Origin of the sequence: Streptomyces sp. SM10, from assembly GCF_002910915.1 — a bacterium.
GTDB lineage: Bacteria > Actinomycetota > Actinomycetes > Streptomycetales > Streptomycetaceae > Streptomyces.
The window spans coordinates 1-50,650 of sequence record NZ_NEUF01000042.1; the positions used below are offsets into that span (position 1 = coordinate 1).

Annotated in this window: 46 protein-coding genes and 6 pseudogenes; 15 read left to right on the plus strand and 37 right to left on the minus strand. The window is 70.1% G+C overall.

Annotated features, from left to right (window positions below):
• The 4 genes and pseudogenes from B9S57_RS35125 to B9S57_RS04265 all read right to left on the minus strand — a co-directional run.
• A pseudogene (locus B9S57_RS35125) lies at nt 1-310 on the minus strand (hypothetical protein); the annotation flags it as partial.
• Nucleotides 311-485: 175 nt separating this feature from the next.
• Nucleotides 486-947 (minus strand): DUF6113 family protein, encoded by a 462-nt coding sequence (locus B9S57_RS04255; protein ID WP_103514179.1) that lies wholly within the window; start codon nt 945-947, stop codon nt 486-488.
• Nucleotides 944-1,861, minus strand: coding sequence for an N-acetyl-1-D-myo-inositol-2-amino-2-deoxy-alpha-D-glucopyranoside deacetylase (gene mshB / locus B9S57_RS04260; RefSeq protein ID WP_103514180.1), 918 nt, complete (start codon nt 1,859-1,861; stop codon nt 944-946). The genes B9S57_RS04255 and mshB overlap by 4 nt, the downstream gene beginning before the upstream one ends.
• A gap of 77 nt (nt 1,862-1,938) precedes the next feature.
• Nucleotides 1,939-2,133 (minus strand): hypothetical protein, encoded by a 195-nt coding sequence (locus B9S57_RS04265; protein WP_014154257.1) that lies wholly within the window; start codon nt 2,131-2,133, stop codon nt 1,939-1,941.
• A 166-nt stretch (nt 2,134-2,299) separates the two neighbouring features.
• Here B9S57_RS04265 and B9S57_RS04270 point away from each other — a divergent pair, with 166 nt between their 5' ends.
• Nucleotides 2,300-4,426 (plus strand): alpha/beta fold hydrolase, encoded by a 2,127-nt coding sequence (locus B9S57_RS04270; RefSeq protein ID WP_103514181.1) that lies wholly within the window; start codon nt 2,300-2,302, stop codon nt 4,424-4,426.
• Between the two features lie 694 nt (nt 4,427-5,120).
• On the opposite strand, the gene B9S57_RS04280 is transcribed toward B9S57_RS04270, so the two are convergent.
• The 15 genes from B9S57_RS04280 to B9S57_RS04350 all read right to left on the minus strand — a co-directional run bounded on the left by B9S57_RS04280 (nt 5,121) and on the right by B9S57_RS04350 (nt 24,624).
• Entirely contained in the window at nt 5,121-6,326 is a 1,206-nt protein-coding gene (locus tag B9S57_RS04280) for an ABC transporter ATP-binding protein (RefSeq protein WP_103514182.1), read from the minus strand.
• The gene (locus tag B9S57_RS04285) at nt 6,313-7,293 is read right to left on the minus strand and encodes an ABC transporter ATP-binding protein (RefSeq protein ID WP_103514183.1); all 981 of its coding nucleotides are present in this window, start codon (nt 7,291-7,293) and stop codon (nt 6,313-6,315) included. Before B9S57_RS04285 ends, B9S57_RS04280 begins: the two co-directional genes overlap by 14 nt.
• A 13-nt stretch (nt 7,294-7,306) precedes the next feature.
• Nucleotides 7,307-8,299: an ABC transporter permease gene (locus tag B9S57_RS04290; RefSeq protein WP_103514184.1), complete on the minus strand. Its 993-nt coding sequence runs from the start codon at nt 8,297-8,299 to the stop codon at nt 7,307-7,309.
• Complete coding sequence (locus B9S57_RS04295) at nt 8,292-9,215, minus strand: ABC transporter permease (protein ID WP_103514185.1); 924 nt, start codon at nt 9,213-9,215, stop codon at nt 8,292-8,294. Before B9S57_RS04295 ends, B9S57_RS04290 begins: the two co-directional genes overlap by 8 nt.
• 93 nt (nt 9,216-9,308) lie before the next feature.
• A complete protein-coding gene (locus B9S57_RS04300; RefSeq protein WP_103514186.1) occupies nt 9,309-10,937 on the minus strand; it encodes an ABC transporter substrate-binding protein in 1,629 nt (542 codons plus the stop codon).
• Nucleotides 10,938-11,174: 237 nt separating this feature from the next.
• Nucleotides 11,175-12,317, minus strand: coding sequence for an ABC transporter ATP-binding protein (locus B9S57_RS04305; RefSeq protein WP_103514187.1), 1,143 nt, complete (start codon nt 12,315-12,317; stop codon nt 11,175-11,177).
• Nucleotides 12,310-13,368 (minus strand): ABC transporter ATP-binding protein, encoded by a 1,059-nt coding sequence (locus B9S57_RS04310; RefSeq protein ID WP_103514188.1) that lies wholly within the window; start codon nt 13,366-13,368, stop codon nt 12,310-12,312. Before B9S57_RS04310 ends, B9S57_RS04305 begins: the two co-directional genes overlap by 8 nt.
• Nucleotides 13,369-13,379: 11 nt before the next feature.
• Nucleotides 13,380-14,324, minus strand: a complete 945-nt coding sequence (locus tag B9S57_RS04315) for an ABC transporter permease (protein ID WP_103514189.1) — start codon at nt 14,322-14,324, stop codon at nt 13,380-13,382.
• A complete protein-coding gene (locus tag B9S57_RS04320) occupies nt 14,317-15,246 on the minus strand; it encodes an ABC transporter permease (RefSeq protein ID WP_103514190.1) in 930 nt (309 codons plus the stop codon). Before B9S57_RS04320 ends, B9S57_RS04315 begins: the two co-directional genes overlap by 8 nt.
• Nucleotides 15,247-15,365: 119 nt before the next feature.
• Nucleotides 15,366-16,991: an ABC transporter substrate-binding protein gene (locus B9S57_RS04325; protein WP_103514191.1), complete on the minus strand. Its 1,626-nt coding sequence runs from the start codon at nt 16,989-16,991 to the stop codon at nt 15,366-15,368.
• A 442-nt stretch (nt 16,992-17,433) separates the two neighbouring features.
• The gene (gene typA, locus B9S57_RS04330; RefSeq protein WP_103514192.1) at nt 17,434-19,308 is read right to left on the minus strand and encodes a translational GTPase TypA; all 1,875 of its coding nucleotides are present in this window, start codon (nt 19,306-19,308) and stop codon (nt 17,434-17,436) included.
• A gap of 334 nt (nt 19,309-19,642) precedes the next feature.
• Nucleotides 19,643-21,907, minus strand: coding sequence for an ABC transporter family substrate-binding protein (locus tag B9S57_RS04335; RefSeq protein ID WP_103514193.1), 2,265 nt, complete (start codon nt 21,905-21,907; stop codon nt 19,643-19,645).
• A 201-nt stretch (nt 21,908-22,108) separates the two neighbouring features.
• Nucleotides 22,109-22,660: an isochorismatase family protein gene (locus B9S57_RS04340; protein WP_103514194.1), complete on the minus strand. Its 552-nt coding sequence runs from the start codon at nt 22,658-22,660 to the stop codon at nt 22,109-22,111.
• Between the two features lie 69 nt (nt 22,661-22,729).
• On the minus strand, nt 22,730-24,127 hold the full coding sequence (locus B9S57_RS04345) for an MFS transporter (protein ID WP_258036218.1): 1,398 nt from the start codon (nt 24,125-24,127) through the stop codon (nt 22,730-22,732).
• Between the two features lie 29 nt (nt 24,128-24,156).
• The gene (locus B9S57_RS04350; RefSeq protein WP_103514195.1) at nt 24,157-24,624 is read right to left on the minus strand and encodes a MarR family winged helix-turn-helix transcriptional regulator; all 468 of its coding nucleotides are present in this window, start codon (nt 24,622-24,624) and stop codon (nt 24,157-24,159) included.
• 85 nt (nt 24,625-24,709) lie between these two features.
• On the opposite strand from B9S57_RS04350, the pseudogene B9S57_RS04355 reads away from it, so the two are divergent.
• From B9S57_RS04355 to B9S57_RS04365, 3 genes and pseudogenes are all read left to right on the plus strand, one after another.
• Nucleotides 24,710-24,955, plus strand: a pseudogene (locus tag B9S57_RS04355) (hypothetical protein); the annotation flags it as partial.
• Nucleotides 24,956-25,052: 97 nt separating this feature from the next.
• Nucleotides 25,053-27,131 carry a TPM domain-containing protein gene (locus B9S57_RS04360; protein WP_103514196.1) on the plus strand — a complete coding sequence of 693 codons (2,079 nt, stop codon included), beginning with the start codon at nt 25,053-25,055 and terminating at the stop codon, nt 27,129-27,131.
• Nucleotides 27,132-27,198: 67 nt separating this feature from the next.
• Nucleotides 27,199-27,912 (plus strand): PspA/IM30 family protein, encoded by a 714-nt coding sequence (locus B9S57_RS04365; RefSeq protein ID WP_103514197.1) that lies wholly within the window; start codon nt 27,199-27,201, stop codon nt 27,910-27,912.
• 33 nt (nt 27,913-27,945) lie between these two features.
• On the opposite strand, the gene B9S57_RS04370 is transcribed toward B9S57_RS04365, so the two are convergent.
• The 6 genes and pseudogenes from B9S57_RS04370 to B9S57_RS04395 all read right to left on the minus strand — a co-directional run bounded on the left by B9S57_RS04370 (nt 27,946) and on the right by B9S57_RS04395 (nt 34,831).
• The gene (locus B9S57_RS04370; protein WP_103514198.1) at nt 27,946-30,525 is read right to left on the minus strand and encodes a SpoIIE family protein phosphatase; all 2,580 of its coding nucleotides are present in this window, start codon (nt 30,523-30,525) and stop codon (nt 27,946-27,948) included.
• Between the two features lie 193 nt (nt 30,526-30,718).
• Nucleotides 30,719-31,156: an ATP-binding protein gene (locus B9S57_RS04375; RefSeq protein WP_103514199.1), complete on the minus strand. Its 438-nt coding sequence runs from the start codon at nt 31,154-31,156 to the stop codon at nt 30,719-30,721.
• A gap of 179 nt (nt 31,157-31,335) precedes the next feature.
• Nucleotides 31,336-31,744 (minus strand): annotated as a pseudogene (locus B9S57_RS04380) ((deoxy)nucleoside triphosphate pyrophosphohydrolase).
• A 32-nt stretch (nt 31,745-31,776) separates the two neighbouring features.
• Nucleotides 31,777-31,977, minus strand: coding sequence for a hypothetical protein (locus B9S57_RS04385; protein ID WP_103514200.1), 201 nt, complete (start codon nt 31,975-31,977; stop codon nt 31,777-31,779).
• A gap of 177 nt (nt 31,978-32,154) precedes the next feature.
• Complete coding sequence (locus B9S57_RS04390; protein WP_103514201.1) at nt 32,155-33,876, minus strand: cytosine permease; 1,722 nt, start codon at nt 33,874-33,876, stop codon at nt 32,155-32,157.
• 202 nt (nt 33,877-34,078) lie between these two features.
• Nucleotides 34,079-34,831, minus strand: coding sequence for a GntR family transcriptional regulator (locus B9S57_RS04395; RefSeq protein WP_103514202.1), 753 nt, complete (start codon nt 34,829-34,831; stop codon nt 34,079-34,081).
• Nucleotides 34,832-35,109: 278 nt separating this feature from the next.
• Between B9S57_RS04395 and B9S57_RS04400 the strand changes: the two genes are divergently transcribed.
• Together B9S57_RS04400 and B9S57_RS04405 are read left to right on the plus strand one after the other, a co-directional pair.
• A complete protein-coding gene (locus tag B9S57_RS04400; protein WP_103514203.1) occupies nt 35,110-36,465 on the plus strand; it encodes a glycoside hydrolase family 18 protein in 1,356 nt (451 codons plus the stop codon).
• Between the two features lie 147 nt (nt 36,466-36,612).
• Nucleotides 36,613-37,728, plus strand: a complete 1,116-nt coding sequence (locus B9S57_RS04405; RefSeq protein WP_103514204.1) for a threonine synthase — start codon at nt 36,613-36,615, stop codon at nt 37,726-37,728.
• Nucleotides 37,729-38,227: 499 nt separating this feature from the next.
• On the opposite strand, the gene B9S57_RS04410 is transcribed toward B9S57_RS04405, so the two are convergent.
• The 5 genes from B9S57_RS04410 to B9S57_RS35130 form a co-directional block, all read right to left on the minus strand.
• Nucleotides 38,228-38,728 (minus strand): cupin domain-containing protein, encoded by a 501-nt coding sequence (locus B9S57_RS04410; protein ID WP_103514205.1) that lies wholly within the window; start codon nt 38,726-38,728, stop codon nt 38,228-38,230.
• A gap of 109 nt (nt 38,729-38,837) precedes the next feature.
• Complete coding sequence (locus B9S57_RS04415) at nt 38,838-40,106, minus strand: sodium:proton antiporter (RefSeq protein WP_103514206.1); 1,269 nt, start codon at nt 40,104-40,106, stop codon at nt 38,838-38,840.
• Between the two features lie 284 nt (nt 40,107-40,390).
• On the minus strand, nt 40,391-41,008 hold the full coding sequence (locus tag B9S57_RS04420) for a DUF917 family protein (RefSeq protein WP_258036214.1): 618 nt from the start codon (nt 41,006-41,008) through the stop codon (nt 40,391-40,393).
• Between the two features lie 106 nt (nt 41,009-41,114).
• Entirely contained in the window at nt 41,115-41,492 is a 378-nt protein-coding gene (locus tag B9S57_RS04425) for a helix-turn-helix domain-containing protein (protein ID WP_374935910.1), read from the minus strand.
• A 61-nt stretch (nt 41,493-41,553) separates the two neighbouring features.
• Nucleotides 41,554-41,871 (minus strand): VOC family protein, encoded by a 318-nt coding sequence (locus B9S57_RS35130; protein WP_258036215.1) that lies wholly within the window; start codon nt 41,869-41,871, stop codon nt 41,554-41,556.
• Here B9S57_RS35130 and B9S57_RS35135 point away from each other — a divergent pair, their 5' ends adjacent.
• From B9S57_RS35135 to B9S57_RS04445, 3 genes and pseudogenes are all read left to right on the plus strand, one after another.
• Nucleotides 41,872-42,027, plus strand: coding sequence for a hypothetical protein (locus tag B9S57_RS35135; RefSeq protein WP_258036216.1), 156 nt, complete (start codon nt 41,872-41,874; stop codon nt 42,025-42,027). It begins immediately after the preceding gene.
• A 377-nt stretch (nt 42,028-42,404) separates the two neighbouring features.
• A pseudogene (locus B9S57_RS04440) lies at nt 42,405-42,602 on the plus strand (Uma2 family endonuclease); the annotation flags it as partial.
• Nucleotides 42,603-42,865: 263 nt separating this feature from the next.
• The gene (locus tag B9S57_RS04445; protein ID WP_103514209.1) at nt 42,866-43,153 is read left to right on the plus strand and encodes a LysR family transcriptional regulator; all 288 of its coding nucleotides are present in this window, start codon (nt 42,866-42,868) and stop codon (nt 43,151-43,153) included.
• A gap of 65 nt (nt 43,154-43,218) precedes the next feature.
• Here B9S57_RS04445 and B9S57_RS04450 read toward each other — a convergent pair whose 3' ends face one another.
• Nucleotides 43,219-43,788, minus strand: a complete 570-nt coding sequence (locus B9S57_RS04450) for a TetR/AcrR family transcriptional regulator (RefSeq protein WP_103514210.1) — start codon at nt 43,786-43,788, stop codon at nt 43,219-43,221.
• A 117-nt stretch (nt 43,789-43,905) separates the two neighbouring features.
• Between B9S57_RS04450 and B9S57_RS04455 the strand changes: the two genes are divergently transcribed.
• The 4 genes and pseudogenes from B9S57_RS04455 to B9S57_RS04465 all read left to right on the plus strand — a co-directional run.
• Nucleotides 43,906-44,598 carry an SDR family oxidoreductase gene (locus B9S57_RS04455; RefSeq protein ID WP_103514211.1) on the plus strand — a complete coding sequence of 231 codons (693 nt, stop codon included), beginning with the start codon at nt 43,906-43,908 and terminating at the stop codon, nt 44,596-44,598.
• Between the two features lie 58 nt (nt 44,599-44,656).
• Complete coding sequence (locus B9S57_RS35140; RefSeq protein WP_258036217.1) at nt 44,657-44,854, plus strand: hypothetical protein; 198 nt, start codon at nt 44,657-44,659, stop codon at nt 44,852-44,854.
• Nucleotides 44,851-45,333, plus strand: a complete 483-nt coding sequence (locus B9S57_RS35145) for an aldo/keto reductase (protein WP_258036219.1) — start codon at nt 44,851-44,853, stop codon at nt 45,331-45,333. The genes B9S57_RS35140 and B9S57_RS35145 overlap by 4 nt, the downstream gene beginning before the upstream one ends.
• Nucleotides 45,242-45,469 (plus strand): annotated as a pseudogene (locus B9S57_RS04465) (alcohol dehydrogenase catalytic domain-containing protein); the annotation flags it as partial. The gene B9S57_RS35145 and the pseudogene B9S57_RS04465, both read left to right, overlap by 92 nt.
• A gap of 244 nt (nt 45,470-45,713) precedes the next feature.
• On the opposite strand, the gene B9S57_RS04475 reads toward B9S57_RS04465, so the two are convergent.
• Both B9S57_RS04475 and B9S57_RS04480 read right to left on the minus strand, forming a co-directional pair.
• Nucleotides 45,714-46,127 carry a DNA-binding protein gene (locus tag B9S57_RS04475; RefSeq protein ID WP_103514212.1) on the minus strand — a complete coding sequence of 138 codons (414 nt, stop codon included), beginning with the start codon at nt 46,125-46,127 and terminating at the stop codon, nt 45,714-45,716.
• Nucleotides 46,109-46,393 (minus strand): hypothetical protein, encoded by a 285-nt coding sequence (locus B9S57_RS04480; RefSeq protein ID WP_103514217.1) that lies wholly within the window; start codon nt 46,391-46,393, stop codon nt 46,109-46,111. Before B9S57_RS04480 ends, B9S57_RS04475 begins: the two co-directional genes overlap by 19 nt.
• Before the next feature lie 462 nt (nt 46,394-46,855).
• On the opposite strand from B9S57_RS04480, the gene B9S57_RS04485 reads away from it, so the two are divergent.
• Both B9S57_RS04485 and B9S57_RS04490 read left to right on the plus strand, forming a co-directional pair.
• The gene (locus B9S57_RS04485) at nt 46,856-47,107 is read left to right on the plus strand and encodes a hypothetical protein (RefSeq protein WP_103514213.1); all 252 of its coding nucleotides are present in this window, start codon (nt 46,856-46,858) and stop codon (nt 47,105-47,107) included.
• A complete protein-coding gene (locus B9S57_RS04490) occupies nt 47,107-47,499 on the plus strand; it encodes a DNA-binding protein (RefSeq protein ID WP_103514214.1) in 393 nt (130 codons plus the stop codon). Before B9S57_RS04485 ends, B9S57_RS04490 begins: the two co-directional genes overlap by 1 nt.
• A gap of 247 nt (nt 47,500-47,746) precedes the next feature.
• Here B9S57_RS04490 and B9S57_RS04495 read toward each other — a convergent pair whose 3' ends face one another.
• The 4 genes and pseudogenes from B9S57_RS04495 to B9S57_RS04510 all read right to left on the minus strand — a co-directional run bounded on the left by B9S57_RS04495 (nt 47,747) and on the right by B9S57_RS04510 (nt 50,584).
• Nucleotides 47,747-48,235, minus strand: coding sequence for a hypothetical protein (locus B9S57_RS04495; protein WP_181011228.1), 489 nt, complete (start codon nt 48,233-48,235; stop codon nt 47,747-47,749).
• A gap of 555 nt (nt 48,236-48,790) precedes the next feature.
• Nucleotides 48,791-49,207 carry a PIN domain nuclease gene (locus B9S57_RS04500; protein WP_103514215.1) on the minus strand — a complete coding sequence of 139 codons (417 nt, stop codon included), beginning with the start codon at nt 49,205-49,207 and terminating at the stop codon, nt 48,791-48,793.
• Nucleotides 49,204-49,455 (minus strand): type II toxin-antitoxin system VapB family antitoxin, encoded by a 252-nt coding sequence (locus B9S57_RS04505; RefSeq protein ID WP_032790114.1) that lies wholly within the window; start codon nt 49,453-49,455, stop codon nt 49,204-49,206. The genes B9S57_RS04500 and B9S57_RS04505 overlap by 4 nt, the downstream gene beginning before the upstream one ends.
• A 275-nt stretch (nt 49,456-49,730) precedes the next feature.
• Nucleotides 49,731-50,584: pseudogene (locus B9S57_RS04510) on the minus strand (IS3 family transposase).
• Nucleotides 50,585-50,650 lie beyond the last annotated feature (66 nt).

Sequence of the window (50,650 nt, forward strand, 5' to 3'; positions counted from 1 at the left end):
TGCTGCCGGTCCGCTCCGTGGCGGGACGGCCGCCGGACGGATCCGTGTCGCTCATCGGCGTACGCATGACGACAGGCGGGATCGGACGCGAGCCCGGGATGTTGATCCGGATACGCGTCGTCAGCGTCGTCTCTGTTCTGGGCTCCCCGGGCTGAGGCGGCTCCGCGGACTCCGGAGTCTCCTCCGGCCCGTCCTGAGACGGGTGCAGCGACGGATACTGGCGTGATCCGTACGGCGGCGTACCCGATGGGTACGCGGCTCCGCCGCGCCCCTGGGGCCCGGAGGACGAACTGTCAGTTTCACGACTCAAAGCAGGTTCTCCCGATTGGCTCCGCCGCCCGTACTTCCCCCATGCCGCAGGCCAGGGGACGGCTCGGCGCGCGCACCACCATACTGGCCGCAACCGTACGACTCTCCGCGCCGGGGGGAAACAAGGATGCACTCACCCGTGGGCGGAGGGGCAATCCGGGAGCGGACATACCACATCACGTGCCAGGTCGGCCGGTGCCGTTGGCCGGAAAAGGCAGCCGCGACATCGTGGCACACATCACAGCGACGGCCATCCCCCCGAGCATGAAGAGGGCGAGGCCGACCTCCTGGCCGAAGACGTAGTCACCCTCCGGCCGTCCGCCGAGGAGGACGATCACCGCGAGGAACCAGCCCACCGCCGGTACCAGCGCGCCGAGCTGTGTCCCGGTCAGCACCCGGCCGCCGTAGAACAGCCCCGCCGACGCGGCGAGCGCGAGCAGCAACCCGCCCGGGAACAGGGCCGCCTGGACCAGGGTGCCCGCGAGCCCGACCGCCGCGCCCAGTACCGCCAGCGCGGCGTAGAGCGGGATCCGCCGGGGGTTCGGGGGCGCGGCGAGCCCGGTGGGACGGGCGCTCCTGGGCGGGGCGTTGGTCCGCGGGGACTCCGACGAGGCGCGCGGCCTCTGCCTGCTGCTCATGTCCGTGCTCCCGGTGCGAGGGCCTCGTCCGGCAGGCCCGCGAAGAGGTCGTGCTCCCGGCCGCCGCCGTCGGGGGCGGGGGCGGCCCGGACCAACTGGTAGTACTCGGTGGTGAAGACGGGCTGTCCCAGGTCGTTCGAAAGAGCGAAGAACGGTCCGTCGACGGCGATCTGGGTGGCGTGCGCGCGCATGGCCGCGGTCTTCGCCGCGGCGTGGGCCGATCCGTCGATCTCGGCCGTGATCTCCCCCTCGTCCACGACACCGGGCACGTCGTCGACCTCGGCGATCCCCGGGAAGGCGGCGGGAGCGGTGGCCCGCAGCCTCGCGAAGGCCTCTTCGGCCACGGGACGGGGCACCCGGTTCCAGTAGATCTTGGCGACCGTGTGCGGGGCTCCGGCGCCGTCGTCGTACTCGGGATCGGCGGCCAGGTCCGCCGCGCGCATCGCGACGCGGTGCGCCTGGATGTGGTCGGGGTGGCCGTAGCCGCCGTCGGGGTCGTACGTGATCAGGACCTGCGGGCGCAGGGTGCGGATCACTGGGACGAGGTGGCCGGCCGCCTCGTCGAGGTCCGCGTCCCAGAAGGCACCGGGCCGGTGATTCTGCTCGGTGCCCATCATCCCGGAGTCGCGGTAGCGGCCGGGGCCGCCCAGGAACCGGTGGTCGGTGACCCCGAGCTCCCGCATCGCGGCGGCGAGTTCGCCGACGCGGTGGTCGCCCAGGCCGCCCTCACGGTCCGCTGCGAGGTGCCCGAGGCCCGGCGGGATGACCTCGCCCTCCTCGCCGAGGGTGCACGTCACCAGGGCGACGTGGGCGCCCTCGGCCGCGTACCTGGCCATGGTCGCGCCGTTGTTGATCGACTCGTCGTCGGGGTGCGCGTGCACCAGGAGCAGACGGCGGGCGGGAAGGTCCTTCATGGGGCCACCCTACGAGCAGGCCGCCCCGCGGGCCGAACGCCCCACGGTCTCCGGGGCGCCCGGCGTCTATCCGTCCGTCAGAACTTGATCCCCCCGATCATGCCTGCCACGTTCGACGTCACCTCCGAGATGGTCGGTGCGATCGACGAGCTCGCGAGGTAGAACCCGAGCAACATGCAGACCACCGCGTGTCCGCCCTTCAGTCCGGATTTCCGGATCAGCAGGAAGACGACGATCGCCAGCAGCACCACCGCCGAAATCGAGAGTGCCACGGCGGTTCACCTCCATCAGTACGGTCGGGACGGGCAGCACACATGGAGCCAGCAGGTTCATACCCACCGAGCGCTACGGATCATAACTATCCGTGCCGACGCATTGATCGGGGCACAGCAGCACGAGGGGCGCACGGACCGGCCGTCGCGGACTAGGTTCGGAGCCATGACCTCGCAGAAGCTGTCTTTTCCCCGCCAGCACGCCCGGACCCAGCGGTTCACTCTCGGCGCACCCCGGGCCTTCACCGTCTCACCGGATGGGACGCGGGTGGTCTTCCTCCGGTCGTCCTCCGGTACCGACCGGGCGAACCGGCTCCTGGTCCTGGACACCGCGACGGGCGAGGAGCGGATCGCCGCGGACCCCGCGGCTCTGCTGGGCGGTTCGGCGGAGAAGCTGTCGCCCCAGGAGCGGGCACGGCGGGAGCGGACGAGGGACGGCTCGGCCGGCATCGTGGGCTACGCGGTGGACGACGCGGCCGAATTGGCCGCCTTCGCACTCTCCGGCAAGGCGTACGTCGCCGAGTTGAGGGCGGGCACGGCACGCGCCCTGCCGGTGCCGGGCCCGGTGATCGACCCGCGCCCCTCCCCCGACGGCCGGCACATCGCCTACGTCGCACGGGGCGCGCTGCGGGTCGTCGGAGCCGAGGGCGACGGTGACCGGGCGGTCGCCGAGCCGGAGGACGCCCACACCACGTACGGCCTCGCGGAGTTCGTCGCGGCCGAGGAGATGAGCCGCTACCGAGGTTTCTGGTGGTCGCCGGAGTCCGACCGTCTGCTGGTCGCCCGGGCCGACGACAGCGCCGTACAGCGGTGGTGGATCGCCGATCCGGCGCACCCCGGGAACAAGCCGGCCGAGGTGGGCTATCCGGCGGCGGGGACGGCCAACGCCGAGGTGCGGCTCTTCGTGATGGGTCTGGACGGCACCCGCACGGAGGTCGTCTGGGATCGGGCCCGCTTCCCCTACCTGGCGCGGGTGCACTGGTCCTCGCACGGCGCCCCGCTCCTCCTCGTGCAGGCCCGCGACCAGCGCAGCCAGATGCATCTGGCCCTCGACACGGAGAGCGGATCGACCCGCACGGTGCATGTCGACGAGGACGATGTATGGCTTGATCTTTTCGCCGGGGTGCCGGCGTGGGCGCCGGACGGGCGGCTGGTCCGCATCGCCGACGAGGGGGGCGCGCGGGTCCTCTCGGTCGGCGACCGCCCGCTGACGGGCGGCCAGCTGCACGTCCAGGCGGTGCTGGACATCGGCGGGTCGGACATCCTCGTGCAGGCCACGGCGGGTGAGGGCGCGGCGGACCCCGAGACCGGGCAGAGCCACGTGTACCGGGTCAACGAGCTGGGTGTGGAGCGGGTCAGCGAGGGCGTCGGGGTGCACTCCGCCGTGCGCGGGGGCGGGGTGACGGTGCTGGTGTCGGCGTCCCCGGACCGCCCCGGAGCGGCCGTACAGGTGGTGCGGGACGGCAAGCGGATCGCCTCGGTGGACAGTCTCGCCCAGGAACCGGTCCTGACCGCGAGGGTGACGCTGACAGAGGGGGGCGCACGGCGGATCCCGTGCGCCGTGCTGCTCCCCACCGGCTACAAGGAATCAGACGGTCCCCTTCCGGTCCTGATGGATCCCTACGGCGGGCCGCACGGCCGCCGGGTGGTCGCCGCGCACAATCCGCACCTCACGTCCCAGTGGTTCGCGGACCACGGCTTCGCCGTGGTCGTCGCGGACGGCCGAGGCGCACCGGGCCGTTCTCCCGGCTGGGAGAAGGCGGTGCGGGACGATCTCACCCTGACCCTCGACGACCAGGTCGAGGCCCTGCACGCGCTGGCCGGGCGCTTCCCGCTGGACCTCTCGAAGGTGGCGATGCGCGGCTGGTCGTACGGCGGCTACCTCTCGGCGCTCGCGGTCCTGCGGCGTCCCGACGTCTTCCACGCGGCGGTCGTCGGCGCTCCGGTGGCGGACTGGCGCCTGTACGACACCCACTACACCGAGCGCTACCTCGGCGATCCCGCGGAACAGCCCGAGGTGTACGCCCGCAACTCCCTGGTGACCGACGAGGGTCTCTCCGAGCCGGCCGACGAGGCGCGGCCGATGATGATCGTCCACGGCCTGGCCGACGACAATGTGGTGGTCGCCCACGCCCTGCGGCTCTCCTCCGCGCTGCTGTCAGCCGGGCGTCCGCACGAGGTGCTGCCGCTGAGCGGGGTGACGCACATGACTCCGCAGGAGCAGGTCGCCGAGAATCTGCTCCTGCTCCAGGTGGACTTCCTCAGGCGGTCCCTGGGGCTGCCCAGGGCCTGAGGCCGCTCGCTCGGATCATGCCGGCGCGTGTGACCGGCCCCGGTCCGGGCCCGGTCCGGACGGAAGACCCTGGCCGGGGGGGGGGTGGTCACCAGCCGGGTGGCGGGGACGCGGGCGGCGGAGGGGACCCGGCACCTCCGCCCGGCGGGTGGCCGTAGCCGGGGCCGCCCGGCTACGGGTAGCCGTAGCCGGAGCCCGGCGAGCCGGAGCACGCAGGTGACCAGGCCGGTGACGACCAGCGTGGAGGCGGCCACCGAGGAGCGCAGCGCGGCGAAGATGGCACAGACATGAACGACGAGGAGCACGGCGTCGGTCTGGAGGGTGGCGGGCGGCTCCTCGGGCCGCGCGTCCATGTAGCCGGCCCAGTAGCGCAGCAGGTCCAGCGGATCGCCGGCCGCGCGGACGTCCCGCACGATCCAGCCCGCGACCATGAGAGCGAGCACGGCCGACAGCACCGCTCCGGTGACTCTGGCTCCCCGTGTGAGTATCACCCCAGCGATACTCCACCGCGGTCCGCCGATGGACAAGGGGACCTGTGGGGGGCGGACACAGGTAACCGGCCGGGGCGACGTGATGAACGCCCCGGCCGGTTCACGGCACCCGCACGGCCGTACGTTCTCCATGGTGGGACGTCCGTATATCGGTGTGACGACGGTCAAGTTGCCTCTGTGTTAACGAACATGAGGCTCATATATCACTCTTTGTCACCCTGGACCGGCTCCTGGGAGCCCGGGCCGTCCTTCCCGAGGGCCGGCGGCTCCACGTCCTGGGAACCGGGTGCCTCCCGGGGCACCACCTGCTTCTCCTCCGCGAAGTGGCACGCCGAGTCGTGCCGGGCGGGTGTTGCCGACTCGCGGAAGACCGCCGGTACCGCCAGCAGCGGCACCTCGAGCTCGCACCGCTCCTGCGCCTTCCAGCAGCGGGTGCGGAAGCGGCAGCCGGAGGGGATGTTCGCCGGGGAGGGCACGTCGCCGTGGAGGATGATCCGCTCCCGGTGCTCCCGGGCGGTCGGGTCGGGCACCGGGACGGCCGACAGCAGCGCCTGGGTGTACGGGTGCGTGGGATGGTCGTAGATCTGCTCGTCCGTGCCGATCTCCACGATCCGGCCGAGGTACATGACGCCGACCCGGTCGGAGATGTGCCGGACGATCGAGAGGTCGTGCGCGATGAAGAGGTAGGAGAGGTTGAACTCGTCCTGGAGCTTCTCCATCAGGTTGATGACCTGCGCCTGCACCGACACGTCGAGCGCGGAGACCGGCTCGTCGGCGACGATGATCTCGGGGTTGAGCGCGAGGCCCCGCGCGATCCCGATGCGCTGGCGCTGACCGCCGGAGAACTGGTGCGGATAGCGGTTGATGTACTCCGGGTTCAGACCCACGACGTCCAGCAGGTCCTGGACCTTCTGCCGGCGGCTCCCCTTGGGCGCCACCTCCGGGTGGATCTCGTACGGCTCCCCGATGATGTCGCCGACCGTCATGCGCGGGTTCAGCGAGGTGTACGGGTCCTGGAACACCATCTGGATGTTGCGGCGCACGGCCTTCAGCGCACGGCCGGACAGCTTGGTGACGTCCTCGCCCTTGTAGCGGATCACGCCTCCGGTCGGCGGCTCCAGGTGCACCAGCATCTTGGCGACGGTCGACTTGCCGCAGCCGGACTCCCCCACGATGCCGAGTGTCTCGCCGGCGGCCAGGTCGAAGTCCACGCCGTCGACGGCCTTGACGGCACCGATCTGCTTCTTGAAGAGGATGCCCCGGGTCAGCGGGTAGTGCTTGACCAGCCCGCGCACCTCCAGGATCGGGTCGCCCTCGGCGTACGGCCGCGTCCGGTCCGCCGCCCGTGCTTCGGAGAGCAGCGTGGAGCCTCCTGAGCCGTTCCCGCGTCCCGCGTCATCGGCGTGCATCGAGCGTCTCCTTCCAGAAGTGGCAGGCGCTGCGGCGTTCCTCGTCCACCGTGTACAGCGGGGGCACGTCCGTACGACACACGGCCTGGGCCATGGGGCAGCGCGGGTGGAAGGCGCAGCCGGGCGGGATGTGCAGCAGGTTGGGCGGCAGCCCCTTGATCGCGTAGAGCTCCTGGCCCTTCTGGTCCAGGCGCGGGATCGAGCGCAGGAGCCCCTGGGTGTACGGGTGGGCGGGGGCCTTGTAGATGTCGTGGACCGGCGAGGTCTCGACGATCCGCCCGGCGTACATCACGGCGATCTTGTCGGCGACGTCGGCGACCACGCCCAGGTCGTGGGTGATGAGGATGAGCCCCATGTTGAGCTCGCGCTGCAACTCCGCGAGCAGCTCCATCACCTGGGCCTGCACGGTCACGTCGAGGGCCGTGGTGGGCTCGTCCGCGATGATCAGGTCGGGCTCCAGGGCCAGCGCCATCGCGATCATGATGCGCTGGCGCATCCCGCCGGAGAACTGGTGCGGGAAGTCGCCGATCCGCTCCCGGGCGGCCGGGATGCGCACCCGGTCCATCAGCTCGATGGCCTTGGCCTTGGCGTCCCCCCGGGACATCCCGCGGTGCACGACGAACATCTCGCCGAGCTGGGCGCCGACGCTGAGCACGGGGTTCAGCGAGGAGAGCGCGTCCTGGAAGATCATGGCCATCTCCTGGCCCCGGATCCTGCGGCGCGCCTCGGGCTTCAGCTTCAGCAGGTCCTGGTCCTTGAAGAGGATCTCGCCCCCGCTGATCCTTCCCGGCGGCATGTCGAGGATCCCCATGATCGCCTGTGCCGTGACGGACTTGCCCGAGCCGGACTCCCCCAGCACGGCGAGCGTCTCGCCCTCGGCCACCGAGTAGTTGACCCCGTTGACGGCCTTGGCGACACCGTCGCGGGTGTGGAACTCCACGTGCAGATCGCGTACTTCGAGCAGCATGGCAGCGGGCTCCTCAGCGCAGCTTGGGGTCGAGGGCGTCGCGCACCGCGTCGCCGAGCATGATGAAGGCGAGCACGGTGACGGCCAGCGCCCCGGCGGGCCAGAGCAGCATGTGCGGCGCGTTACGGACGTACGGGGAGGCGGCGGAGATGTCGATGCCCCAGGAGACGGCCGGCGGCTTCAGGCCGACGCCCAGGTACGAGAGGGTCGCCTCCAGCGAGATGTACGTCCCCAGTGCGATGGTCGCGACGACGATCACGGGCGCGATGGCGTTGGGCAGGATGTGGCGCAGCATCATCCGCGGGTTGGAGGCTCCGAGCGCCCTGGCCGCCTGGACGTAGTCGTTCTGTTTGGCGGTGATCACGGAGCCGCGGGCGATACGGGCGATCTGGGGCCAGCCCAGCAGCACGATGAAGCCGATCACGGGCCAGATGGTGGAGCTGGTGACCACGGACAGGAAGACCAGTCCGCCGAGGATCACCGGGATGCCGAAGAAGACGTCCGTGATGCGCGACAGCACGGCGTCCCACTTGCCGCCGAAGAAGCCGGCGAGGCCGCCGAGGACGCCGCCGAGGAGCGAGACGCCGAGCGTGGACAGGACACCGACGGCGACGGAGGTCCGCGCACCGTAGACGGTGCGTGTGTAGACGTCGCAGCCCTGTCCGTCGAAACCGAAGGGGTGGCCGGGCTGGGATCCCTCCTGGGCCTTGGCGAGGTCGCAGTCGAGCGGGTCCTGGTCGGCGATCAGGGACGGCCAGATCGAGATGATCACCAGGAACAGGATGACCAGTCCGGAGATGATGAAGACGGGGTTGCGGCGCAGGTCGCGCCAGGCGTCGGACCAGAGGCTGCGCGGCTTCCCGGCGGGCCCGGTGCCTTCGGGGCCGCCGGGCGTCTTCTCCAGGGTGGTGCCCTCGTCCATGGCGAGGTCCATCGCGCCGCCGGCGCCGGCCCCCGAGATGGCTCCGCTGCCCGTCGCGTCGTCCCACGGCTTCTGCTCAGGCATAGCGGATCCTCGGGTCGAGTACGGCGTACAGGAGGTCGACGATCAGGTTGGCGGCCAGGAAGACGAGGACCAGGACCGTGACGAAGCCGACGACGGTCTGGGAGTTCTGGCGCAGGATGCCCTGGTAGAGCTGGTAGCCGACACCGTGGATGTTGAAGATGCGCTCGGTGACGATCGCCCCGCCCATCAGGGCCCCCACGTCCGTGCCGATGAAGGTGACGACGGGGATGAGGGAGTTGCGCAGCAGGTGCCGCACGACCACCCGGCGCCTGGGGAGGCCCTTGGCCACGGCGGTGCGGACGTAGTCGGCGCGGGCGTTCTCCGCGATCGAGGTACGGGTGAGCCGGGTGACGTAGGCCAGGGAGACGGAGGCCAGGACCAGTCCGGGCACGATGAGTTCGTCGAGGGGCGCCTCCGAGGAGACGGACGGCTTGATGATGCCCCACTCCACGCCGAGCAGGAGCTGGAGCAGCAGGCCGGTGACGAACGTCGGTACGGCGATGACGACCAGGGTCAGGATGAGCACCACGGTGTCGACGGGGCGGCCGCGGCGCAGGCCGGTGACGACGCCCAGGCTGATGCCGATGACGATCTCGAAGACGATCGCGACGATGGTGAGCCGGATGGTGATGGGGAAGGCGGTGGCCATCAGCTCGGTGACCTTCTGGCCGTTGAAGGCGGTCCCGAAGTCGCCGGTGAAGATGTTGCCCATGTAGGTGAGGTACTGCTGCCACACCGGCTTGTCGAGGCCGAATTCGGTGCGCAGCTGGGCGGCGGTCGCCGGGTCGCACTGGCGGTCGCCGCAGAGGCCCGCGATGGGGTCGCCCATCACGTTCACCATGAGGAAGATCAGCAGCGTGGTGCCGAAGAAGACGGGGATCATCTGCAGCAGCCGCCGGATCACATAACGTCCCATGAGGGGCTCCGGGGGGTCGTGGCGAACGGGCCGAGGACCGGAAAGCCGGGTGGCCGGCGCGGTGTGCCGCGCCGGCCACCCGGCTTCAGCGGGTCACTTGACCTTGATCTGGTCGTACACCGGGACGCTGAAGGGGTTCAGCGAGACGTTCTCGACCCTGTCCGAGTAGCCGGCGCTGCCGTTCTGGTACCAGAGCGGGATGACGGGCATCTGCTCGACGAGGACCTTCTCCGCGTCCTGGAAGGTACTCACGGCCGTCGCCTTGTCGCTCTCCGCGTTGGCCTTGTCGACCAGGTCGTCGAACTTCTTGTCGCTCCACTTGCCGTCGTTGGACGGGGCGTTGGTGTAGTAGAGCGGCTGCAGGAAGTTCTGGATCAGCGGGTAGTCCATCTGCCAGCCCGCGCGCCAGGCGCTGGTCAGCTTCTGGGTGGAGACCTGGCTGCGGAAGTCGGCGAAGGTGCCGACGGGGCCGCCGACGCACGCCTTGTTGTTCCCCATGACGTTGTTGATGCTGTTGCAGACCGCGTCGACCCACTCCTTGTGGGAGCCCGTGTCGGCGTTGTAGGAGATCTTGAGCTGGCCGCCGGGGATGCCGCCGCCCTCCTCGATCAGCTTCTTGGCCTCCGCCTTGTCGTACTCGCAGGCGGGGCCGCAGAGGCCCTTCTTGAAGCCGCCCTCCTCGCCGAGGACCGGCGAGGTCCAGTCGGAGGCGGGGGTGCGGGTCTTCTGGAAGATCTGATTGGTGATCTGATCCCGGTTGATCGCCATCGACAGGCCCCGGCGGACCTTGATCGCATCGGGGGTGTCCCAGGCCTTCTCGTAGAACGGGAAGGCGAGGGTCTGGATGATGCCGGCGGGGGTGTTGATGTACCGGTCGCCGAGGTCCGCCGAGACGTTCTTGAGCTGCGAGGCGGGCACGTCGTCGACGAGGTCGAGGTTGCCCGCGGTCAGGTCGGTGTAGGCGGTGTTGTTGTCGGTGTAGACCTTGAGGTCGATGCCGCCGTTCTGCGCCTTGTCCGCGCCGGGGTAGTCGTCCCACTTGCGCAGGTTCATCGACGAGCCCTTGGTGTAGTCGTCGATGGTGTAGGGACCGTTGCCGACCGGCTTGGAGAGCCAGGAGTCGTGGTCGGAGTAGAAGACCTTGGGCAGCGGGACGAAGGCCGCGTAGCCGAGGGTGTCGGGCCAGAGGGAGAACTTCTGCGACAGCTTGACCGTGAACGTGGTGTCGTCGACGACCTTGAGGCCGGAGAGGGTGTCGGCCGTGGCCGAACCCGACTCGGGGTGCACCGTGTCGTAGCCGTCGATGTACTGGAAGAAGTAGGCGTTCTTCTGGTTGTTCTTGAGGGCGGCGCCGTAGTTCCAGGCGTCCACGAAGGACTTGGCGGTGATCTTCTCGCCGTTGCTGAAGGTCCAGTTGTCCTTGATCGTGACCGTGAAGTTCTGCGAGTCCGTCGAATCGATCTTCTCGGCGATCTCGTTCTGGGGCTCGCCCGTCTTCGGGTCGTAGCGCACGAGCCCGCGGAAGACCATGTCGAGGACCTTGCCGCCCTGCACCTCGTTGGTGTTCGCGGGTTCCAGCGGGTTCTGCGGGTCACCCCAGGACGAGCTCACGATCCCGTCGGCGCCACTGCCGCCATCGCTGTCCCCGCCGCCGCAGGCCGTGGCCGTCAGGGCGACGGCGACGGCGCATGCGGCCCACCTGGCCTGTGTGGCTCCGCGCATGGAGTGCCTCCTATGGGTTTCCTCGGGTCGCTCAAGGCCTCATATCACCCCATATCGCGGCATGACGCATGTTCATGTCCGCCGTACGGGCTGAGGACGGGACGGACGACGGCCATCAGGAGGTCGCGCTCACCGGCGGCGGGCCCCGGCTCACGGAGGCGGGCGGCTGACGCCCGGTACGCGCGAAGGCGCCCGGCCCCCCTGACGGGACCGGGCGCCTCTCATCTGTGTCAGGTGCTACGCCACGTGGACGATGTCCTTCTCCTCGGCGAAGTGACACGCCGACTCGTGCGCGGCCGGGGTCTCCGAGGCCTTGAAGCGCTCGGGGATCGCCAGCAGCGGCACCTCGGTGGCGCACTTGTCCTGGGCCTTCCAGCACCGCGTACGGAAACGGCAGCCGGACGGCGGGTTCGCCGGCGACGGGACGTCGCCGGAGAGGATGATCCGCTCGCGGCCTTCACGGGCGCTCGGGTCCGGAACCGGGACCGCCGACAGCAGCGCCTGGGTGTAGGGGTGCGTCGGGTAGTCGTAGATCTGCGTGTCCGTACCGATCTCGGCCATCTTGCCGAGGTACATGACGCCGACCCGGTCGGAGATGTGCCGGACGATCGAGAGGTCGTGCGCGATGAAGAGGTAGGAGAGGTTGAACTCGTCCTGGAGCTTCTCCATCAGGTTGATGACCTGCGCCTGCACCGACACGTCGAGCGCGGAGACCGGCTCGTCGGCGACGATGATCTCGGGGTTGAGCGCGAGGCCCCGCGCGATCCCGATGCGCTGGCGCTGACCGCCGGAGAACTGGTGCGGATAGCGGTTGATGTACTCCGGGTTCAGACCCACGACGTCCAGCAGGTCCTGGACCTTCTGCCGGCGGCTCCCCTTGGGCGCCACCTCCGGGTGGATCTCGTACGGCTCCCCGATGATGTCGCCGACCGTCATGCGCGGGTTCAGCGAGGTGTACGGGTCCTGGAACACCATCTGGATGTTGCGGCGCACGGCCTTCAGCGCGCGGCCGGACAGCTTGGTGATGTCCTGGCCCTTGTAGAAGACCTCGCCCGCGGTGGCCCGCTCCAGGGTCATCAGGAGCTTGGCGACCGTGGACTTGCCACAGCCGGACTCGCCCACGATGCCGAGGGTCTCGCCCCGGTACAGGTCGAAGGAGATCCCGTCCACGGCCTTGACCGCGCCGACCTGCTTCTTGAACAGGATGCCCTGGGTCAGCGGGAAGTGCTTGACGAGGTTGCGCACCTGGAGGATCGGCTCCCCCTGCGACAGCGGGGCGTCGAAAGCCGTCACGGACTCCGTCTCGCTGCCCGCGTTGACCGTCGCCACTTCGGTGACGTTCGGGGTGGCGTCCACGGACTTCTTGTCGAGCTCAGCCATGGATCGTCTCCTTCCAGAAGTGGCAGGCGCTGCCGCGGCCGACCAGCTCGGTGCCGTCCTGCTCGGTCACCGGGCGCAGCGCCGGGATCTCGGTACGGCAGATGTCCTGCGCCATCGTGCAGCGCGGGTTGAAGGCGCAGCCGGACGGCACGTGCAGGAGGTTGGGCGGCAGGCCCTTGATCGCGTAGAGCTCCTGGCCCTTCTGGTCCAGGCGCGGGATCGATGCCAGCAGGCCCTTGGTGTACGGGTGCGCGGGGCGGCTGTAGATCTCGTGGACCGGAGCGGTCTCGACGATCCGTCCCGCGTACATCACGGCGATCTTGTCGGCGACGTCCGCCACCACGCCGAGGTCGTGCGTGATCAGGATCAGACCCATGTTGAAGTCGCGCTGGAGCTCCGCGAGCAGGTCCATGACCTGGGCCTGCACGGTCACGTCGAGGGCCGTGGTGGGCTCGTCCGCGATGATCAGGTCGGGCTCCAGGGCCAGCGCCATCGCGATCATGATGCGCTGGCGCATGCCGCCGGAGAACATGTGCGGGTAGTCGTTGACCCGCTCCTTGGCCGCCGGAATGCGCACGCGGTCCATCAGCGCGATGGCCTTGGCCTTGGCCTCCTTCTTGGAGAGGCCCTGGTGCACACGGAACATCTCGGCGAGCTGGTAGCCCACGGAGAGGACCGGGTTCAGCGAGGAGAGCGCGTCCTGGAAGATCATCGCGATCTTCCGGCCGCGGATCTGCCGGCGCTCCTCGCCCGACATCTTGAGCATGTCCTGGCCGCGGAAGAAGATCTCGCCGTTGGGGATGCGCCCCGGGGGCATGTCCAGGATGCCCATGATCGCCTGGGCGGTCACGGACTTGCCGGAACCGGACTCGCCGAGCACGGCGAGGGTCTCGCCCGCGCTGACGCTGTAGTTGACTCCGTTGACGGCCTTGGCGACGCCGTCGCGGGTGTGGAACTCCACGTGGAGGTCGCGGACCTCGAGCAGCGGGCCGCTCGCGTCGTCGGAACCCCTCGGAGCGGGAACATCCGCTGTCTTGTCGATGATGGTCATGTACGCCTCCCTCAGCGCAGCTTGGGATCGAGGGCGTTGCGTACCGCATCGCCGAGCATGATGAACGCCAGAACGGTGATCGACACCATGACCGACGGGATGATCAGCACGAACGCGGCGTTGCGCAGCTGCTCCTGGCCGGAGGAGATGTCGACACCCCACGACACGGTCGGCTCGGCGAGACCGATGCCCAGGAAGGACAGCGTGGCCTCGGCCGAGATGTAGCCGCCGAGCGCGATGGTCGCGACGACGATCACCGGGGCGATGGCGTTCGGCAGGATGTGCTTCAGCAGGATGCGGGTGGTCGAGGCGCCGAGCGCCTTGGCCGCCATCACGTAGTCGGCCTGCTTGATCGTCAGGACGGAGCCGCGCGCGACACGGGCGATCTGAGTCCAGCCGAGGAAGGCCAGGGCCAGGATGACGACCCAGATCTTGCGCTCCTCGAACGAGGTCAGGACGACCATCGCGCCGAGGATGAACGGGACGCCGAAGAAGATGTCGGTGACCCGGGACAGGATCGTGTCGATCCAGCCGCCGAAGTAGCCGGCGAGCATGCCGACGACGGTGCCGAGGACGGTCACGAGGACCGTGACGACGACGGCGACGGTGATCGAGGCACGGGCGCCGTAGACGACACGCGCGTAGATCGAGCGTCCCTGGATGTCGTACCCGAACCAGTCCTCCTGGAAGAAGTTCCCCCACTTGGGCTTCTGCAGGTAGTGGTGGGCCAGGTCCGCGTAGCGCGGGTCGGCGCCGGTGAAGAGACCCGGTGCTATCGCCATGACCAGCAGGAAGATGATCAGGACCGCCGAGACGACGAACAGCGGACTGCGCCGCAGGTCGTGCCAGGCGTCGGACCACAGGCTGCGGGGCTTGCCCAGCTTCGCGGCGGAGGCCGGCGCGGCCGTCGCTTCCGCGGACTTCTCCGCGGCGGTTTCCTTGAGCGCCTCAGGCATACCGGATCCTCGGGTCCAGGACCGCGTAAAGCAGGTCGACGAGCAGGCTAGTGGCGAGATAGACGATGACGATCAGCGTGACGATGCCGACCACCGTGGCGCCCTCGCGGTGCTGGAGCGCGCCGAACACGGCACGGCCCACGCCCTGGATGTTGAAGATGCCCTCCGTGATGACCGCGCCGCCAAGCAGGGCGCCGAGGTCGGTGCCGAGGAAGGTGACCACGGGGATCATGGAGTTACGCATCAGGTGGACGCCGATGATGCGGCGCCGCGGCAGCCCCTTGGCCACGGCGGTCCGCATGTAGTCGGAGCGCAGGTTCTCGGCCACGGACGTACGGGTCAGTCGCGCGACGTACGCCAGTGAGAGGGCTCCGAGGACGACCGCCGGCAGTATCAGTTCGCCGGAATCCGCCTCCATGCTGACGTTCGGCTCGACCCAGCCGAGCTGGAACGCGAAGAAGTACTGGGCGAGGAAGCCCAGGACGAACGACGGCACCGAGATGAGCAGGAGCGTCAGGACGAGCAGTCCGCGGTCGCGGAAGGTGTCGGCCTTCAGACCGGCGAAGACACCCATGGAGATGCCCACGACGACGGTGAACAGGAAGGCAAACAGGGCCAGCCGGATCGTGATCGGGAACGCGTCCGAGATGGTGTCGGCCACGGGACGGCCGCTCGCGATCTCTGTACCGAAATCGCCCTGGAACAGCCCGGTGAGGTAGTTCCAGTACTGGTGCCAGAGCGGCAGGTCGAGCCCGAGCTCCTTCTTCATTTCCGCGATCTGCACGGGGTCGACGGCCTGTTCGCCTGCGAGCGCGCGCACGGGATCGCCGGGCAGCGCGTACATCATGGCGAAGACCAGCAAGGTCGATCCGATGAAGACCGGGATCATCTGGAGCAGTCGCCGCGCGACATAACGCCCCATGTTTGCCTCCGATTAGGGGTAATGCAGCCCAGGGGCCGCTCTCCGGATACGGAGAGCGGCCCCCGGGACCTACTGCCTGTGTGGGCGGCTGACGGCCGAGTGGGGGCCCTCAGGCGTGACTACTTGGCGACGGTGACTTCGGTGATGTTGTAGTCACCGTGGAAGTCGGTCGTCACGTTGTCGACGGCCTTCGAGTAGCCACCGTTGGTCTTGTACTCCCAGAGCGGGATCGCCGGCATCTTCTCGAGGAGGAGCTTCTCCGCGTCCTGGTACGCCTTGATGGAGTCGTCCAGGCTCGCCGCGTTGTCGCCCTTCTTGAAGGCCGCGTCGACCTCCTTGTCGGAGAAGCGGCCGTTGTTGGCCTCGGCGGTCGTGCCGTACAGCTCCCGCATGAAGTTGACGTTCAGCGGGTAGTCGGCGACCCAGCCACCGCGGTACATCGACTTGACCTGGTCGTTGTCACGCGCCTCCAGGTCGGTCTGGAAGTCCGGCTTGGCGTCCGGGACACAGTCGACCCCGGTGGAGTTGCGGATGGACTCGCAGACCGCGGTCACCCACTCCTTGTGGCCGCCGTCGGCGTTGTACTGGATCCAGATCTTGTTCTCCGGAACGCCGCCGCCCTCGGTGACGAGCTGCTTCGCCTTCGCCGGGTCGAACTTGAACACGTCGGTGCCCAGGTCCTGGTTACCGGCGACGCCCGGAGGCGTGAAGCTGGTGGCGGGCTTGCGGGTGCTGTTGAGCACGGTCTTGGTGATCGTGTCGCGGTCGATGCCCATCGACAGACCCTGGAGGACCTTCGGGTCGATGCCCTTGAAGGTCTTCGAGTAGAAGGTCGGGACGATCGACTGGATGGCCGCGTACGGCTGGTCGATCGCGCGGTCACCGAGGTCCGCCTTGTACTTCGGCAGGTCCTTCGGGCCGACCTGGCGGATCATGTCCAGGTTGCCGGAGAGGAGGTCCTGGTACGCGGCCTCGACGGTCGCGTAGTTCTTGAAGAGGACACCCTTGTTCTTGGCCTTGTTCGGGCCCTGGTAGTCAGGGTTGGCCTTGACCTGGATGAGCTTCTTGTGGTCCCACTTCTCGAAGATGTAGGGACCGTTGCCGACCGGGGCCTGACCGAAGGCCTTGGTGTCCTTGTAGAACACCTCGGGCAGCGGGGCGAAGGTGGTGTAGCCGAGCTTGTACTCGTAGTACGGGACCGGCTTGTTGAGCTCGATCGTGAAGGTGGTGTCGTCGACCGCCTTCAGACCGGACATCTCCGTGCCCTTGGGGTCACCCTTCGCCGGGTGGATGTCCTCGTAGCCCTTGATGTCCTCGAACCAGAACGCGTTCTGCTGGGCGTTCTTGACGTTGGCGTACCAGTTCCAGGCCTTGATGTACGACTCGGAAGTGACCGGGGTGCCGTCGTGGAACTTCCAGCCGGCCTTGAGCTTGACCGTCCACGTCTTGTTGTCCGTCGACTTCACGGACTCGGCGTTCGTGTAGACGATCTTGCCGTCCGCATCGAAGTCGAGCAGCTGGGTGAAGATCGACTGGATGACGTAGCTACCGAGCGACTCGTTCGTGTCGGCCGGGATCAGCGGCTTCTGCGGCTCGCCGACGTCGATGGAGACGTAGCCCGCGGGCTTGCCCTTCTCCTTCGACGCGTTGCTGCTGTCGTCGCTGTCGCCCCCGCCACAGGCAGTCGCGGCCAGGGCGATGATTGCCGCACCCGCGACCCACTTGGCGCTCTTGGCACCGCGCATGGGTTTCCTCCTCATGAGTCCACTTTTGACTTCAAGAAGGGCACTGGAGAGATCCACCGACACCCCTGACGGCGATCGTTTTCAGTGCCCCGAGTGTGCTCGTGAGTCCGCACTCCCCACAGTGCGTCGACCCATTGACCCGAGCTCAATGGAGCCAACTATTAAGGAACGCCGGGCTGTAAACCACACTTAAAGGGTCTCGGTTTGACAACATCGAGAAGGGGCCGTTGCCCGAAATCCGGACAAAGTGATCCCAGACAGACACCCCCGAAACGGACTGTTAACACATGTTCCGGAGAGCGATGCACGATATGCGGACACCTCGGTCAGGAAATCGGGTTGACGAAAGGCCTGGGCCCCCACAGTGTCTGCGGGGGCCCAGGCCTCATGTCAATGGCTCGTACTGACGGTTCGTCGGCCGTATCGGACGACTTCGGTCAGGTCAGCCGTTCTTCGCGCGCGAGGCCGAGCGGCCGCGCTGCTTCTGGTCCAGGACGACCTTGCGGATGCGCACGGTCTCCGGGGTGACCTCGATGCACTCGTCGTCGCGGCAGAACTCCAGCGACTGCTCCAGCGACAGCTTGCGGGCGGGCACCACGTTCTCCGTGGTGTCCGCGGAAGCCGCACGCATGTTGGTGAGCTTCTTCTCCTTGGTGATGTTCACGTCCATGTCGTCGGCGCGCGAGTTCTCGCCGATGATCATGCCCTCGTAGACCTCGGTGCCGGCCTCGGTGAAGATGACACCGCGCTCCTGGAGGTTGACCATCGCGAACGGCGTCACGACGCCGGAGCGGTCGGCCACCAGCGAGCCGTTGTGACGGGTGCGCAGGTCGCCGAACCACGGCTCGTGGCCCTCGAAGAGGGAGTGCGCGATGCCCGTGCCACGGGTCTGGGTCAGGAACTCCGTACGGAAGCCGATGAGGCCGCGGGACGGCACGATCCACTCCATGCGGACCCAGCCCGAACCGTGGTTCGTCATCGTCTCCATGCGGCCCTTACGGGTCGCCATGAGCTGCGTGATGGCGCCGAGGTGCTCTTCCGGCGAGTCGATCGTCATGCGCTCGATCGGCTCGTGCGTCTTGCCGTCGACCTGCTTGGTGACGACCTCCGGCTTGCCGACGGTCAGCTCGAAGCCCTCACGGCGCATCTGCTCGACCAGGATCGCCAGGGCGAGCTCACCGCGGCCCTGGACCTCCCACGCGTCGGGGCGCTCGGTGTCCAGGACGCGGAGCGAGACGTTACCGATCAGCTCGCGGTCGAGCCGGTCCTTGATCTGGCGCGCGGTGACCTTGTGGCCCTTGCCGCCCTTGCCGACCAGCGGCGAGGTGTTGGCACCGATGGTCATCGAGATGGCCGGCTCGTCGACCGTGATCAGCGGCAGCGCGATCGGGTTCTCGGGGTCGGCCAGGGTCTCGCCGATCATGATGTCCGGGATACCGGCGATCGCACAGATGTCGCCCGGGCCCGCCTTCTCGGCCGGCTTGCGGGTGAGCGCCTCGGTCATCAGGAGCTCGGTGATGCGGACGCTGGAGATCGTGCCGTCCCGCTTGATCCAGGCGACCGTCTGGCCCTTGCGCAGCTCGCCCTGCTCGACGCGGCAGAGCGCGATACGGCCGAGGAAGTTGTCGGCGTCCAGGTTGGTGACGTGCGCCTGGAGCGGCGCGGCGTCGTCGTACTCGGGGGCCGGGACCGTGGAGAGGATGGTCGAGAAGAACGGCTCCAGGCTGTCGCTGTCCGCGGGGACGCTGCCGTCCTCCGGCTTGGTCAGCGAGGCGACGCCGTCACGGGCGCAGGCGTAGACGATCGGGAACTCGATCTGGTCCTCGTCGGCGTCCAGGTCCAGGAAGAGGTCGTAGGTCTCGTCGATGACCTCGGCGATCCGGGAGTCCGGCCGGTCCGTCTTGTTGATGCAGAGGATGACCGGGAGCTTGGCGGTCAGGGCCTTGCGCAGGACGAAGCGGGTCTGGGGCAGCGGGCCCTCGGAGGCGTCGACCAGCAGGACGACCGCGTCCACCATCGACAGGCCGCGCTCGACCTCGCCGCCGAAGTCGGCGTGGCCGGGGGTGTCGATGATGTTGATCGTGATCGGGTCCCCGCCGTCCTTGGGGTGATACTTCACCGCCGTGTTCTTGGCGAGGATCGTGATGCCCTTCTCACGCTCCAGGTCGTTCGAGTCCATCATGCGTTCGTCGAGGTTCTCGGCGGCGTGCGCGGCGAAGGCGCCGGCCTGCTTGAGCATGGCGTCGACCAGCGTGGTCTTGCCGTGGTCGACGTGGGCGACGATGGCTACGTTACGGATGTCGTGGCGCGTGGGCATGGGTGGCTTGCGCTTCTCTCGGATCGTGGGATCAGGCGTCTCAGTCGGTCTCGAGTCCTCGTACGCCCGCCGGGCGGCACGCCACGGCTAGTCCAATGGTACGGGCCCGATGGGTCCGGAGCTTCCCGGGCCGATCCGCAGGACCGTTCCACAGCCACAATTCAGCCGATATTCAGCCGGTATTACGCCATCGTCCAGCCGGTGGGGGGCCGGACGGCAAGGGGGGTGAGAGGACGGTCGGCCCGGGTCGGGGCGGACACCACCTTGCCCGCCGGGGGCTCCGGCGGGCAAGGGAATTGAGCTGCATCTGAGCTTTGGATACGGCTTTGACCTGCTACTTCTTCCGATTCGCGGGGGAACCTGCCGCTTCACGGCCGGTGAATCCGATGTCCTCGTAGCGCGGTGCGGCGAAGCCGAAGGCGCCGATGTTCGCCAGCTTCTTGTCGACGGCGACCAGCTGTGGCCTCTGATACAGCGGAATCGATCCTGCGGCGGCCCAGATCCGTGCGTCGGCCTGCTTCAGGAGGTCCCTCGACGCGTCGGTGTCCAGTTCGGAGACCGCCCGGTCGAAGAGCTGGTCGATGTGGTCGGAACCGACCCGGGTGTAGTTCTGCTCCACGAGCAGCGAGCCGTCGGTGGCGGGCTCCGGCTTGGCGAAGATCGGGCGGCCGTCGGTCGCCGGGTAGGCGGTGGCGGGCCAGGAGTACAGCGCCATGTCGTAGGCGCCGGAGGCGATGTGGTCCTTGAAGTAACTGTCGTCGTCGACCTTGGTGATCTGTGTGCTGATGCCGATCGAGTCCAGCATCGCGACGATCTTCTCCCCGACGGCGCGCAACGACTGCGATCCGGGTCCCGAGGGCAGGACGAAGCGGAGGGTCAGGGGCTTGCCGCCCTTGCCGAGGCGGTCCTTGACCGCGGCGGGGGCCGGCGCTGGGGTCCCAGCGGGGGCGTAGGCGCCCGCGGCCCCACCGGGGTGCTTGTCCTGGGCGCTGACCTCGGCGTCGCCGGTCCGGCGGTCGCCCGGCTTGTCGTCGCCGACGACGTAGGCCCCCTCCTCGCGCGAGGCCTTGTCGTCCTTCTCGGTCTCGTCGGCCTTCTCGCCCTTCTGGTCCTTTTCGCCCTTTTCGGATTTCTCGGTCTTGTCGGTCGCCTTCTCCTCGGCCGCCTCCTTCTCGGCAGCGGTCTTCTTCTCGGCCTCGCTGCCCGCCTTGGTGTCCTCGGCGCTGCGGATCGCGCCGCCCCGGGTCCAGCCCGCGTCGGCCAGCAGCGCCTGGGCCTCCTTGGTGTCCCGGTCGCCGAGCGCGCCGCTGCCGTCCTTGTACCCGGGCTGCCCGGCCAGGGCCAGATGGCTGCCCGGAGGCTTCGCGGGCAGGCCGAGCGGCTTCAGCACGGTGTCGGCCAGCTCCTGCCGGTCCAGCGTGCGGGCGATGGCGCGGCGCACCCGGTCGTCGGAGAGGGGGCCCGACTCGCCGTTCAGCGCGAGCTGCGTGTAGGCGGGCTCCAGGGACTTGCGGACGGCGAAGCCCTTGAGCGACTTCTGCTCGGCCGCGTACGCGGCGATGGCGTCCCGGCTCTTCTCGCGGGCGGCCTGCGCGGTCTCGGCGGCCTCCTCGTCCGACCCGTGGGCCAGCGCCCAGGACCGCAGGGCGGAGGCCGGGGTGGTGTCGGCTCCCGGTCCGTGGGCGGGCTGCTGCCCGTTCCCGCCGCGGTAGCGGGCCGCCAGGGCGATGCTGTTCGCCGCGGCCGGATCGATGTCGGCGACGTCCACCGTGCCCTTGGTCAGGGCCTCCGTGCGGTCCGCGGGCTCCACGGCCCGGAAGACCAGGGACTCGAGCTTGGCCTCGTCGCCCCACCAGCGCGGGTTCCGGTCGAGCACCACCGTGCCCTTGGCCTTGCTGACACTGCGCAGCCGGAAGGGTCCGGCGGTGTTCTTGAGGGTGGTCCTGGCCCCGTCGTTGAAGGTGCCCGGAGATCCGGTCACCTCCTTCGGGTACAGCGGCGAGAAGAGCGAGCGCCAGTCGGCGTACGGCTTGGAGAACGTGACCCTGACCTGCAGGTCGTCCTTGCCCCGCTCGATCTTCTCGATCCGCTCGTACCCCGCGTTGCGCGCGGTCCAGAAGGCCGAGTCCTTGCCGCTGAGGGCGCGCCACTGGGCGACGAAGTCGGGGGCACCGATCTCCCGGCCGTCGCTCCACACGGCCTGCTGGTTGAGCTTGTAGAGGACGACCTGCTTCGGCTCCTGCTCGATGACCTTCGCCGACTCCAGGTAGTCGGGGTTGAGCCGGGGCTCCCCCCGCGCGTCCATCGGGAAGAGCGAGGGAAGCAGGGCGCCGGTGATCCGCGTGGTCGCGCTGTCGGCGTCGGCCTGGAAGGCGTTGAGGGTGGCGGGGACCCCGTCGATTGCCCAGGTGAGGGTGGAGCCCTCGGCGACCCGGTCCCGGGAGGCGGGGGCGATGTCCTGCCGGACGGCCACCGGGGCGGGTCCCTCGCCGTCCGAGGTGCAGCCCGCCAGTACCGGGATGGTGAGCACCCCTGTCGTCAGGAGCGCGACCGAGCGGCGCTTTCGGGCCGTCCCGCGCGGGACGCCGACGTGGGCCATGGCTGATACCTCCGGGGCCGGCCCGGTCCACCCCGTACCGGAATGGGACCGGATGATGCGTTCTGGTGGCATTTGCAGTTGATCACACTGATCCGCTGATCCACTGAACGCACCTGTAGGCACCCGGGGAGGCGGACACGGCCGGTGGGGCCGCACATGTCACCCGTGCGGCCCCGCTTCCGGCACCCGCCCGGCGGCGGGTCAGCCCAGCAGCTCGACGATCGCGGCGGTGTTGTCGGTCTCGCCGAGCCTCGGGAAGATCTTCTCGAGGCTGTTGCGGTGGGCGTCGGCGTCCATGTCGGTGACCGCGTCGGTGGCGATGGTGACGTGGTAGCCGTGCTCGTGGGCGGCGCGGGCGGTGGACTCGACGCCGATGCTGGTCGCGACGCCGGTCAGCACGACCTGGGTGATGCCACGGCGGCGCAGTTCGAGGTCGAGCGCCGTGCCGTGGAAGGCGCCCCACTGCTGCTTGGTGACGACGATGTCGCTGTCGCGCGGGCCGAGCTCGGGCACGATGTCGGCCCAGTCCGCCGCGGGCTTGCTGGACGGCGCCTTCCCCTCGTTGCGGCCGGGGGCACCGCCGGTGACACGGACCAGGAAGACCGGGAGGCCCTTGGCCCGGAAGGCGTCGGCGAGCGTCGCCGCGCGGGCGACGACCTCGTCGGTCGGGTGGGCCGTCGGAAGGGCGACGATGCCCTGCTGCAGGTCGACGACGACGAGGGCGGTCCGGGGGTCCAGGACGGTGGCGGTCATGTGCGTACTCCTTGGGGTGCTGATCAGGTGCGGGGGCGCACGAGGGGTGGTCCGGGTTCGGTTGGAGGGTCAGGTGCGGGCGCGCAGGGCGTGGTCGGTGAGGGTCAGGACGGTGAGCAGGACGGCCAGGACGACCGAGACCGCCGCCATGAGGTGCAGTCCGGCGTCGCTCGCCGCGTCGGCGTAGGCGAGGGCGATCAGGCTGGACGCCGTGATGGCCCCGATGTACTGGGCGGTGCGCTGGAGCCCGGCGGCCGCGCCGATGTTCCCGGGGGGCGCGTACGCCTGGACGGCCGCCTGGTTGCTCGTGCCGATGAGCCCCTGTGGAGCCCCGAAGCACGCTCCGGCGAGCAGCAGGACGGCCAGCGGGGTGTCGCCGGAGAGGAAGACCAGGATTCCCGCGCCCGCGGTGAGCAGGAGGCAGGCGACGGTCAGCGGGGCGCGCAGACTCTTCGTCCGGGCTCCGAGCAGCGAGCAGACGAGCGCGGTGACGGACATCGGCAGCATCAGCAGCCCCGTGTGCCCCGAGGAGAAGCCGCGGGCCTCCTCCAGCCACTGCGTGAAGCCGTACATCACGCAGTAGATGAGCAGATAGCCCAGCCCGTGGCGTGCGTACGTGCGGAGCAGGGGGCCGTTGCCCGCCAGCATGCGGATGTCTATGAACGGCCGCGGGGTGCGCAGCTGCCACCGGACCAGGACGGCCGTCAGGACGGCGAAGGGGGCGAGCAGCCACCACTGCGGGTCCCCGAGGTCGAGCAGGAAGAAGGCCAGCACCGTCAGCGCGGTGGTGAACAGGGCGATGCCCGGCGGGTCCAGGGAGAGCTTCGGCGTGCTCCCGTCGGCGAACCGTTCGCGCGGTGGGTCCGCCGGGATCCAGAGCAGCGCGGCGGCGAGGGCGAGCAGCGCGATCGGCACGTTCACGGCGAAGATGGCGCGCCAGCCGAGGACCGACACGAGCAGCCCGCCGAGCGCGGGACCGACGGCGGCGCTGCCCAGGCCGGCGAAGGAGAGCCGGGCGAGCACGGGGCGCGGGGTGGGGCGGCCCAGGCGCCGCGACTCGTCGCGCAGGACGGCCATGGCGGCCGGATAGGCGGCCGACGTGCCGATACCGAGCAGCAGGCGGGAGAGGAGCAGTGTGCCGAAGCCGGGAGCCAGCGCACCGACCAGCCCGGACGCGATCACGACCACGAGACCGGCCAGGAAGACGCGGCGCGGACCGAGGCTGTCCGCGAGCTTCCCGAGGACCGGCTGGGCGACGGCGCTGGCCAGGTAGAGGACGGAGATGAGCCAGGCGGTGTCGGCCGCCCCGATGCCGAAGGAGTGCCCGATGGCCACCAGGGCGGTGGAGATCATCGTGGTGTTGAGCGGGTTGAGCAGGGATCCCATCAGGAGCGGTGCGGTGAGCCGCGCGCCGAACCCCGGCCCCTGCTCCGCCGGTTCGGCGGGCCGTGCCCCCTCCGTCCGCACCGCGGGGGTCAGGTCCGTGGCGTTGCGCGTCACCGGTCGACCAGACGGCCGATGAGCTCGGCGGCCTCGGCGAGCGTACGGCGCTCCGCCCCGTCCAGTTCGGAGGCGATCGCCTCGGCCAGCCAGCTCCGCTTGGCCGCCCGCACGGCCGCCAGTGTGGTGCTGCCCTCCTCGGTGACCGACACGACCGACTTGCGGCCGTCCTGAGGATCGGGCGCGCGGGTGACGAATCCCTGGCTCTCGAGCGCGCCGAGGGTCAGCCGCATCGACTGGGGGCGCACGAGCTCGGCCCGGGCCAGCGCCGCCGTGGTGGCGGGGCCGCCGTCCTCGAGCCGGGCGAGGACGGAGCGCTGGGAGGGGGTGAGCAGGCTTTCGGCCGAGGAGCTCCGCAGCCGCCTGAGCAGGCGGCCGACCACGGCCGAGAGATCCGTGGCCAGGTGCTCCGCGCTCGGGGAGCCGGGCTGTCGGGGCTGAGGGCTCTCGGACGTTTCGAACATGCCTCCACGGTAAAGATGGACAGGACATCTTGCAAGGCAGCCTGTCTATTGTTGCCAAAGGGCCGACGGCGCGCGGGGCGGGGCCGCTGTCGCCCGCCGCCGGGCACACGACCGCGACTTCGGGGCCTGTCAGGAGGGCTACGACTTCCGGGACCCGGTCGACGTCGGCGCCGGACGGGTCAGCGACTTCATGCTGACGCTCGACCAGGGCGTGATCGCCGCGGCGCCGGCGCGGGAGCTCCGGCCCGGCCTGGCGCAGAGGCCGTTCCGGACGGGTGGCTTCCGCTCCCGGGTGCGCCCGCTGCCCGCCGGGGAACGCTTCAGCATCTGACCGGTTCCCCGCCCGCGGCCCGGCACACTCCGGGTCGCGGGCAGGGAAAGGCGGACATAGCCTCCCAGATGTGACGCCGCCTGCGAGCCGTACCGGGATGTCCCGGCCTTCGATACCCGGCAGGGTCCTCGTCGCCGCCCTGGCGGCGGTGCTCTGGGTCGTCCTGCCGGGCGGCCCGGACGCCCGGGCCGAGGACCCTGTCACCCTCTCCCGTGACGGGCAGATCACCGACAGGGTGAGGGCGCTCGGCGACCGCGAACCACAGGTCGAAGCCGCCCTCGACCGTCTGTTCGAAGAGCGGCAGGTGCAGCTGTTCGTCGCGTACGTCCGTGACTTCTCCGGCCGCGACGCCCAGACCTGGACCGACGAGACCGCGAACCGCAACGGTCTGGGCCAGGAGGACGTACTGCTGGCCGTGGCCACGCACGACCGGCAGTACGCCTACTCCGTCGACCAGGGGTCGCGCCTGACCGACGCCCAGCTCCGGGACGTGGCGAACACGGCGATCGAGCCGGCGCTCCGGCAGAACGACTGGGCGGGAGCGGCGATCGGCGCCGCGGACGGCTACGCCGCGGTCCTGGCCGGCGACCCCGTACCCGCCCCGGCCATCACCCCGGGCGCCGCGGACCCCGGTCGGAGCGACAGCGGAGCCTCGGCGAACCTGATCGTGCCCCTGGCCGTGGCCGCCGTCGTGGTGGCGCTCGCCGCCTTCGCCTTCGCCCGCCGCAGACGTCGCACGACGACCAGGACGACCCCCGCGGCCCGCGGCTGGGGCGGGGGCGGGGCGGCCGAGCCGCCGGTTCCCCTGCCGGAGCTGGACGCCCGGGCGAAGGCCGACCTCGTCGACACGGACGACGCGGTGCGCACCAGTGAGGAGGAGCTCGGTTTCGCGACGGCGCAGTTCGGTGCGGAGGCCGCCGCTCCGTTCGCCGAGGCCGTCGCACACGCCAAGGCCGGGCTGACGGCGGCCTTCCGACTGCGGCAGCAGCTGGACGACGCCTTCCCCGAGGACGACGCGCCACGGCGCCGCATGCTCGACGAGATCATCAGCCGCTGCGCGGACGCCAACGAGCGGCTGGACGCGGTGTCCGAGGACTTCGACCGGCTGCGGGCCCTCGAACAGACGGCGCCGCAGGCCGTGGGCACCGCCGAGACCACGTTCCGCGCGCTGGCCGCCCGCGTCTCCGCCACGGAGACGTCGCTCGCCGCGATGCGCGAACGGTACGCGGACTCGGCCACCGCTCCTGCGGCCGAGGAGATCGAACAGGCCAAGGACCGGCTGGTCTTCACCACCTCCAGCCTCACCCAGGCCCGCCAGGCCGTGGACAGCGGGAACAACTCCGAGGCCGCGGTGTACGTCCGCGCCGCCGAAGGGGCCATCCAGCAGATCACCACTCTGGTGGACGCCGTCGACCGGCGGGCCGGGGAGCTGGCCGGGGCGGCGGAGAAGCTGCCGGGGGCGCTCACCGAGACGGAGACGGACCTGGCCGACGCCCGGGGGCTGCTCGACGGCACCCCGGAGGGCGTGCCGACCGCGGACCTGCGGGGCAGGGTGGCCCGCGCGGAGGCGGTGATCGCCGATGTGAGGGGCGGGACGGCCGCCGGTCCCTACGATCCGGTCGACGCGCTGCGCAGGGTGGAGGAGACGGACGCCGCGCTGGACGAGGCCCTGGCCGGAGTGCGCGAGCAGGAGCACGGGAACCGGCGGGCCCGCTCGCTCCTCGACCAGGCGATGTTCACCGCGCAGGCGGCGATCGGCGCCGCCGCCGACTTCGTCACCACCCACCGGGGAGCGGTCGGCAGCCAGGCACGCACCCGGCTCGCGGAGGCCCGGAGACGGTGGGAGCGGGCGCGTCAGCTGTCGGAGGGCGACGACGCCCAGGGCGCCCTGGGCGAGGCCCAGCGGGCCGACGCGCTGGCCGCGCAGGCGCGGAGCCTGGCCGAACAGGACGTACGGGACTACCAGGACCGGAGCGGCTTCGGCGGCCCGCGCTCCGGGGGCGGGGCGGGCGGAGCCGTCCTGGGCGGCATCATCCTCGGCGGCCTGCTGGGCGGGGGCGGGCGCCGAGGGTTCGGCGGCGGATTCGGCGGTTCCAGGGGCGGCTTCGGCGGCGGTCCGGGCAGCTTCGGCGGCGGGGGCACCCGCGGCCGGCGCGGCGGCGGGGGCCGCTTCTGACGGTGGCCCGAGCCGCCACGCGTGCCGGTCACCGGCTTTCGTACGGAGAGATCCAAGGAGAGGTGCCATGAGCAAGCAGACCGTCCTCGGCCGCGTCACCCAGTTGGCGCGGGCCAACATCAACGCGCTGATCGACCAGGCGGAGGATCCGCAGAAGATGCTGGACCAGCTGATCCGCGACTACACGGACAACATCGCGGAGGCCGAGCAGGCGGTGGCCGCCACCATCGGCAACCTGCGGCTGATGGAGGAGGACCACCGGGAGGACGTCGACGCGGCAAGGGAGTGGGGCCAGAAGGCGCTGGCCGCCAGCAGGAAGGCCGACGAGCTGCGGGCCGCGGCGGCGGGCGCGGAGGCCGACACCTTCGACAAGCTCGCCAAGGTCGCCCTGGGGCGGCAGCTCCGGTCGGAGCAGGAGGCGAAGACGGCTGAGCCGACGATCGCCTCGCAGACCGTGGTGGTGGACAAGCTGAAGTCGGGCCTGGACCAGATGAAGGAGAAGCTGACGCAGCTGAAGTCCAAGCGGGACGAACTGGTGGCCCGCGCCGCATCCGCCCAGGCGCAGAACCGGATGATGGACGCGGTCAGGAGCATCGACGTCATGGACCCGACGAGTGAGCTCGGCCGCTTCGAGGACAAGGTGCGGCGCGAGGAGGCCAGGGCGGTGGGCAAGCAGGAACTCGCCGCGTCGTCCCTGGACGCCCAGTTCGAGCAGCTGGACAGCCTCGGGGACAGCGCGGAGATCGAGGCCCGGCTCGCCGCGCTGAAGTCCGCCTCGTGACGGGAGGGGGCGGCGGGACGGGCCCCGTCCTCCTCAGTACATGCTCAGCAGCTGCTCCACGGAGAGTTCCGGGGCGGGCTCCCCGTCGGGCAGGGCGAGCTCGAACCAGACCGTCTTGCCGCGCGGGGTGCGCCGCGAGCCCCAGGCCGCGCTGAGCAGCCCGACCAGCTGCAGCCCGCGCCCGCCCTCGTCCGTGTCGCGCGCGCGCCGGCGCCGCGGCTGGACGAGGCCCGCGTCCCACACCTCGCAGACGAGGGTGCGGTCGCGCAGCAGCCTGAGCCGGATCTCGCCCTCGCCGTAGCGCAGGGCGTTGGTGACGAGCTCGCTGACGAGCAGTTCGGTGGTGTCCACGAGGTCGTCGAGGTCCCAGGCGGTGAGCTGCGTGCGGGCCAGCTCCCGGGCGCGGGCGACGGAGCGCAGCTCACGGGGGAGCCGCCAGTCCCCCACCGCGTCCGGCGCCAGACCCTGGATACGGGCCATCAGCAGGGCGATGTCGTCCTCGCCGTGGCGGGTGTCGAGCGTCGTGAGCACATGGTCGCAGACGTCCTCGAGCGGCTGCGATGGCTCGGTGAGCGCCCGCCGGAAGGCGTTGAGGCCCTCGTCCAGCGGATGGTCGCGCGACTCGACGAGGCCGTCGGTGTAGAGGGCGAGGAGGGCCCCCTCCCTGAGCTCCACCTCGACCTCCTCGAAGGGTTCGCCGCCGACGCCGAGCGGCATGCCCGGCGGTACGTCCAGGAGCAGGGCGGGCTCTCCCGGCTCGGCGACCACGGGAGGGAGGTGACCGGCGTTGGCGAAGGTGCAGCGCCGGGTGACCGGGTCGTACACCGCGTACACGCAGGTCGCCAGGTAGACCTCGGAGAGGTCGGCCTCACGGGACTTGTGGGCGGCCCGGGAGGGCCACTGGGCGCCGCCCCCGGCGCCGAAGCCGTCGCTCCGCTCCCCGCCGCCCGGGGTGCCGAGTCCGCGCGCCACCTCGTCCAGGGCGGAGAGCACCTCGGCGGGCTCCAGGTCCAGCAGCGCCAGCGTGCGTACGGCGGTGCGCAGTTCGCCCATGGCCACGGCCGCCCGCAGTCCACGGCCCATCACGTCGCCGACGACCAGGGCCGTGCGGTGGCCGGGGAGCTCGATCACGTCGAACCAGTCGCCGCCGACCTCGGTGGCCGTGTTGCCCGGGAGGTAGCGGCAGGCGATGTCGAGGCCCGCGGCCTCGGGGTCACCCGGCGGGAGCAGACTCCGCTGGAGGATCAGCGCCCGCTCGTGCTCCCGGCGGTAGAGGCGGGCGTTGTCGATGCAGACGGCGGCGCGGGCCGCGAGCTCGGTGGCCAGGGCCCGGTCCCGCTCGCCGAAGGGCTCGCTGCCCTTGGCGCGGGAGAACTGGACGAGGCCGACGACGACGTCGTGCGCGACCATCGGCACGGCGAGGGTGGAGTGGACGAATCCGCGCTCGTCCCCGGGCACGTCCTCGACGCGCCCGGTACGCAGGGCGACGGCGCAGGGCGAGCGGAACGGGTAGCGGTGGACCGAACCGAGCGCCGGAGGGCCCGTGTCCCCGGCGTCCGGCGCGCCGTCCGGACCGGCGCCCGGGAGGACTCCGGGGAGGGCATCGGAGACGGCGCTGGCCTGGGCGACCCGGCGCAGCTCCGCCGAGCCGGTACCCGATTCCTGGGGGTGCCCGCCCCAGCTGGCGGGCGAGGCCTCCTCACCGGTGAGGAGGCCCTGGTACAGGTCGACGGAGGCCAGGTCGCAGAAGCCGGGCACGGCGACGTCGAGCAGTTCCCGGGCGGTGGTCTCCAGGTCGAGGGAGTTGCCGATGCGCGCGCTGGCCTCGTTGAGCAGGGCCAGATTGCGGCGGGCGCTCGCCGCCTCACGGGCGGCGATGTGTCGTTGGGTGACGTCCGTGGCGAGTCCGGCGATCCCGATGGGGCGTCCCGATCCGCTGTGCACCCGGTAGAGGTTCATGGACCAGTGGCGCCGGGCGGGGGCGCCGGGCGGAGTACCGACGAGCTGGAGGTCGGTGACGGCGTCGCCGGTCTCCAGGACGCGCTCCAGCGTGGCGGAGAGGCGGTCGGCCTCGGGGTGGGGCAGATAGTCCCCGACCGTGCGGCCGCGGTGGTCGTCGGCCTCGCCCCCGAAGACGGTGGCGAACCGCTTGTTGGCACGCACGACGGTGAAGTCGGTGCCGAAGAGCACGAAACCGAAGGGAGATTGGCCGAAAATCGCCTGCGAGGCGGCGAGGTCCGTCTCGATGAGCCGCAGCGCTCTGACATCGACGACGATGCAGAGGGCGGCCCGTTCGCCGGCTCCCGTCTCACTCGGCATGACATAGATCTCGGCGAGCCCGCGGACCTCGTTCTCGCCCGGTATCCGGAACGGGACGAGGCCCGTCCACTCCCTGCCGTCGAGTATCTCGCCGACCCGCCTGTGCGCGTCCGGGCGCAGCTCGGCGGGCATGAAGGCCTCGACCGGGTCTCTGCCCACCACCTCGTCGGAGGCCATGCCGAAGAGACCGGCGGCCCGCCGGCTCCACTGCTCGATCAGCCCGTCGGGGCCGATCGAGAAAGAGGCGACCCTGATGTAGTCATAGATCGAGCCAGGCGGGCTGCTCTGCCACATGACGTCGCCCGCTGTCCCAGGTATCTCGCTCACGCGACCGTCCCCTCCAGCTCACACACCGGACCGGTCCTGCCCGCAGTATTCAGCACTACGGGCCTCACCGGCACGGCGTTCACGATCACAGCACGGTCTCAGTCCCTTTCAGCCAGGTCCTGCCCGACCTCCGGTGATCGCTGTGCGTCCCCTCCCACTCCTAACCAGGCAGAGGGAGCTCGAACCACACGGTCTTGCCACTCTTTCCGCGCCGGGTCCCCCAGCGGCGTGCGGAACAAGCCACGAGCTGCAGACCGCGGCCGCTCTCGTCCTCGGGTCCGGCCGTGCGTTCGGTGGGCGGATCCGGAACCGGGTCGGAGACTTCCACCAGAAGCCCGCGCCCGTCGGCCCCGGGGCCGGCCGCGTCGTCGCCGGGATGCGGCCGCACCAGCCGGACGCCGATGGGGCCGGAGGCGTAGCGCAGGGAATTGGTCACCAGCTCACTGACGAGCAGTACGGCGAGATCGCCCACCGCCACGTCGAACCCCCAGTGCTGCAATGCGTCACGGACCGCATGCCTGGCGCTGCGCACGGAGCCCGGCACCGCCGGAAAGATCCACTCGGCGCTGTCGCCGTCGGTATCGGTCACGCCGATCACTTCCCAGGGCCGGCAGCGGGGGCGCACCCCATTCAAAGGGGCTCATCGGCACATACCCGATATAGCGCGCAACCTACCGCAGACAGCGGCTTATGGGTCGTAAGGGTGCACCTGCGGGCCGAGGGTACGGAGAAACCGGAATCGTGCTCTCTCGCCACAGGGCGGACGCCCCGCGCCGCTCAGCCCTCCGGGGCCGCCCACAGGCGGCGTACGGCTTCGGCCACGGCGGGGCGGTCCTGATCCAGCCAGTCGACGGTGTCCACCTCCTCCGGGGCGAGCCAGCGCAGCTCGTCGTGGTCCTCCAGGGGAGCGGGGTCACCCGAGAGCAGCCGGACGGTCCACACCCGGAGCACGTAGCCGGGCTTCAGGGGCCACTCGCCCGGGATGCGCTCCAGCGGTTCCGTCTCCACACCGAGCTCCTCCCGGAGCTCCCGCACGAGCGCCTGCTCGCCGCTCTCCCCCGGATCCAGCTTGCCGCCCGGCAGCTCCCAGCGGCCGGCCAGCTCCGGCGGGGCGCTGCGGCGGGCGGCCAGGAGCCNNCCCGCCGGCACAGACGGCTCCGGCCACCACCACCACGGAATCACTCATGTGCCGGAGCGTAACCGGTGATCTCTCCGCCGCTACGGGCGCGTGCTCCGGCTCGTTCGCTCCACCCAGTAGAGCTGCTTGTGTCCGTGACGGTCCAGGCCGTCCGCGATCTTCTGCGCCTCGTCCTGCGTCGCATAACGGCCGACGCGGTACCTGTTGCCGTTGTCGTCCTGTCTGATCACCAGCCAGGGGAGCACGGCACCGCTGTCGGTCATGGCGTCTCTCCCCAGCATCTCGCCCCTCTCCCCACTGGCGTGCACGTCTCTAAGGATCCCCAGGAAACCGCAGTACGCATATGCCCGAGCGTACGCCTGACCTTCACTCAGCGGATGCGTGTTTACACAAAGAGAGACGCATCCGGCCACACCAAAGGGGGCGCACCCTCCCGAATGCGCCCCCACTCCCCCATCTCAGCCGGCCGGCGTCCGCACGGTCGGCAGCGGCATGAGCACCGGGCCGGCCGCGGGCTCCTTGCGGCAGACGTCCCCGCACTCCGCGTCCAGCGAGCAGCAGAGCGAGCAGATCGGGCCGGACTGCACCGGGCAGTCCGCGATGTCGGGCAGCTCGTAGGCGGTTTCGCACACCGCGCAGTTGTGGGTGGCGGTGATGTCGGCGATCTCGACGTCCGGCCCGTTGACCGGGTTCGGGCGGGCCAGGTAGTACTTCCCCTTCGTCAGCCAGGCGATCAACGGGCAGAGGACCAGGGAGAGTCCGGCCGCGATGAAGGTGGAGAAGGCCTCGGCGTAGGTGCCGAAGAGCCCGAAGAAGGCGAGGATCGAGACCGTCGACGCGATCACCATCGCCCCGAAGCCGGCGGGATTGACCGCGTAGAGGTAGGCGCGCTTGAACTCGATGTAGCGGGGGCTCAGCCCGATCCGCTTGTTGATGACCAGGTCGGCCGCGACGGCCGCGATCCAGGCGATGCCCACGTTGGAGTAGAAGCCCAGCAGCTTGTTGAGGGCCGCGAACATGTTCATCTCCATCAGCGTCAGCGCGATGGCGAGGTTGAGGAAGATGTACCAGACCCGTCCCGGGTGCTTGTGCGTGAGCCGGGAGAAGAAGTTCGACCAGGACAGCGAACCGCTGTAGGCGTTGGTCACGTTGATCTTGATCTGGGAGACGATCACGAAGACGGCCGCGGCCGGGAGCGCGAAGGAGCCGAGCCATGGCTTGAGCGCCTCGATCTGCGGGGCGATGGGCTCCAGCGCATGGGTCTTGCCGACCGCCTCCAGCGCGACGAAGGCGAGGAAGGCACCCCCGATCTGCTTCGCGGCCCCGATGATGACCCAGCCGGGACCCGCGGCGAGAACGGCGAGATTCCACCGCCGCTTGTTGGCCTCGGTCTTGGCGGGCATGAAGCGCAGGTAGTCGGCCTGTTCGCCGATCTGGGCGATGAGCGAGAGCGCGACGCCCGTACCCAGCCCGAAGGCGACCCAGGAGAAGCCCGGACTCGCACCCTCGGTGCCCGTGAAGGCGCCGAACGCCCCCCAGGAGTCCGGCGCCTCGAAGGCGAGCACCACGAAGGGCAGCACCATGCCGATGATCCAGACCGGCTGGGTCCAGGCCTGCACCTTGGCCAGCGCGCCCATGCCCCGGAACACGATCGGGATGACGATCAGCGTGGTGACCAGATAGCCGAGCTCGACGGGCAGCCCGATCGCCTGGTGCATGGCCTGCGCCATGATCGAGCCTTCGAGCGCGAAGAAGATGAAGGTGAAGGACGCGTAGATCAGCGAGGTCAGTGTCGACCCGAAGTACCCGAAGCCCGCGCCCCGGGTGACCAGGTCCATGTCCAGGCCGTACTTCGCGCAGGCCCGGGCGATCGGGATGCCGGTGAGGAAGATGATCGCCGCCGCGGCCAGGATCGAGGCGAACCCGCTGGTGAATCCGTAGGTGAAGACGATCGAGGCGCCGATCGCGAAGTCGGCCAGATAGGCGATGCCTCCGAGCGCCGTCCCCGCGACCATCGAGGGCGACCATCGCCGGAAGGAGTGTGGCGCGTAGCGGAGGGAGTAGTCCTCACGGCTCTCGTCCGCCGCGAGCTTGGCGTAACTGCGCCGGGGCAGCCCGGCACCATCCTGCGGCTCCTGCTGCGGCGCCTCGCCCGTCGTGGGCGTTGCGATGTCCGTCATCGGTGACTTCCCGTTCGTCGGTCCGGTGTGCGGTGACCCACGGGAAGTTAGGGCTTGGACATGACAAGCCGTGACGGCGGGCGATTGCCCGGCTGTTACGAGCGGCGCGCGACTGTTAACACCGGATCACCGATGGCGGACAGGCCGTCGCCCCCAGCGGTCGCCACAGCCGTCCCACCTGTCACCAGGGCCTCCACGTCCGTCACTTGACCGGCAGATGGTAGGCAATCCGGTAGCGGTCGGCGGGGACGACCACGTCGGCCGTCTCCACCGCCAGCCCCGAGGCGTAGAACGTCCGCCCGATCACGATCACGACATGCCCCGGCACGCCGCCGAGCGCCAGGAGCTCCTCCGCCAGCCCCGGGCGCGCGCCGACCTCCTCCGCGACGTTGTCCACGACGACGTCGATCGCCGCCATGCGCTCGACCACGCCGCAACCGCCCAGGGGCCCCTCCTCGGGAAGCATCACCGGCGTGCGTCCCGTGACGGCCAGGGGCTCCCAGGACGTGGAGAGCATCACCGGCTCACCCGCCTCCCGGAAGACGTACCTCGTGCGCATCACCCGGTCGCCGGGCTCGATCCCGAGCCGCTCGGCGATCTCGGCGCTCGCCCCCTCCTGCTCGCTGCGGGACTCCCAGGTGCCCCGCGCCCCCTCCGCCGTCTGTTCCTGGCGGAAGGGACTGGCCCCCGCCCCCGACCGGTATCCCGAGCGGGCGATACGGCGCGGGACAGGTCGGGCGCGCACATAGGTGCCGGAGCCCGAGCGCCCCTCGACCAGCCCCTCGGCCATCAGCACCTTGCGCGCCTCCAGCGCCACGGTGTCCGAGACCCCGTACTCCTCACGGATGCGGGCCTGCGACGGCAGACGGGTATGGGGCGGCAGCGCGCCGTTGACGATCTTCTCCCTGAGATCGCTCGCCACGCGCAGATAGGCGGGCTGCTCACCGAAAGGCACAGGCCACTCCCAACAGGTTGACAGACAGCAACAGCGTCGCAACCGTGGGTTCATTCTCGCAAGCACGGGCCAGAGTTTCACTCGAAGTGATGATTCACCGCCCACCTGCGCATACCTGACCCAGGTGGGCGCCGGACATGCGCGAACCTCTTGACCGTTTTTGGTCCAGACCAATACCTTCCTGTGCACAGCACGGCTCCCGCTGCCCCTCCCGCACCCGGATACACCCCGGCCCGCGTCCGGACCTCCGTCCCGGACCCTGCACAGGAACGAGCCCCATGCGCCGAAGAACCCTGACCGGACTGACCACCGCCGCCTGCGCCCTCGCCCTGCTGGCCGGCCTCGCGCCCGCCGCCTCGGCCGGCCCGGCGGGCCACGACCGCGGTGCGGACCACCACGACCGCGCGTACCGGACCGTCGGCTACTTCACCCAATGGGGCGTCTACGGACGCGACTTCCAGGTCAAGGACCTGGACACCAGCGGCGCCGCGGCCAGGCTCAGCCACATCAACTACGCCTTCGGCAACGTCAGTGCGGAGGGCCGGTGCTTCACGGGCAACGTGCCGGGCGAGGCCGACGCCTGGGCGGACTACGCCCGTCCGCTGGACGCCGCCGGATCGGTCGACGGCGTCGCCGACACCGAGACGCAGGCCCTCGCGGGCAACTTCAACCAGCTGCGCGAGCTCAAGGCCGAGCACCCCGGGCTCAAGGTGATGATCTCCCTCGGCGGCTGGAGCTGGTCCACCCACTTCTCGGACGCGGCCCGTACGGCCGCCTCCCGCAAGGCGCTCGTCTCCTCCTGCATCGACCTGTACATCAAGGGCAACCTGCCGGTGGACGGCGCGCGCGGCGGCGACGGAGCGGCGGCAGGCCTCTTCGACGGGATCGACCTCGACTGGGAGTGGCCCGGCTCGGCAGGCGACACGGACACGGTGTACCGCCCCGAGGACAAGCGGAACTTCACCGCCCTGGTCCACGAGTTCCGCACCCAGCTCGACGCCTACGCGAAGAGCACCCGGAAGGGGAAGGCCAGGGCGAAGCACTACGAGCTGTCCGCCTTCGTCCCCACCGCGCCCGCCAAGATCGACGCGGGCTTCGACGTGCCCCGCGTCATGCGGGACTTCGACTTCGTCAATCTCCAGGGATACGACTTCCACGTCTCCGGCGAGACCACGACCGCCCAGCAGTCCGCGCTGTACGCCAAGGGCGACTTCAGCGTCGACCAGACCGTCCGCGACTGGATCAGGCGCGGTGCGCCGGCCCGCAAGCTGGTGATGGGCATGCCCTTCTACGGCCAGGGCTGGACCGGGGTCACCGGCGGCGGCGACGGGCTCGGGCAGCCCGCGACGGCCCCGGCGCCGGCCACGTACGCCCCCGGCTACGAGGACTACAAGGCGCTCAAGAAGCTGGCCGAATCGGGGCGGTACACCGTGCACCGGGACACCCGCAACGGCCACGCCTGGCTGTTCGACGGCACGACCCTGTGGACGTACGACGATCCGCGGGTGCTGCGCGCCAAGACCTCGTACATCCGCGACCGCGGTCTCGGCGGGGCGATGTTCTGGTCGCTGGACGGCGACACGGACGACGGCGAGCTGATGGCAGCGGTCGGCCGGGGGCTGGGCCGGCGCTGAGGCCCCGGTGCCGGTGCCGGCCCGCCCCGGGTGACCCCCGGGCGGACCGGCACCGGCGCCCCGTGCGGGGACCGCGTCTGCAGCCGCGCGGTCCCCGCACGCACGGGTCACTGGTTCACCGGCGCCCCCGCGCCCTACATTCGTCGCATGCCTGATACGCGGATGCCCACGGCCTTCTACGTCTGTCCCCGGGACGGTGCCCGGGCCGAGGTCGCGACGGCCGCCTGGTGCTGTCCGGAGTGTGCGGGCCCCTGGGACCTGGACACCGGCCCCCGGCCGCCCCTCGCACCCGACGCCCTGAGCGGTCGCGTCAACTCGCTGTGGCGCTACGAGGAGGCCCTCCCGCTCGCCTCCCCCGCCGTGTCCCTCGGGGAGGGGCGGACCCCGCTCGTGCCCCTCACGGACCGGGTCTCGGCCAAGCTCGACTTCCTGATGCCCACGCTCTCCTTCAAGGACCGCGGCGCGGTGATGCTGGCGGAGCTGGCCCGCAGGCTGCGTCCGGACCAGGTCGTCGCGGACAGCAGCGGCAACGCCGGAACGGCCGTCGCCGCCTACTGCGCCCGGGCCGGGCTGCCCTGCACCGTGTACGTCCCCGAGGGGACCTCCCCGAAGAAGACCGGGCAGATCCTCGCCCACGGCGCCCGGCTGGAGACAGTGCCTGGCGGCCGCGAGGCGACGGCGGCCGCCGCCCGGGCCGCGGCCGGGAGGCCGGGCACCTTCTACGCCTCGCACGTCTTCAACCCGTACTTCCTGCACGGCACCAAGACCTACGTCTACGAGATCTGGGAGGACCTCGGCGGCACCCTCCCCGACGCCCTCGCCGTGCCGGTCGGCAACGGCACCCTGCTCCTGGGCGCCGCCCTCGCCACCGCCGAACTCCTCGCGCACGGACTGATCGACCGCCGCCCCGCGCTGCTCGCCGTGCAGGCGGAGGCGGTGTCGCCGCTGGCCGCGGCGTTCCGGGCGGGGGCGGAGGACCTGGTGGACGACCCGGGGCCCGCCGCGCCCACCCTGGCCGAGGGGATCGCCATCCCCCGTCCGCCCCGGGCGCGGCAGATCCTGGCAGCCGTCAGGGAGTCGGGCGGCACCTTCCTCACGGTGACGGAGGACCAGATCCGCTCGGCGCAGAAGGACCTGGCGGCCCGGGGCCTCTTCGTCGAGTCGACGGGCGTCGCCTGCTGGGCGGCCGTGGGCGGCGGGACGGACCGCAGCATCGTGGTCCCGCTCTGCGGGGCCGGCCTCAAGACGGGTCTCGCCCCCTGAGCGCGAGGGAGCGGGGGACGGTCCTCGAAGGCGGCGGGCCGCGAGCAGGGCGGACGGACGGCGCGGTGATCGTGAGTTGAGTCGCCTGCTGCCGGTTCGGCTTGTGCCCGGGGCGGGTTGTCATGTTCGGATGAGGTGATGCACACCCCGCACCGCATCGATCCGCATGACCACCCCCACGGCCGTATTACCGCGGCGCCCCGCAACCCCCCGACGAGCTCGGGGCCCTCGCCGACCCCCCAGGGGACGAGTTCCCCGGCGGTGACCCGGGCCACCGGTGGTCCGGGCGGGAGCCGGCTGCGGGACGTCAGCGTCGGCGAGGACGGCATCCGGGTGAGGCCACGGGCTCGCAGCTGAGCGTGGGCGGCTCCTGACGCCCCCGCGCCCCTCCGGCCCGCGCCCGAGGGACGGTGCATCCCGACCGGGGCGCGCCGGGCGTCGTGCCCGTGGACGCGCCGGGCGTCGTGCCCGTGGACGCGCCGGGCGTCGTGCCCGTGGATCAGGGGCCGCGGTCGCCCGGATCGGTCCAGTGGGTGTCGTGCCTGAAGAAGAACTCCGCCCGCTCCTTCTCCGGCCAGTCGGAGACCTGCCCGACCTTCTCGAAGTACTCCTCCCGGGGTGCCCCCGGGGTGAAGAGCAGCAGCATCGTGGCGGGTTCGGCGGAGTCGTTGCGGAAGGCGTGCAGGCCGCCCTGGGGCACGTACAGGAAGTCGCCCGGCACGGTGTCCACCCACCGCTCGCCGTCGTGGATCCGCACCGTGCCGTCGAGGATGTAGAACGACTCGGAGATCGTCCGGTGGAAGTGCTCGGGCGGTCCCCCCGCGCGAGGTCCCATCGTGATCCGGTACAGCCCGAACTCGCCGTGCGTGGATGCGGTGGTGGCCAGGTAGTCGGTGCTGCCGCCCCCGCGGGTCAGCAGGTTCGGGGTGGTGTCCGAGGGCCGGTACCGGGCGCTGATCTCGCCGGTGCCGTCCAGGTAGACGGGGTCCGGATACGACATTCCGCTCTCCCTGCCTCCGGTCCTGGACCGGTCCGCGTTCCCCACGCGTACGCCGCCGGGGCGGACGGACGCCCTCCTCCCACCACCGTACGACGGTGTCCGTCCCGCGTCAGAACCCGCTGTCCACGGGTGCGGAGCCCGTGGGCCCCCTGCCCTCCTTCACCGGGTCCGGGACCGGCGTCTCGTCGGCCGGGTCCGGGATGCCCGCCAGGTCATCGACGTCGAACACACGGGCGATGGGGACGTCCGTGCTGCTGTGGGCGATGATCGAGAAGGCGATGCACACGGCGATGAGGGTGTACGCCTCCTCGCCCTGCGGGATTCCGGCCTGGAGCACGAGCAGCCCGTACACCACCGAGGCGAACCCCTTCGGCCCGAACCAGGCCGCGACCAGCCGCTCCCTGCGGTCGAACCGGGTCCCGATCAGGGAGAGCAGCAGCGAGGCGGGGCGGATCAGGACGATCGCCAGGATCACGGCGACATAGCCGCCGAACGAGAGGTCCCCGAAGAGCTGCGGGGTGAGCAGGGCTCCGAAGACCAGGAGGGCGGCGAACTTGGCCAGCTCCGCGAGGACCTCGCCCAGCGGCTCGAAGGCCGCCTTGGCCTCCGGGGAGACCGCGGTGAAGACCGCGCCCGCGCTGAACGCCGCGAGGTAGGGGTTCGCGTGGGTCAGGTGGCACGCCCCGTAGAGGATGACGCCCGTGGCCAGCGGCAGCAGCGGCTGCAGTTTCGGCTCGGCGCCCAGGAGGGGGAGACGGGCGAGGCCGTTGACGGCCAGGGGCAGCGCTATGCCGAATCCGAGCCCGAGGGCCAGCTCCAGACCGATCGACGGCAGGTCGGCCGCCGCGTGCCCCGCGGTGGGACCGGCCGCGGCGATCAGGACGAGGACGATGGGCAGGGCGAGACCGTCGTTGATGCCGCTCTCCACGTTGAGGAGCTGCCGCAGCTTCGACGGCACCTCCTTGCGCCCGACGATCGCCGAGGCGAAGACCGGGTCGGTGGGGGCCAGCACGGCGCCGACGAGGAAGGACGTCGTCCAGTCCAGCCCGGCCACGTAGTGCGTGACCAGGGCCATCCCGACGAAGGCCAGCGGCATGCCGAGGCCCAGGGCGCGGGCCGGGTTCTTCCAGTTGGCGCGCAGCTTCGGGAAGGAGACGTGCATGCCGTCGGTGAACAGCACGGCGAAGAGGGCCAGATCGGCGGTGACCGCGACGATCTCGCTGTCCGGGGTGATGTGGATCAGCCCGAGGAAGCCGTCACTGACCAGGGCGCCGCCCACGAGGAACAGCAACGAGGTGGAGAGCACGGTCCGGGCGGCGAGCCCGGAGAGCAGCACGGCTATCAGCAGCGCGACTCCGAAAACAGCGACGAGCACCATGGTGGATCCCCCAGGTCGAAGAAGACACGTGTCCCTTGTTCGCCGACCAGGCTTCCCGGCACTCCGCCGAGGATTTTACACATTCCTTACTCCACTGGGGCGGGCACCCCCGCCGGACCGCTCCCGCACGGTCCGGCGTGAACTGCTCCGCCTCCGGAACTCCTTCCGTTCGGGCGGTAGCGCGGGCACGCGGATGGGCGCCCGGATCGGGTCCAGCACCTCCCCGTCCCACGGCGTCGCGGAAGTCGCGTACCCGGGCGGCCTCGGCCCGCTGTCCGTCCGGCTCACGCATGGTCCGGCACCCTGGCCCCGGGGGCGAAGGGGAAGCCGAGCAGCTCCTCCACCGGCCCGTACACCTCGGGGAGGTACATCGCCGAGAAGAGCAGCAGACGCGCGGCCGGGGCGACCAGGACGTGGACCTGCTCGCCGACGGCGACGTCTGCGGAGGCGAGCGGAGCGCCGTCCCCGTCGAACGTCGTGATGAGGTCGGGGAAGACCGCCCTGCGCTCGCCGTCCAGCTCCAGCGTCATGTACTCGCTGACGAAGTGCAGGGTGGTGCCCGCCGCGTCGTCCAGCACGGCGACCCCGGCGTCGAGGTTCTCGCGCTGCTCGCAGCGGTAGTCAGGCACCGTGCCGGTGGCGACGATCTCGCCGCCCAGGTGCTGTGCCGTGCCGAGCGGGCCGTCGGACGGGAAGCGGTGGCCGAGCTCGACGGCGAAGCCGATGGCGCCCGGCGCGCCGTGCTTCGTGGCGCAGCCGACCTCGACCGGGGTGCGGGCGACGCCCACCCAGCCGTCGGCCTCCACCGACGCGCGCCGGACCACGGAGGAGGTGGCCTCCAGGCCGTCGGCGACGGCCCCCTCGACGTACGTGTACGGCTTGCCGCCCGCGTACCCCTGCACGGAGCGGTAGCCCTCCTCGGGGCGAGAACACGGGCACGATGATCGTCCGCGGGGGCCGATGAGCTCCGGCGGCACCGGGAACGCCTCCGGGAGTCTCCCGCCCGGCCTACCCGGCCCGGCCCGCCGTCCGGAAGGCGCGCCGGTAGGCGGCCGGCGTCGTACGGAGGGCCTCGTGGAAGCGTCGTCGCAGGTTGACGGCCGAGGAGAGGCCCACGCGGCGGGCGATGGTCTCCACGGACAGGTCGGTCTCCTCCAGCAGCGCCCGGGTGGCGGCGATCCGCCGGTCCATCAGCCAGCGTCCGGGGCTGACGCCCAGTTGCTCGGTGAAGCGGCGCGTGAGCGTGCGGGCCGAGACCTGCGAACGGACCGCCATCTCGGCGGGACCCGCCACGGCGCTGGCCTCCCCGGAACGGCTGCTCCTGGTGTCCGCGGGCGTCGGCCTGGCGGGATGCGTGGCACTGGTCGCGACCCCGGCGATCCGCACCCTGCGCCGCGTGGACTCGGCCCCCGCCGACGGAGAGTGAGCGGCCCGCAGGCCGTTGCGGTCAGTGGTTCTGGACGATGTTGTAGACGTTGCCGTCCGGCGCCCGGACGAAGAACCGGTGAACCCCCCAGGCCTCGACCGTCAGGGGGTGCACGATCTCGAAGCCACGCTCCTGGGCCTCGGCGAAGGCCGCCTCCACGTCATCCACCTTGACCGACGCGACCGGGTCGACCGGGGCGGTCGCGTCCCGGGTGACGAGCTGCAGATGCGCACCGGTCTCGGGGGAGGTGTACCGGGCCACCCAGCCCAGGTTGAACTCCTCGTCGGCCAGGCCCAGATAGTCCGTGTAGAACGCCCGGGCCGCCCCGAGGTCACCCACGTGGACGTCCGCAACAACACTGGTGACCCGCACCTGGTCCTCCTCGACGGCGACAACGACCGACCCCTGCCCGACGGCCCGAAGGAGGCCGCCCCCAACAGCGTACGGAACGCCGCTGCCCGTGGGCGCCGTTCCGCACCGCTCGCCGTGCGGTGATTCGACACCCAGCGCTCGTGTCCCAGCCGGAACGCCGTCGCCCGCGTATCGCTCGACCATCGCGGCCCCCCTCGACAGGCAACGGAGAACCGACGGCCCGGGACGCACACCTCGGACACCGCTCCACCGCCGGGACACCTGATCCGTCCCGGGCACGCGTGCGCTCGACCGGAAGCCCTGTGCGGCGACCGCGTACAGATCAAGGATGTCTGAGCTGCTCCGGGTGTGAGTGGTCGCGATACAGGGCTGAAGCCGGACAGCGGATCGGTGTCGCAGCCCCTGCCGAGGACGCCCAGGAGCGTGCGTGAGGATCGTGACGGCTGGAGACCGTACGGGGGCAACGTGAAGGTGTCGGCAGGCGGTACGAGGAAGCGGTTGTGACGACGGCCGATTTCGACGGTGACCGCACCTGGTTCGCACCGGATGAAGTACGCCTCGCCGTCGAGGTGGTCTCCTCCGAGTCCGCACACCGGGACCGCACGGTAAAGCTCCACAAATACGCAGAGGCCGGCATCCCGCACTGGCGCATCGAGGACGAGGACGGAGCACCCGTCGTCCACGTCTACGAACCTGACTAATCCCAGCACGGGATTCGCGACAAAACACGAGAGCCAAGATCACTAATGGTAGGCAACGGATCCGACCCGAGCAGCGAAATCGAGTAATGGGCCGGGGCCCATGCGCGGACGTTGGCAAGCGGCGCCTTTTGAGGGAACTGGCACGCGAATGCGGCATGAGCGCCTGGGGCCTGTCGCAGAAAGCTCACCGATGCCGTATCACCATCCACCCTCCGGGCGGCCTCGGCCACCTTGATCTCCCCCCGCGGCTCTCACCGGCGATGCATGCTGTCACCGACGGCCGCGAAGCTCTGGACCGGCTGCGCACCATCGTCCAGGTCGCCGGCCACGACAGCATTCCCGCGGCCGCCCACAGCTTCTACGGCGGCAGGAGCGCCACCCCCGCCCAGCGCATCCGCGCGATCGAGCACGGGGCCGGCTTCCGGATCATCGACCGGGACACCCGCCCCCTCGCGCCAACGCCCCGCGGGCGCGGCTTCCACCGAGAAGCACAGCAGATCCTGCGCATCACAGACGACGTCGAACCAATCCGGCACGATCCACAGTGAGCACAGGGCCAGATGCCGCAGACAGTGTCAGCTCCGCCCCGTGTTCGCCGGCTCACCCGCATCGCCTACTCGACCGCCGCGCCCCCGATCAAGGCTTCGTGCGCGGCGGCAAGGATCTCCTCCGAGAGCGGGGAGCCCTTGGTGGCCCGGGACAGGACCAGCGCACCGAACAGGGTGCAGAGGCGGACGATGCCGTCCTGGTCGTCACCGCCGAGGAAGTCGGCGAAGTCGGCCACCCCCTCGGTGTAGACGCGACGGGCCTCACGACCCCCGCCTTCGCGTGCGACGTCCGTGGCGAGCGCGGCGACCGGGCAGCCGTCCGCCGGGTCGTCGCGGTGTTCGACGGAGAGGTAGGTATCGATCAGAGCCTGCTGGGCGGCGTCGCGCTGCTCCTCGTGCCGCTCCAGCCCGGCGCTGTAGCGCTGGGTGAGCTCGCCGAAGGCGTGGGCGGTGGCCTCGTCGACGAGCGCCTCCTTGGAAGCGAACTGCTTGTAGAAGGCGCCGTGGGTCAGGCCGGCCGCCTTCATCAGGTCGGCGACGCTCACCTGAGTTCCCTGCTCCCGGAACAGCCGCGAGGCGGTGTCCACCACCCGCCTGCGGTTCTCCTCCGCCCGCGCCTGCGATACGCGTCCCATGATCACCCTCCCATTTGGATGCCGACTGGCATCTATCGTAGACCCGTGTTTAGATTGGTTGCATAATCTAAACCGTGTGGGTGACCTGACGGCACCCGCCGTAGACCAGGAGCGAGCATGGAACTGAAGAACGCGGTCGCGGTCGTCACCGGCGCCAACCGGGGCCTCGGACGGCACCTTGCCGCCCAGCTCGGGGAGCGCGGCGCGAAGGTGTACGCGGCCGCCCGCCGCCCCGAGACCGTCGATGTGCCGGGTGCCATCCCGCTGCGCCTCGACGTGACGGACGAGGCATCGATACGGGAGGCCGCCCGCATCGCGTCGGATGCGACCCTACTGATCAACAACGCGGGCATCTCCACCGGCGCGACACTGATCGGAGGCGACCTGGATGCGGTGCGCCGGGAGATGGAGACCAACTTCTACGGCCCGCTCGCCGCGACCCGCGCCTTCGCCCCCGTCATCGAGGGCAACGGTGGCGGCGCCGTACTCAACGTCCTGTCCGCCCTGTCCTGGTTCCACCCGGCAGGACTCGGCTCCTACGCCGCGTCCAAGGCCGCCGCCTGGGCACTGAGCGACGCGACCCGTGAGGAGTTGGCGCCCCGGGGCATTGCCGTCTCGGCGCTGCACGTCGGCTACATGGACACCGACATGGCCGCCGACGTCCCCGCCGATCAGAAGGTCGCCGCCACCGACGTCGCGGCCCAGGCCCTGCACGGCATCGAGACGGGCCAACCCGAGATCCTCGCCGACGAGACCAGCCGGTACGTCAAGCAGAGCCTGTCCGCGGCACCCCAGCCGAACGCGGGCTGACGCTCACCCCTCCACCCCGGCGCGACCGCCTCCCCACCCCCCCATGCAAGGACATCTCATGCGTGGCATGGCCTTCGGACACCGGACCGGACTGCGCGTGTCTGAGTACGGGCTCGGCACGGCGAACTTCGGCACCGGCTGGGGTGCCGGCGCCGAGCCGGTCGAGGCGCGCCGCGTGTTCGACCGGTTCGCCGAGGCGGGGGCACGTTCCTCGACAGCGCGGACGGCCACCAGTTCGGTGAGTCGGAGGAGCTGACCGGAAAGCTGATCTCCGCCGACCGCGAGCACTTCGTGCTGGCCACCAAGTTCTCCCTCGGGGCCGCGCCGCGGCCGGACACCTCCAGGACCGGCAACAGCCGCAAGAACATGGTCGCCTCGGTGGAGGCCAGCCTGAAACGCCTGGGCACCGACCACATCGACCTGCTGTGGGTGCACTTCCCCGACGAGCTCACTCCGATGGACGAGCTCCTGCGCGGACTGGACGACCCGGTGAGCGCCGGCAGGATCCACCATGCCGCGCTGTCCAACTTTCCCGCCTGGCGCGTCTCACGCGCGGTGACCCTCGCGGACCTGAAGAACTGGGCCCCGATCGTGGGCATCCAGCACGAGTACAGCCGTGGCGCGACCGGGGCGCGCCGCCGAGATGCCCGACCCCGAGGTGGTCGCCGACGACGTACCGGTCAGGATCGACGCGGCGAGTGTCAACCCGCTGGACATGAAGATCCGCGACGGTGACCTCAAGGCGATCCTGCCCTATCGTCTCCCGCTCGTCCTGGGCAACGACCTCGCCGGGGCCGTCGTCCGCGTCGGATCGTCCGTCACCCGCTTCGCGGTGGGCGACGAGGTGTACGCGCGGCCCGACAAGGACCGCAGGGCCGCCACGTCATCGCCTTCGATCAGGGCGGTGTCGGGGCGTCCACCGGCCAAGTGCCGGACAGCATCGAGGCGATGGCTGAGGACGCCTACACCTTCATCACGGCGCTCGGCTTCGACAAGATCGACGTCTTCTCCTTCTCCCTCGGGGCGCTCCACCCCCGACGACCTGTCGCAGCTCGCCCAGCCCACTCGCCTCGCTCTGTCGGGCCCTGCCCATTCGCACCGCGGACCAGGGGAAGTCACACCGCCACGAGCCGGACCCGATCGCCGCAGAGCTTGACCATGTCGTCGATATCGGAAGTCAGCATGACCACGGGGCGATGCTGTCGCAGTGCCGCCTCGGCGACCGCCGCATCGATGGCGTACTTGTGCCCGTGCAGGCCGGCATCCATCAGCAGCGTCGAGGCCGCCCTCGCCTCCTCGTCACCCACCGGAACCACGCGCAGCCCCGAGAGCAGCCAGTTCAGTCGTGCCTTGTTCGTACGGGCATGCACGGCCTCGATGATGGTGAGCGCGCAGATCACGACCTCCATGCCGCGCGAGCGCGCCTCAGCGACCAGAGCCACCACCTGCTCGTCGTCGGCGAGCAGCTTCGAGAGCCCCTCACTGTCGAGGACCAGCGTCCCCTCGTGGCTCAGCTTGCGGCGGGCCACTCGCCCTCCTCGGCAAACACCTCGTCGAAGACCTGCCGTGCCCGCTGACGAGCCTGCTCGGAAATCGGCCCCTCGCGGCTCTCGTAGTCCGCCAAATACTCGTCGAGGACCTGCCCGCGCAGCTCACGCTCGACCGCCTCGGCGATGAACGCGGAGAACTCCCGCTTGCCTACCCGCGCCCGGATCGCCTCCGCGGTGCCTTCGGGCAGCGACAGGCTCACCCGCGTCGCCGGCCCTTCCCCGATGCTGTACGTCGTCTCACCCATACCCCCGAGTGTGTCAAACGAGTAGGAAAAGCGCCACGATCTGCGCGGATCCCCGGAGTCGTGCAGAAGGCGTGTGGACGGAGCCTCTCCCGCCACCCCTCGCATCGGGCAGCACGACGCCCGAAGCCCAGCACGGGCGTTCCATCCCATCCCAGCACCATCCCAGCACGGGAAAAAACCAAGGGCCCGACTCCGAAGAGTCGGGCCCTCCCTGACCTGCACGTTTGCCAGATCCGCGACGTGGTGACACAGCAGCGGCTACACGTTGACGCGGAATGCCTGCGGGCTGATCCTGACCTGCGGCGGAGCCTCATCCAGGGCTTTGACCTGCAGATTCGCCGTTTGGTTGCGTTGGCCTCCGACGGACATTTACGAGCGTCCTGCGGACTGCCTGCGGACCGGGCAGCCTCCCCCATGGCTATTCGCACCCGCAGGGTTACGACCGCCGGTAGGATCGACACCATGAGCAGTAGCAGGAAGTACTCCATCAGCCTGCCCGAAGACCTCGCCGAGGCCGTACGCGCACATGTCGGGCCCGGTGGCTTCTCCGCCTACGTCGCCGAAGCCCTGGAGCAACGAGTCGCCATGGACAAGCTTCGGGAGATCGTCGCCGACTTCGAGACCGACAATGACGAGCTCACCCGCGAGGAGGTCGAGGCCGCCCGCGCCCTGCTGCGCCATGACCACCGACAGGTCGGCCGTGCCGCCGCCTGATGCCCGGCACCCTGCTGCTCGACAGCGAAGGACTCTCCAAGCTCTACCGTAAGGACCGCACCGTCGTAGCACTGGTCCAGGCGGCATCAGAGGAAGGCATCCGCGTGGCCACCAGCGCCATGACCACTCTCGAGGCCGATTACGAGCGGATCCACCCGGCCCGCATCAAGTGGACCCTCTCCCGCGTCGACGTTCACGACGTCACCAGAGAGGTCACCGACGAAGCCGCCGTCCTCCTTCGCGCCCATCATCTCCACGGCCACAAGTACGCCATCGACGCCGCCTTCGCCGTCATCGCCCGCAACGCACCCCAGCCGGTCACCGTCCTCACTTCCGACCCCGAGGACCTGACACTCCTGTGCGGCCCTTCCGTAGAGGTCGTCAAGGTCTGAAGCGCCGGCCACATCCACGTCAGCCAGGTCGGCCGTCAGCCACAGCACTTCGCGGACCAGGACTCCCTTTACGGCTACCTCAGTCCCGCTGAGTACGAGAACGCACTCGCAGCCTGACCACCACACCAATGGTGTCCGCCTGGGAAACAGACGCACTGTCGCAACTCGCCGACAGCCAGCCAACATGTCTTCTCACCGTTGCGGGAACGGCTACCACAGGGTCAGCGATGCATGCCCGCGGCAACAGTCAGGGAACAAACGGCTCCGCCAACAGCACCACCCGATCGCTCTCGACCTCGAACCGGAGTACGGGATGGCTGCCGTCGCCGCCTTCGGCATCCATCAGCACCGGCTTCCCCAACCGGCGTCCGATGGCCGTGAGGAACCCGCAGATCAAGTCGAGTCGCTCCTGCCCCTGGACTTCCCGCAGGTCGACATCAAAGTCGATCTCGTGCGACGAATAGAAGCGGAAGATCACCAGCACATCAGCGGCCATCCAGACCCTCAACTGCGGACACTCAGCGTCGGCCTGCCGGGACAGCACCGTCTCCGCCCGAGGCACCGGAAGTACCGACTCTCCTTCGGAGTACCGGTGCTTCCATCCCCTCACGTCAACAAGGTCGAGGACAGCCTGCCAATCCTCGACCGAGGCCCCAGGAACGAGCACGTCCGGCAGCGTGCCCATCAGATCAGGGTCGAAGAACCCTCTGACGTCATCCCACAGCAGGTCAGCCACTCCCCCATCCTGCCCGGCACCCCTTTCCCATGCGTACCGGGTTTCCCAGCCCCTCCCCAGCTGCGCCTGGCACGGCACCCCGGAAGCCCCAGCTCAGAGCACGTACAGACCCGCCCCGAGAGTCAGCACCAAGTCAGCACACGGCCAGGAAACAGGCTGATCCAGCCGGAGAAAACAGGAAGGGGCCAGACCCGAAGATCTGGCCCCTGACCTGGGGTTTCCTATCCTGACCGGCCACTTCGAACGATCAAGGAATCAGGCACTACACGTTGAAGCGGAACTCCACCACAACCGGTCTGACCTGCGGTTATGCGAGCGCGTCCCAGCACCATCCCAGCACGGGATTCACGACAAAACACAAGAACGCTCGACGCCGAGGATCTACCCAACAGCTGCGCCTGCCGGTGTACGCATGCTCGAATCTCTAGCCCGCGCTTCAGCCGCAGCACCCGTACCACGCCGCCGAGTAGATTCGCCACGGCCCGGCCAACGATGCGCGGACTCTGCTGTCACCCATCGAGGCACTCGCTAGCACGACATGCGGCGTTTCCCAGCTCAGTCGGCGGTGCCGGGCTCCACGACCCACTCGGCTTGCAACCCGCTCACCGAGGCGATCATGTCGAAGTCGCCGTCGTAGTGCAGGACCGTGGCCCCGTGCCGTTCGGCCGTTGCCGCGATGAGGACGTCGGCCAGCGACAGCGCCCGGTGGAATCCAGCGTTCAGCGCCAACGTCTGGATCGTGAGCGCCCGCTCGAACTCCTCGTCATTGCAGGGCAAGTAGTCGAAACCACGGAGCAGAGTACGCAGACGCAGCGCCTCGGGCTTTCCGCGCGCCGAATACAGAACCTCGTACTCGGTCGGGGCGCACACCGCTAGGAGCCCGTCACGGTCCAGCGCATCCAGCCGGGCCCGCACCGCCGGTTTGCCCCGGCGGGCCAAGGCGGACTTGTCGATGAGGTAGCGCCCCTTCACGCCGCCGAAGCCCCGCCTTCACGCTTCAGCGAACCGTCCGGATTCCGCGGCCCCGTCTGCGACCGGATCTCCGCGAACGCGTCCTCGAACTCACCGTCGTCAATGGCATCGAACAGTTCGCGGCGCAACCGCAGCCTCACCCCCTCCTCCATGGCCGCCCGCACTGCGGCGACCTTCGTCTTCACCCCGTAGACCCGCATCGCCTGCTCGACGATCTCCTCGTCCAGATCGATCACAGTCCTGGCCATCAGCCATCCCTCCACAGCCCAACGACTCACCAATGATATCAATTCTGAGCTAGAAATTACATCGAGCCGCCTGGATGTCCCGAGAGCCCCTTAAATCAGGGGCTGGAGCACAGCGCCGGATATCGAACGTCACCCGGAGGTTTCAGCTTCCAGCTTGAGCGCCCCACTCGGCCCCCGAAGGCGTACGGACCGAGTCGCTCCGACAGAACAGCCCTGTATCCGCCTCGCGATACAGCGGGCGTATGAGGTGTCCCCCGGGGTGTGGACACAGGGGCTCATGCCGCGATTGAGAGTTTAGCTACTCGCAGATGCTGCTGTTCGAACTCCACCGGTGAGAGGTAGTTGAGGGCACTGTGGCGTCTGCGGGTGTTGTAGTAGGTCAGCCACTGGAAGATTTCCAGCCTCGCCCACTTCTCGTCCAGCTGCCCGGCGGAGAAGTCACGTTGGACGAGGTCCGGGGCAGGGGGTGCGAAGCGGTCCGGGACCGTGGTGCGTTTACAGCGCCGCAGATGGAGGCCCTCCAGCCCGTGCCTGCGCATGAGCCGCTCGACGCGCTTACGGTTCACCGTGTGTCCGAGGCCCCGCAGCTCGGCATGGACACGCCGCACTCCGTACGTTCCTTTGTGGTCGGTGTGGATCTCGCGGATTTCCGCGGCCAGGGCATCATCGGCGGCCTGCCGCACCTCGCGGGCCTTCGCGCCGGCGATCCACCGGTAGAAGCCCGAGCGCGAGACCTGAAGCACCCGGCATATCCGCTGCACGCCGAAGTCGGCCCGGTTGTCGGAGATGAAGCCCCAGCGGAGGGTCATGCCCTCATCTCCTCCGCGAAATACTGGGCCGCCCGGCGCAGGATCTCCCGCTCGATTTCCCACTCCTTCTCAGCCCTGCGTAGCCGGCCGTTCTCCGCCCGCAGCCGGACCAGTTCCTCATCCCCGCCCTCCGCGACCGGCTCGTCACGGATACCGCGGCCCGCCTGCTCATCGGCCTGGCGTACCCAACTGCGCAGCGTCTCGCCGGTCACCCCAACATCCGCCGCCACCGCCGCATACGTGCGCTTCCCACCCGCCGCGCGATACAGCGCGACGGCATCGTTCCTGAACTCCGCCGGATACGGAGACTTCCGTCCCACCAGGACACCCTTCCTCGGATCTGCAAGATCCATTGCCAGAGTGTCCACACCACCGGGGTCGCCTCA

Bases quoted from the DNA above. Each gene is read 5' to 3' on its own strand.
- B9S57_RS04255 (WP_103514179.1), bottom strand. From the start codon at position 947: ATGAGCAGCAGGCAGAGGCCGCGCGCCTCGTCGGAGTCCCCGCGGACC.
- mshB (WP_103514180.1), bottom strand. From the start codon at position 1,861: ATGAAGGACCTTCCCGCCCGCCGTCTGCTCCTGGTGCACGCGCACCCC.
- B9S57_RS04270 (WP_103514181.1), top strand. From the start codon at position 2,300: ATGACCTCGCAGAAGCTGTCTTTTCCCCGCCAGCACGCCCGGACCCAG.
- B9S57_RS04280 (WP_103514182.1), bottom strand. From the start codon at position 6,326: ATGCACGCCGATGACGCGGGACGCGGGAACGGCTCAGGAGGCTCCACG.
- B9S57_RS04285 (WP_103514183.1), bottom strand. From the start codon at position 7,293: ATGCTGCTCGAAGTACGCGATCTGCACGTGGAGTTCCACACCCGCGAC.
- B9S57_RS04290 (WP_103514184.1), bottom strand. From the start codon at position 8,299: ATGCCTGAGCAGAAGCCGTGGGACGACGCGACGGGCAGCGGAGCCATC.
- B9S57_RS04295 (WP_103514185.1), bottom strand. From the start codon at position 9,215: ATGGGACGTTATGTGATCCGGCGGCTGCTGCAGATGATCCCCGTCTTC.
- B9S57_RS04300 (WP_103514186.1), bottom strand. From the start codon at position 10,937: ATGCGCGGAGCCACACAGGCCAGGTGGGCCGCATGCGCCGTCGCCGTC.
- B9S57_RS04305 (WP_103514187.1), bottom strand. From the start codon at position 12,317: ATGGCTGAGCTCGACAAGAAGTCCGTGGACGCCACCCCGAACGTCACC.
- B9S57_RS04310 (WP_103514188.1), bottom strand. From the start codon at position 13,368: ATGACCATCATCGACAAGACAGCGGATGTTCCCGCTCCGAGGGGTTCC.
- B9S57_RS04315 (WP_103514189.1), bottom strand. From the start codon at position 14,324: ATGCCTGAGGCGCTCAAGGAAACCGCCGCGGAGAAGTCCGCGGAAGCG.
- B9S57_RS04320 (WP_103514190.1), bottom strand. From the start codon at position 15,246: ATGGGGCGTTATGTCGCGCGGCGACTGCTCCAGATGATCCCGGTCTTC.
- B9S57_RS04325 (WP_103514191.1), bottom strand. From the start codon at position 16,991: ATGCGCGGTGCCAAGAGCGCCAAGTGGGTCGCGGGTGCGGCAATCATC.
- typA (WP_103514192.1), bottom strand. From the start codon at position 19,308: ATGCCCACGCGCCACGACATCCGTAACGTAGCCATCGTCGCCCACGTC.
- B9S57_RS04335 (WP_103514193.1), bottom strand. From the start codon at position 21,907: ATGGCCCACGTCGGCGTCCCGCGCGGGACGGCCCGAAAGCGCCGCTCG.
- B9S57_RS04340 (WP_103514194.1), bottom strand. From the start codon at position 22,660: ATGACCGCCACCGTCCTGGACCCCCGGACCGCCCTCGTCGTCGTCGAC.
- B9S57_RS04350 (WP_103514195.1), bottom strand. From the start codon at position 24,624: ATGTTCGAAACGTCCGAGAGCCCTCAGCCCCGACAGCCCGGCTCCCCG.
- B9S57_RS04360 (WP_103514196.1), top strand. From the start codon at position 25,053: ATGTCCCGGCCTTCGATACCCGGCAGGGTCCTCGTCGCCGCCCTGGCG.
- B9S57_RS04365 (WP_103514197.1), top strand. From the start codon at position 27,199: ATGAGCAAGCAGACCGTCCTCGGCCGCGTCACCCAGTTGGCGCGGGCC.
- B9S57_RS04370 (WP_103514198.1), bottom strand. From the start codon at position 30,525: ATGTGGCAGAGCAGCCCGCCTGGCTCGATCTATGACTACATCAGGGTC.
- B9S57_RS04385 (WP_103514200.1), bottom strand. From the start codon at position 31,977: ATGCTGGGGAGAGACGCCATGACCGACAGCGGTGCCGTGCTCCCCTGG.
- B9S57_RS04390 (WP_103514201.1), bottom strand. From the start codon at position 33,876: ATGACGGACATCGCAACGCCCACGACGGGCGAGGCGCCGCAGCAGGAG.
- B9S57_RS04400 (WP_103514203.1), top strand. From the start codon at position 35,110: ATGCGCCGAAGAACCCTGACCGGACTGACCACCGCCGCCTGCGCCCTC.
- B9S57_RS04405 (WP_103514204.1), top strand. From the start codon at position 36,613: ATGCCTGATACGCGGATGCCCACGGCCTTCTACGTCTGTCCCCGGGAC.
- B9S57_RS04410 (WP_103514205.1), bottom strand. From the start codon at position 38,728: ATGTCGTATCCGGACCCCGTCTACCTGGACGGCACCGGCGAGATCAGC.
- B9S57_RS04415 (WP_103514206.1), bottom strand. From the start codon at position 40,106: ATGGTGCTCGTCGCTGTTTTCGGAGTCGCGCTGCTGATAGCCGTGCTG.
- B9S57_RS04445 (WP_103514209.1), top strand. From the start codon at position 42,866: ATGCATGCTGTCACCGACGGCCGCGAAGCTCTGGACCGGCTGCGCACC.
- B9S57_RS04450 (WP_103514210.1), bottom strand. From the start codon at position 43,788: ATGGGACGCGTATCGCAGGCGCGGGCGGAGGAGAACCGCAGGCGGGTG.
- B9S57_RS04455 (WP_103514211.1), top strand. From the start codon at position 43,906: ATGGAACTGAAGAACGCGGTCGCGGTCGTCACCGGCGCCAACCGGGGC.
- B9S57_RS35140 (WP_258036217.1), top strand. From the start codon at position 44,657: ATGCGTGGCATGGCCTTCGGACACCGGACCGGACTGCGCGTGTCTGAG.
- B9S57_RS04480 (WP_103514217.1), bottom strand. From the start codon at position 46,393: ATGGGTGAGACGACGTACAGCATCGGGGAAGGGCCGGCGACGCGGGTG.
- B9S57_RS04485 (WP_103514213.1), top strand. From the start codon at position 46,856: ATGAGCAGTAGCAGGAAGTACTCCATCAGCCTGCCCGAAGACCTCGCC.
- B9S57_RS04490 (WP_103514214.1), top strand. From the start codon at position 47,107: ATGCCCGGCACCCTGCTGCTCGACAGCGAAGGACTCTCCAAGCTCTAC.
- B9S57_RS04505 (WP_032790114.1), bottom strand. From the start codon at position 49,455: ATGGCCAGGACTGTGATCGATCTGGACGAGGAGATCGTCGAGCAGGCG.